Annotated in this window: 44 protein-coding genes, 1 tRNA gene, 2 pseudogenes and 1 riboswitch (1 of these 48 running past the window's edge); of the genes and pseudogenes, 13 read left to right on the top strand and 34 right to left on the bottom strand. The window is 72.8% G+C overall.

All coding sequences use genetic code 11. The features are described 5' to 3' along the window. The 5 genes and pseudogenes from G3I54_RS18765 to G3I54_RS18785 all read left to right on the top strand — a co-directional run. Positions 1–350, top strand: a pseudogene (locus tag G3I54_RS18765) (ABC transporter permease); the annotation flags it as partial. Continuing rightward, on the top strand, positions 347–1,279 hold the full coding sequence (locus G3I54_RS18770) for an ABC transporter permease (protein WP_164616021.1): 933 nt from the start codon (positions 347–349) through the stop codon (positions 1,277–1,279). The pseudogene G3I54_RS18765 and the gene G3I54_RS18770, both read left to right, overlap by 4 nt. 45 nt (positions 1,280–1,324) lie before the next feature. After that, positions 1,325–2,317, top strand: coding sequence for an ornithine cyclodeaminase family protein (locus G3I54_RS18775; RefSeq protein ID WP_164616022.1), 993 nt, complete (start codon positions 1,325–1,327; stop codon positions 2,315–2,317). A 182-nt stretch (positions 2,318–2,499) separates the two neighbouring features. Further along, the gene (locus G3I54_RS18780) at positions 2,500–3,720 is read left to right on the top strand and encodes an acetyl-CoA C-acetyltransferase (protein WP_164616023.1); all 1,221 of its coding nucleotides are present in this window, start codon (positions 2,500–2,502) and stop codon (positions 3,718–3,720) included. Between the two features lie 220 nt (positions 3,721–3,940). Continuing rightward, positions 3,941–4,843 (top strand): hypothetical protein, encoded by a 903-nt coding sequence (locus G3I54_RS18785; RefSeq protein WP_239144435.1) that lies wholly within the window; start codon positions 3,941–3,943, stop codon positions 4,841–4,843. A 27-nt stretch (positions 4,844–4,870) separates the two neighbouring features. Here the strand turns inward: G3I54_RS18785 and G3I54_RS18790 are convergent, their stop codons facing one another. The 3 genes from G3I54_RS18790 to G3I54_RS18800 all read right to left on the bottom strand — a co-directional run bounded on the left by G3I54_RS18790 (position 4,871) and on the right by G3I54_RS18800 (position 6,521). Beyond that, a complete protein-coding gene (locus G3I54_RS18790) occupies positions 4,871–5,188 on the bottom strand; it encodes a hypothetical protein (RefSeq protein ID WP_164616025.1) in 318 nt (105 codons plus the stop codon). 132 nt (positions 5,189–5,320) lie between these two features. Beyond that, a complete protein-coding gene (locus tag G3I54_RS18795; RefSeq protein ID WP_164616026.1) occupies positions 5,321–6,205 on the bottom strand; it encodes a Bax inhibitor-1/YccA family protein in 885 nt (294 codons plus the stop codon). Between the two features lie 230 nt (positions 6,206–6,435). Beyond that, positions 6,436–6,521 (bottom strand) — tRNA-Leu (locus tag G3I54_RS18800). 567 nt (positions 6,522–7,088) lie between these two features. On the opposite strand from G3I54_RS18800, the gene G3I54_RS18805 reads away from it, so the two are divergent. Both G3I54_RS18805 and G3I54_RS18810 read left to right on the top strand, forming a co-directional pair. Then, complete coding sequence (locus tag G3I54_RS18805) at positions 7,089–7,859, top strand: ABC transporter ATP-binding protein (protein ID WP_164616027.1); 771 nt, start codon at positions 7,089–7,091, stop codon at positions 7,857–7,859. Between the two features lie 67 nt (positions 7,860–7,926). Next, entirely contained in the window at positions 7,927–10,461 is a 2,535-nt protein-coding gene (locus G3I54_RS18810) for an ABC transporter permease (protein ID WP_164616028.1), read from the top strand. 63 nt (positions 10,462–10,524) lie between these two features. On the opposite strand, the gene G3I54_RS18815 is transcribed toward G3I54_RS18810, so the two are convergent. From G3I54_RS18815 to G3I54_RS18890, 16 genes are all read right to left on the bottom strand, one after another. Continuing rightward, complete coding sequence (locus tag G3I54_RS18815; protein WP_164616029.1) at positions 10,525–11,856, bottom strand: cyclopropane-fatty-acyl-phospholipid synthase family protein; 1,332 nt, start codon at positions 11,854–11,856, stop codon at positions 10,525–10,527. A 328-nt stretch (positions 11,857–12,184) separates the two neighbouring features. Then, positions 12,185–13,570 carry an NAD(P)/FAD-dependent oxidoreductase gene (locus G3I54_RS18820; RefSeq protein ID WP_103532092.1) on the bottom strand — a complete coding sequence of 462 codons (1,386 nt, stop codon included), beginning with the start codon at positions 13,568–13,570 and terminating at the stop codon, positions 12,185–12,187. A 460-nt stretch (positions 13,571–14,030) separates the two neighbouring features. Then, positions 14,031–15,002, bottom strand: a complete 972-nt coding sequence (locus G3I54_RS18825; RefSeq protein WP_164616030.1) for a Ppx/GppA phosphatase family protein — start codon at positions 15,000–15,002, stop codon at positions 14,031–14,033. After that, on the bottom strand, positions 14,999–15,541 hold the full coding sequence (locus tag G3I54_RS18830; RefSeq protein WP_164616031.1) for a DUF501 domain-containing protein: 543 nt from the start codon (positions 15,539–15,541) through the stop codon (positions 14,999–15,001). Before G3I54_RS18830 ends, G3I54_RS18825 begins: the two co-directional genes overlap by 4 nt. A 79-nt stretch (positions 15,542–15,620) precedes the next feature. Continuing rightward, the gene (locus tag G3I54_RS18835; protein WP_164616032.1) at positions 15,621–16,103 is read right to left on the bottom strand and encodes a septum formation initiator family protein; all 483 of its coding nucleotides are present in this window, start codon (positions 16,101–16,103) and stop codon (positions 15,621–15,623) included. A gap of 93 nt (positions 16,104–16,196) precedes the next feature. Then, positions 16,197–17,477: a phosphopyruvate hydratase gene (gene eno / locus G3I54_RS18840; protein ID WP_018515627.1), complete on the bottom strand. Its 1,281-nt coding sequence runs from the start codon at positions 17,475–17,477 to the stop codon at positions 16,197–16,199. Positions 17,478–17,811: 334 nt separating this feature from the next. Further along, positions 17,812–18,528 carry a transglycosylase family protein gene (locus tag G3I54_RS18845; RefSeq protein WP_164616033.1) on the bottom strand — a complete coding sequence of 239 codons (717 nt, stop codon included), beginning with the start codon at positions 18,526–18,528 and terminating at the stop codon, positions 17,812–17,814. 5 nt (positions 18,529–18,533) lie between these two features. Beyond that, positions 18,534–18,716: riboswitch (cyclic di-AMP (ydaO/yuaA leader) on the bottom strand. 291 nt (positions 18,717–19,007) lie between these two features. Further along, complete coding sequence (locus G3I54_RS18850; RefSeq protein ID WP_164616034.1) at positions 19,008–20,057, bottom strand: transglycosylase family protein; 1,050 nt, start codon at positions 20,055–20,057, stop codon at positions 19,008–19,010. A gap of 176 nt (positions 20,058–20,233) precedes the next feature. Beyond that, positions 20,234–21,571, bottom strand: coding sequence for a cytochrome P450 (locus tag G3I54_RS18855; RefSeq protein ID WP_164616035.1), 1,338 nt, complete (start codon positions 21,569–21,571; stop codon positions 20,234–20,236). After that, positions 21,568–23,934, bottom strand: a complete 2,367-nt coding sequence (locus G3I54_RS18860) for a tetratricopeptide repeat protein (RefSeq protein ID WP_164616036.1) — start codon at positions 23,932–23,934, stop codon at positions 21,568–21,570. Before G3I54_RS18860 ends, G3I54_RS18855 begins: the two co-directional genes overlap by 4 nt. Positions 23,935–23,984: 50 nt before the next feature. After that, positions 23,985–25,004 carry a nucleoside triphosphate pyrophosphohydrolase gene (locus G3I54_RS18865; protein ID WP_164616037.1) on the bottom strand — a complete coding sequence of 340 codons (1,020 nt, stop codon included), beginning with the start codon at positions 25,002–25,004 and terminating at the stop codon, positions 23,985–23,987. 28 nt (positions 25,005–25,032) lie between these two features. Then, complete coding sequence (locus G3I54_RS18870; RefSeq protein WP_164616038.1) at positions 25,033–25,689, bottom strand: SurA N-terminal domain-containing protein; 657 nt, start codon at positions 25,687–25,689, stop codon at positions 25,033–25,035. A gap of 150 nt (positions 25,690–25,839) precedes the next feature. Further along, entirely contained in the window at positions 25,840–27,495 is a 1,656-nt protein-coding gene (locus G3I54_RS18875) for a serine/threonine-protein kinase (RefSeq protein WP_164616039.1), read from the bottom strand. Further along, a complete protein-coding gene (locus G3I54_RS18880) occupies positions 27,492–28,136 on the bottom strand; it encodes a DUF3754 domain-containing protein (protein WP_164616040.1) in 645 nt (214 codons plus the stop codon). The genes G3I54_RS18875 and G3I54_RS18880 overlap by 4 nt, the downstream gene beginning before the upstream one ends. Positions 28,137–28,271: 135 nt before the next feature. Beyond that, positions 28,272–28,862, bottom strand: a complete 591-nt coding sequence (locus G3I54_RS18885; protein ID WP_164616041.1) for a cysteine hydrolase family protein — start codon at positions 28,860–28,862, stop codon at positions 28,272–28,274. Continuing rightward, positions 28,859–29,605, bottom strand: coding sequence for an N-acetyltransferase (locus tag G3I54_RS18890; protein WP_164616042.1), 747 nt, complete (start codon positions 29,603–29,605; stop codon positions 28,859–28,861). Before G3I54_RS18890 ends, G3I54_RS18885 begins: the two co-directional genes overlap by 4 nt. Before the next feature lie 115 nt (positions 29,606–29,720). Between G3I54_RS18890 and G3I54_RS18895 the strand changes: the two genes are divergently transcribed. Continuing rightward, the gene (locus G3I54_RS18895; RefSeq protein ID WP_164616043.1) at positions 29,721–30,299 is read left to right on the top strand and encodes a GNAT family N-acetyltransferase; all 579 of its coding nucleotides are present in this window, start codon (positions 29,721–29,723) and stop codon (positions 30,297–30,299) included. A gap of 82 nt (positions 30,300–30,381) precedes the next feature. Continuing rightward, complete coding sequence (locus G3I54_RS18900) at positions 30,382–31,041, top strand: hypothetical protein (RefSeq protein WP_164616044.1); 660 nt, start codon at positions 30,382–30,384, stop codon at positions 31,039–31,041. A gap of 33 nt (positions 31,042–31,074) precedes the next feature. On the opposite strand, the gene G3I54_RS18905 is transcribed toward G3I54_RS18900, so the two are convergent. Continuing rightward, a complete protein-coding gene (locus G3I54_RS18905; RefSeq protein ID WP_164616045.1) occupies positions 31,075–31,857 on the bottom strand; it encodes an HNH endonuclease family protein in 783 nt (260 codons plus the stop codon). A gap of 135 nt (positions 31,858–31,992) precedes the next feature. Further along, positions 31,993–32,898: a hypothetical protein gene (locus tag G3I54_RS18910; protein WP_164616046.1), complete on the bottom strand. Its 906-nt coding sequence runs from the start codon at positions 32,896–32,898 to the stop codon at positions 31,993–31,995. Between the two features lie 125 nt (positions 32,899–33,023). Between G3I54_RS18910 and G3I54_RS18915 the strand changes: the two genes are divergently transcribed. Continuing rightward, complete coding sequence (locus G3I54_RS18915) at positions 33,024–33,611, top strand: TetR/AcrR family transcriptional regulator (RefSeq protein WP_164616047.1); 588 nt, start codon at positions 33,024–33,026, stop codon at positions 33,609–33,611. Positions 33,612–33,748: 137 nt separating this feature from the next. Further along, positions 33,749–34,603, top strand: coding sequence for a nucleotidyltransferase domain-containing protein (locus G3I54_RS18920; RefSeq protein WP_164616048.1), 855 nt, complete (start codon positions 33,749–33,751; stop codon positions 34,601–34,603). A gap of 75 nt (positions 34,604–34,678) precedes the next feature. On the opposite strand, the gene mfd is transcribed toward G3I54_RS18920, so the two are convergent. Further along, on the bottom strand, positions 34,679–38,212 hold the full coding sequence (mfd, locus tag G3I54_RS18925; protein WP_164616049.1) for a transcription-repair coupling factor: 3,534 nt from the start codon (positions 38,210–38,212) through the stop codon (positions 34,679–34,681). Positions 38,213–38,659: 447 nt separating this feature from the next. Between mfd and G3I54_RS18930 the strand changes: the two genes are divergently transcribed. Then, positions 38,660–39,667: a helix-turn-helix transcriptional regulator gene (locus G3I54_RS18930; RefSeq protein ID WP_164616050.1), complete on the top strand. Its 1,008-nt coding sequence runs from the start codon at positions 38,660–38,662 to the stop codon at positions 39,665–39,667. Between the two features lie 70 nt (positions 39,668–39,737). Here the strand turns inward: G3I54_RS18930 and G3I54_RS18935 are convergent, their stop codons facing one another. Beyond that, positions 39,738–39,992: a hypothetical protein gene (locus G3I54_RS18935; protein WP_164616051.1), complete on the bottom strand. Its 255-nt coding sequence runs from the start codon at positions 39,990–39,992 to the stop codon at positions 39,738–39,740. Then, a complete protein-coding gene (locus G3I54_RS18940) occupies positions 39,989–41,458 on the bottom strand; it encodes an amidohydrolase (protein WP_164616052.1) in 1,470 nt (489 codons plus the stop codon). Before G3I54_RS18940 ends, G3I54_RS18935 begins: the two co-directional genes overlap by 4 nt. A 184-nt stretch (positions 41,459–41,642) precedes the next feature. Between G3I54_RS18940 and G3I54_RS18945 the strand changes: the two genes are divergently transcribed. Next, on the top strand, positions 41,643–41,819 hold the full coding sequence (locus G3I54_RS18945; protein WP_003968635.1) for a thiazolylpeptide-type bacteriocin: 177 nt from the start codon (positions 41,643–41,645) through the stop codon (positions 41,817–41,819). Between the two features lie 92 nt (positions 41,820–41,911). Here the strand turns inward: G3I54_RS18945 and G3I54_RS18950 are convergent, their stop codons facing one another. The 10 genes and pseudogenes from G3I54_RS18950 to G3I54_RS18995 form a co-directional block, all read right to left on the bottom strand. Then, positions 41,912–43,888, bottom strand: coding sequence for a TOMM precursor leader peptide-binding protein (locus G3I54_RS18950; RefSeq protein WP_164616053.1), 1,977 nt, complete (start codon positions 43,886–43,888; stop codon positions 41,912–41,914). Beyond that, positions 43,885–44,640, bottom strand: coding sequence for an ABC transporter permease (locus tag G3I54_RS18955; protein WP_137234309.1), 756 nt, complete (start codon positions 44,638–44,640; stop codon positions 43,885–43,887). The genes G3I54_RS18950 and G3I54_RS18955 overlap by 4 nt, the downstream gene beginning before the upstream one ends. A gap of 173 nt (positions 44,641–44,813) precedes the next feature. Then, a pseudogene (locus G3I54_RS18960) lies at positions 44,814–45,749 on the bottom strand (ABC transporter ATP-binding protein); the annotation flags it as partial. Between the two features lie 61 nt (positions 45,750–45,810). Beyond that, the gene (locus G3I54_RS18965; protein WP_164616054.1) at positions 45,811–46,953 is read right to left on the bottom strand and encodes a site-2 protease family protein; all 1,143 of its coding nucleotides are present in this window, start codon (positions 46,951–46,953) and stop codon (positions 45,811–45,813) included. Next, positions 46,950–48,035 (bottom strand): lantibiotic dehydratase C-terminal domain-containing protein, encoded by a 1,086-nt coding sequence (locus tag G3I54_RS18970; RefSeq protein ID WP_164616055.1) that lies wholly within the window; start codon positions 48,033–48,035, stop codon positions 46,950–46,952. Before G3I54_RS18970 ends, G3I54_RS18965 begins: the two co-directional genes overlap by 4 nt. Further along, complete coding sequence (locus G3I54_RS18975) at positions 48,032–50,779, bottom strand: lantibiotic dehydratase (protein ID WP_164616056.1); 2,748 nt, start codon at positions 50,777–50,779, stop codon at positions 48,032–48,034. The genes G3I54_RS18970 and G3I54_RS18975 overlap by 4 nt, the downstream gene beginning before the upstream one ends. Positions 50,780–50,793: 14 nt before the next feature. Further along, positions 50,794–52,383 carry a nitroreductase family protein gene (locus G3I54_RS18980; protein WP_164616057.1) on the bottom strand — a complete coding sequence of 530 codons (1,590 nt, stop codon included), beginning with the start codon at positions 52,381–52,383 and terminating at the stop codon, positions 50,794–50,796. A gap of 92 nt (positions 52,384–52,475) precedes the next feature. Continuing rightward, on the bottom strand, positions 52,476–54,605 hold the full coding sequence (locus G3I54_RS18985) for a TOMM precursor leader peptide-binding protein (protein WP_164616058.1): 2,130 nt from the start codon (positions 54,603–54,605) through the stop codon (positions 52,476–52,478). After that, positions 54,595–56,874 (bottom strand): TOMM precursor leader peptide-binding protein, encoded by a 2,280-nt coding sequence (locus G3I54_RS18990; protein WP_164616059.1) that lies wholly within the window; start codon positions 56,872–56,874, stop codon positions 54,595–54,597. The genes G3I54_RS18985 and G3I54_RS18990 overlap by 11 nt, the downstream gene beginning before the upstream one ends. A 5-nt stretch (positions 56,875–56,879) precedes the next feature. Then, positions 56,880–57,671: the end of a BTAD domain-containing putative transcriptional regulator gene (locus tag G3I54_RS18995; RefSeq protein ID WP_164616060.1), read on the bottom strand. The gene runs 1,056 nt beyond the window's last position; the window shows 792 of its 1,848 coding nt (coding positions 1,057–1,848); its start codon lies off the right edge, out of view; its stop codon occupies positions 56,880–56,882.

A 57,671-nucleotide genomic window follows, 5' to 3' on the forward strand; every position in this document is an offset into this window, starting at 1 on the left:
CCGCCTCGCTGCGGCTCGGCGCGCCGGTCGACCGGCTGCGGGCGGGGTCGCTCGCCGTCGCGGGCGGCTTCGCGGGCGTGGCGGGCGCGGCGCTGGTGGCGACCGCTCCGTACGTCCTGGCCGAGCACTTCTCCTCCGGCTACGGCTTCTCCGGCCTGGTGGTCGGACTGCTGGCCCGGGGCTCGCTCACCGCCGTCGTGGGCGTCTCGCTGCTCTTCGGGTTCCTGACGAACGGCGGGATCAGCCTCCAGCTCGCCTCCGGGGTTCCGGCCTCCTCGGTCCAGATCGTGCAGAGCCTGCTGGTGCTGTTCATCGCCGCCTCCATGCTGTGGAAGGAGAAGCGCCCATGAGCGCCGAGCAGGTCCTCACCGAACTCGCCTCCGGCGGGGTACGGCTCGCCGTGCCGCTGCTGCTCGCCTCGGCCGGAGAGCTGGTCAGCGAACGCGCCGGCGTACTGAACCTCAGCGTCGAGGGCATGATGCTCACCGGCGCGTTCGCGGGCGCGGCGGGCGCGTACGCCACGGGCAGCGCGGGCGCCGGGCTGCTGTGCGCGCTGCTGGCGGGGCTCCTCTTCGCGGCCGTCCAGGCGCTGCTGAGCGTGACCCTGCGCGCCGACCAGATCGTCACCGGCATCACGGCCAACGCCCTGGCCCTGGGCGCCACCACCTACGGCGCGCGGCTCCTCTTCCCGGAGGGCACGGGCGACTCGGTGGCGGGCTTCGACCCCGTACCCGTACCGCTGCTGCACGACCTCCCGGTCCTCGGTCCGGCGCTCTTCGAGCAGTCCGCGCCCGGCTATCTGGCGTTCGCGGTGGCCGGGGCGCTGGCCCTGCTGCTGAGCCGCCGTACGGGCCCGGGGCTGATGGTCGACGCGATCGGCGAGGACGCCACCACCGCCGACCGCAGCGGCCTCCCGGTGGCCGCCGTCCGGTACGCGGCGGTGCTCCTGACCGGCCTCACGGCGGGCCTGGCCGGGGCGCAGCTGGCCCTGGCCGAGGTGCACGCCTTCAGCGACAACATGACCGGCGGCATCGGCTATCTCGCCGTCATCGCGGTGATCGCGGGCCGCTGGCGGGCCTGGCCGACGATCGTGGCCTGCCTGTTCTTCGGGCTGGCCCAGGCGCTCCAGTTCGTCGCCCCGACGCTGGGCCTGCATCTGCCCTCGCCGCTGCTGGTGACGCTGCCGTACGTGATCGCGCTGCTGGCGGTGAGCGGTCTGGTGGGCCGCAGCCGGGCCCCGTCGGGCCTGACCGTCCCGTTCGTCCGCGGCGCCCGCTGACCCGCCGCTCCCCACTGCCCCACCGCTCTCAGAAACGGACCCCGCATGACCCTGATCCTGACCCGCTCCGACATCCTCGCGATGCTCGGCCACGAGGAGACCGTCGCGGCCGTGGAGCAGGCCCACATCGATCTGGCCCGGGGTGCGGCGGTGCTGCCGACGCCCCCGGTGATGCGGCTGCCGGGCGGGGAGGACGGGGCGTTCCTGGCGATGGCGGCGGCCTCGGCCCCGGCGGGGCTGGCCACGGTGAAGCTGCTGGCCGATCTGCCGGGCAACCGGGAGCGCGGGCTGCCGGTGCAGCGCTCGGCGATCCTCGCGGTGTCGGCGGCGGACGGCGGGTGTGCGGCGCTGCTGGACGGGGCGGCGGTGACCCGGTTCCGTACGGCGGCGGCCTCCGCGGTGGCGACCCGGGCGCTGATGCGGGCGGACGCCCGGGTGCTGGGCCTGGTCGGTACGGGGCCGCTCGCGCTGGCGCACGCCCATGCGCTGCGGACGGTGTGGGCGTACGAGCGGGTGGTGCTGTGGGGCCGTACGCCGGAGCGCGCGCGGGAGCTGACCGGGGTGATCGCCCGGGAGCTGGGCGTGCCCGCCGAGGCGGTGGCCGGGCCGCGCGAGGTGACGGTCGCCGCCGACGTCCTGTGCACGCTCACCCCGTCCCGTGAGCCGGTGGTGCGCGGGGCCTGGTTCCGGCCGGGGCTCCATGTGAACGCGGTGGGCGCGCCGCCCCGGCCCGACCACCGGGAGATCGACACGGAGGGGATGCGGCGCTCGGTGGTGGTCGTGGACGCGTACGGCACGGCGGTGGCCAAGTCCGGCGAGGTGGTGATCGCGCTGGCCGAGGGGGCGCTCGGCGAGGACGACGTACGCCGGGAGCTCGGCGGCGTCCTGACGGGCGCGTGCGCCGGACGCACCTCGGACACGGACATCACCCTGTTCGACTCGGTGGGCCTGGGCCTTCAGGACCTGGCCGCCGCCCGGCTGCTGATCGACCGGGCCGGCGAGCGGGGTCTCGGCACCCGGATCGACCTGGCGGGCTGACCGCCCGGCGGGCACACGTGGGGACACACGTCAGGGCACGCGTACGACCGCAGGGCCTGAGCAAGCGCTTAGAAAAGAGTCCCGCATCACACGGCCCGCCGGGTGACCCCGACGATACGTCCGGGTAACTTCCAGAGGAGTTCTGCCGTCCACACAGCCTTCCAGCCCCTTGGAGCCGCGTGATGCCCGAAGCCGTGATCGTCTCTGCCGCCCGTTCGCCGATCGGCCGCGCCTTCAAGGGGTCCCTGAAGGACCTGCGCGCGGACGACCTGACCGCCACGATCATCCAGACCGCGCTGGCCAAGGTTCCCGAGCTGGACCCGAAGGACATCGACGACCTGATGCTGGGCTGCGGTCTGCCCGGCGGCGAACAGGGCAACAACCTGGGCCGCATCATCGCCGTGCAGATGGGGATGGACCACCTTCCCGGCTGTACGGTCACCCGCTACTGCTCCTCCTCGCTGCAGACCAGCCGGATGGCGCTGCACGCGATCAAGGCGGGCGAGGGCGACGTCTTCATCTCGGCCGGCGTCGAGATGGTCTCCCGCTTCACCAAGGGCAACTCCGACAGCCTGCCGGACACGCACAACCCGCTCTTCGCCGAGGCCGAGGCCCGCACCGCGGCCCGCGCCGAGGAGACCGGCGCGAGCTGGCACGACCCGCGCGAGGACGGCCTCGTCCCGGACGCGTACATCTCGATGGGACAGACGGCGGAGAACCTGGCCCGGACCAAGGGCGTCACCCGCCAGGACATGGACGAGTTCGGCGTACGGTCGCAGAACCTCGCCGAGGAAGCCCTGAAGAACGGCTTCTGGGAGCGGGAGATCACCCCGGTCACCACCCCCGACGGCACGGTCGTCTCCAAGGACGACGGCCCGCGCGCGGGCGTCACCCTGGAGGGCGTGCAGGGCCTGAAGCCGGTCTTCCGCCCCGACGGCCTGGTCACCGCGGGCAACTGCTGCCCGCTCAACGACGGCGCCGCCGCCCTGGTGATCATGTCCGACACCAAGGCGCGCGAGCTGGGTCTGACCCCGCTGGCCCGGATCGTCTCCACCGGCGTATCCGGCCTCTCCCCCGAGATCATGGGCTACGGCCCGGTCGAGGCCAGCAAGCAGGCGCTGAAGCGGGCCGGCCTGACCATCGACGACATCGACCTCGCCGAGCTGAACGAGGCGTTCGCCGCCCAGGTCATCCCCTCCTACCGCGACCTCGGCCTGCCGCTGGACAAGGTCAACGTCAACGGCGGCGCGATCGCGGTCGGCCACCCCTTCGGCATGACCGGCGCCCGCATCACCGGCACGCTGATCAACAGCCTCCAGTTCCACGACAAGCAGTGGGGCCTGGAGACGATGTGCGTGGGCGGCGGCCAGGGCATGGCGATGGTCATCGAGCGACTCAGCTAACCCCACCGAGCTCCGACCGTGACCGAATCTCCCCCAGGATGTGATCTGCGTCCCGGGGGAGAGTCGTTTCCGCAGGTCACGGCCTTTTGAGGCTAAACACCGGACCGAAAGACCTGTCCATTTCGTGACGTAATGCACTGACAGCACGTACCGGTACAGGCCAAGCTGATGTAGGAAGTCGGGGGTATCGATTGAAACCGGGAGTATGTCAGTGAGCGCCATGTCATTTGCCCTGTTGCTGACCACCGCCGCTGCCACGGCCGTCGGCGCCGCCGCACTGCACGCCGCTCACGGGCTGCGCAAGCAGGTCGCGGCGCTGCGCACGGAGCTGGCCGCGGGCCACGCTCTCGGCGCCTCGGTGCCACCACAGAGCCGCAGTACGGCCACGCCCGCCGAGGAGATACGCGCGGCCGTCGCCGAGGCGCTCGCCGAGGAGCGGGAGCGCGAGCTGGCCGAGGCGCGTGCCTTCTGGGCCGCGCAGGAGGCCCGTGACGCCGCCGACGCCCCGTCCCTGCTGGGCGGTCTGTCCGGCCTCGGCGACGACGCCCCGTACTACCTGCCCCGGCAGGCCGACTTCGCCGGTCTGGAGTCGCTGGACCTGGAGGCGGCCGAGGCGATGGAGGAGCTCGTCGAGCTGAGCGAGCGGACCCTCGCGGAGCACGAGATCGGCGAGCTGACCGATCTGCCGGCGGAGCTGCCGACGGACCTGTCGGCCGGTCTTCCGGAGATCGCGGAGTTCCCCGAGGACTCCCCCGAGCTGGCCGCCGCCCGCCGCCGCCACCCCTCGCACCCGGACTTCGTTCCCGTACAGACACCCGTGGTCACCGACCACGAGCGCACCGTGAACCGGCTGGAGGAGCTGGCCGACACCGCGACCGAGCTGACCGATGTGCGGCCCGGCCCGCTGGGCACGCTCGATGTGTACGTCTTCGCCGACGGCACCACGCTCTGTATGACCCCCGGCCACCGCGAGACCGCCGAGCGGCTCGCCGACGCGCTGCGGGCGGGCCGGCAGCCGGTGCTGCTGGGCGGCTCGGGCGTCTCGGGCGCCTACGCGCTGACCTTCTCCTGCGGCGAGGACAACGTGTACATCCTCGCCGACCGCGTCATCGCCTCGTTCTGACCGCCGGGCGCGGGCCCCTCACACGCCTCACGCGAAAGCCCGCGCCGCCGCTTCCCCGACATACCGCACGGCCTCGTCCAGCTCCTGGGACGGGGCCGTTTCCAGTGCCACCGCCAGGTCCCGCCCGGCGACGGCGAGCTGGTCGCCCACGGCGAACATCCCGGCGTCCGGCAGCTCGCGCGGCTCCGCGTCCGGGTTCTCCAGGCGCTGGGCCCGTACGGCGAGTTCGCGGGCGGCGGCCAGCGCCTCGACGGCCGCACCGCGCTGGAGGCGGCTCTGCGGGGCCGAGCGCAGCCGGTCGGCGAAACGGTCCACGGCCAGGATCAGGGGCGTCGTATCGAGCACCCGACCGACCCTACGCGCCGCGCCCGCGCGGTCGCACCGGAGGGCGGAACGCGGAACGGCCCGCGGACACGAAGTCCGCGGGCCGTTCCGGTGCTACGAATACTGCGAGTACTACGGATGCCTCGGGTGCGGTCAGTCGTCGCCGCTGAGGATCGCGACCAGGCGCAGCATCTCGATGTAGATCCAGACCAGGGTCACGGTGAGGCCGAAGGCCGCCAGCCAGGACTCCTCGCGCGGAGCGCCGTACGCGATGCCGTCCTCGACCTGCTTGAAGTTCAGGGCGAGGATGCACGCGCCGATGACGATGGCCACGATGCCGAAGATCACGCCGAGCGCGCCGCTGCGGAAGCCGAGGCCGTCACCGCCGCCGAACACGGCGAACAGGAGGTTGACCATCATCAGCAGCATGAAGCCGATGGCGGCCGCCATCACGAAGCCGTAGAAGCGGCGCGTGACCCGGATCAGTCCGGTGCGGTAGGCGATCAGCACACCGGCGAAGACCGCCATGGTGCCGATCACCGCCTGCATCGCGGCGCCGGGGGCGACGTACATGCTGACGATGTTGCTGACGATGCCGAGGAAGACACCCTCGAACGCCGCGTAGGTCAGGATCAGCGGCGGCGAGGGCCGACGCTTGAACGAGTTGACCAGCGACAGCACGAAGCCGATGATCGCGGCGCCGATGGCCACGCCGTAGGCGCTGCCCAGGTTGGCCTGGTCGACCGGCATGATCCACCAGGCGGCGGCCGCGGCGACGATCACCGTGCCGAGCGTCATCGCCGTACGCGTCACCACGTCGTCGATGGTCATCACGTCGGGACGGGCGGGGGCCTGTTGGCCGCCCTGGATGTCCGTCTGCGCGTAGGGGTTGGTGGCGTACGGGTTGGCGGCGGTGCCCTGCGCGTAGGGGTTGGCGCCCGTCGCGGTGGCCCCGGCCTGCGGCGGCGCGTTGAAGCCCGCGTGGCCGTTGTCGCGGCTGAACCCCCGTCGCGAGAAGACCGGGTTGCTGCTCCTCATCTCACTCCTCCATGGCCACACTGCGTGGCCTTGCCACAAGAGTAATGGGTAGGCAAAAGAATCACCCTAGTGCCAGGGGAGGATCTTTGCGGCAGCCCGCGGCGGCGGCCCGCGGAGGGCATGCCGTGGGCCCGCGGCGGCCCGGGAGAATCTGTCGTACGAGGCCGGGATCACAAAGGCCGGTCACCGGTCACGGTCTGGGCCGTCCGGGTCACGCTGGGTGCGGCGCGTGGTGCCCGGAGCCGGACTCGAACCGGCACGCCCCCGAGGGGCAGCGAGGTTTAAGCTCGCCGTGTCTACGTTCCACCATCCGGGCGTGCCGCGCGGCTCCGCGTTTGGCTACCGACCCTATCCGGGGACGTCCCTCGATCAGCGGAACAGTGGCGCGATGTTGTCTTATTTTATTGACCGCTTGAGGGTCCGTCAGCACATCGGGCCGGGCTGACCACACGCCCGCGGCCGATCATGGGCGGTCGGCGCACCGCATGGGATTGACGGAAAGTCGCCGCACTCGTACGGCCCAACGCGCCAGGTCCGCGCCAGGCCTCGCCAGGGGGTCCGCCACCCTCGGGTCCGACGTCGCTCCAGGAGGGCCCGCCCACCGCCGCGACGGCCGCCGCGACCGCTCCCCGCCCACGCCCGTACGCCCTCACGCTGGGTGACCGGGGGGCGGTGGCCACGACTCCGGTCAGGGTCGGTGTCATACCCGAGGAGGACGGATCCACGCCTGCGATGCGACTCAAGAGGGCCCCGGGAACGGGTATCGGGAGTGACGACCTGGCGCGATCGGGACGTAACGATGGAGTAAGTCCCCGAGGCATGGCGTCAGCGCCCGCCTCAGCACGGCCCATGTCATCCGCATCACCGAACCAGGAGCGTCCCTGTGACCACCACCCCCACCGTTCACCGCGCCACCGCGGTGGCCGCCCGCGCCACGGAGCTGTCGAAGGTCTACGGCGAGGGCGAGACACAGGTCGTCGCCCTGGACCGGGTGACCGTGGACTTCCCGCAGGGCGAGTTCACCGCGATCATGGGCCCCTCGGGCTCCGGCAAGTCGACGCTGATGCACTGCGTCGCCGGGCTCGACAGCTTCAGCAGCGGTTCGGTGCGCATCGGCGAGACCGAGCTGTCCACGCTGAAGGACAAGCAGCTCACCCAGTTGCGCCGGGACAAGATCGGCTTCATCTTCCAGGCGTTCAACCTGCTGCCGACGCTCACCGCGCTGGAGAACATCACCCTCCCGATGGACATCGCGGGCCGTAAGCCGGACGCCGCGTGGCTCCAGAAGGTCATCGACATGGTGGGGCTCTCGGAGCGGCTGAAGCACCGCCCGACCGAGCTCTCCGGCGGTCAGCAGCAGCGCGTCGCCGTGGCCCGCGCCCTGGCCTCGCAGCCCGACATCATCTTCGGTGACGAGCCGACCGGAAACCTGGACTCCCGCTCCGGCGCCGAGGTCCTGGGCTTCCTGCGCAACTCGGTGCGCGAGCTGGGCCAGACCGTGGTGATGGTGACGCACGACCCGGTGGCCGCCTCCTACGCGGACCGGGTCATCTTCCTCGCGGACGGCGCGGTCGTCGACCAGATGATCCAGCCGACCGCCGACCGGGTCCTCGACCGGATGAAGGCGTTCGACGCGAAGGGCCGCACGAGCTGACGCGTGGGGCCCAAGGCCCCGCCGCGTCCCCGACCCCCTTCCGGAACCCATCACAGGAAACTCAGACATGTTCCGTACCGCCCTGCGCAATGTGCTCGCGCACAAGGCCAGGCTGCTGATGACCGTGCTCGCCGTCATGCTCGGCGTAGCGTTCGTCTCCGGCACCCTGGTCTTCACCGACACCCTCGGCAACGCCTTCCGCAACCAGTCCGCCAAGAGCTACGACAACGTCGCCGTCTCCGTGGAGACGTACGCCGGCGGGCGCGACGAGAAGACCCCCGGGATCGACGAGGCCACCCTGGAGAAGATCCGGGGCCTGGACGGCGTCGCCTCCGCCACCGGGCGGGTCTCCGGCTTCGCCGGGGTCGCCGACCCGGACGGCAAGCTGATCGGCAACGGCTGGTCCAACACCGGCGCGAACTTCGCCCCCGGCAAGGACGGCAAGGACTCCCAGTACGTCTTCACCGACGGCTCGGGCCCGGCGAAGAACGGCTCGGTCGCCCTCGACAAGGACACCGCGAACAAGGGCAAGTACCGCGTGGGCGACCCGGTGCGGGTCGCCACCAACGGACCGGTGAAGGAGTACACCCTCTCGGGGATCTTCACCACCGAGGACGGCGCGGTCAACGCGGGCGGCAGCCTCGTGCTGTTCGACACCCCGACCGCCCAGAAGCTCTATCTGAAGCCCGGCGTCTTCAAGGACGCCACCGTCACCGCGGCGGGCGGCGTCTCCGACCAGAAGCTGCTGGACGCGATCACTCCGCTGCTGCCCGAGGACGCGACCGCGCAGACCGGCAAGGCGCTGGCGGACCAGCAGGCGAAGGACATCGAGTCCGGGCTGACCAGCCTCAACACCATGCTGCTGGCCTTCGCGGGCATCGCGCTGTTCGTCGGCATCTTCCTCATCGCCAACACCTTCACCATGCTGATCGCCCAGCGGACCCGTGAGCTGGCCCTGATGCGGGCCATCGGAGCCACCCGCCGCCAGATCAAGCGCTCGGTGCTGATGGAGGCCGGAGTCGTCGGCACGCTCGCCTCCGTCATCGGCTTCGCCCTCGGTCTCGGCCTCGCCACCGGTCTGCGCTCCGCGATGGGCCTCATGGGCGGCAAGATCCCGGCCGGTCCGCTGGTCGTCTCGCCGACCGCCGTGATCTCCGCCTTCGCGGTCGGCGTCCTGATCACCGTGCTGGCCGCCTGGCTGCCCGCCCGCCGGGCCGCGAAGATCGCCCCGGTCGCCGCGATGAGCAGCGTCCACGCCACCGCCTCCGTCAAGTCCCTCGTCGTACGGAACTCGATCGGCGGTGTGATCGCCCTGCTCGGCTCGGCGGGCATCGTCGGCGGCGCGGCGAGCGGCGGCACCTCCGGCCGGCAGCTGGTCGCGGGCGGCGCGTTCTTCGCCCTGATCGGCATCATCATCCTGATCCCGCTGCTCTCCCGCCCGGTGATCGCGCTGGTCCGGCCGCTGCTGAAGAAGCTGTTCGGCGTCTCCGGGAAGCTGGCCTCGCAGAACGCGGTCCGCAACCCGCGGCGCACCGGAGCCACCGCCTCCGCGCTGGCCATCGGGCTGACCCTGGTCACCGGCATCTCGGTGCTCGGCGTCACCCTCGGCCAGGCCATCGACAAGATGACCACGGACAACATCAAGGCCGACTACATGGTCACGATGGCCAGTGGCGACTCGCTGGACGAGTCCGCGCTCACGGCCCTGTCCAAGGCCGACGGCGTCTCGGCGCTCTCCCCGCAACAGGCGGCCTCGTTCGAGGTCGACGGTGAGTACCACTCGGCCTCGGGCGTCACCCCGGGCGATGTGGAGAAGGTCTTCTCGCTGACCACCGAGTCCGGTTCGCTGGCCTCGCTCAAGGACGGCCAGGTCGCGGTCGGCTCCAAGACCGCGAAGTCGAACGGCTGGAAGACCGGCGACACCCTTCCGGTGAAGTTCGACGACGAGAAGAAGGGCGAGCTGACGATCGGGGCGACCTACGAGGAGAACGAGTTCCTCTCGCCCTTCATGATCCCGAAGCAGCTGGCCGACCAGCACAGCGCCTCCACCCGCCCCGAGATCCGCGAGATCTGGATCAAGACGGACGGCGGCGCGAGCACGGCCAACGAGCAGTCCATCGTGGACGCGCTCGGCGACAACCCGGCGATGAGCGTCATGGACCGTCAGGACATCCGTGACATGTTCGGCGGCTTCATCAACACCGCCCTGAACATCATGTACGGGCTGCTCGCCATGGCCCTGCTGATCGCGGTCCTCGGGGTCGTCAACACCCTCGCGATGTCGGTGTTCGAGCGGCAGCAGGAGATCGGCATGCTCCGCGCGATCGGTCTCGACCGGGGTCGCGTCAAGCGGATGATCCGTCTGGAGGCCGTCGTCATCTCGGTCTTCGGCGCGGTGATCGGGGTCGGCCTGGGCGTCTTCCTCGGCTGGGCGATCGGCCGGACCCTGTCCGCCGACATCCCCGGCTACGCGCTGGTCATCCCGTGGGACCGGCTCGGCATCTTCCTGCTCCTGGCCGGCCTGGTGGGCGTCCTCGCCTCGCTGTGGCCCGCCCGCAGCGCCGCGAAGCTCAACATGCTGACGGCGATCAAGACGGAGTAGCCGCGGGTCCCGGGGCCGGGACGAAGGGGACACGACGAGGGGCCGGTGCCGTACGGGTACGGGTCAGGCGTCCGTGTCCGCGGCCGTGTCCGCGTCCTCGGCGGACTCCGTCCACCGGCGGGTGCGCAGCGGCAGCCGGGAGGAGCCGCCGTCCAGCGGGCGCACCGCGAGGATCTGGTTGACGCCGATCTTGTTGTGCTCGAAGGAGAGCGCGGACGCGGCCATGTACAGCCGCCAGACCCTGGCCCGGCCCGGCGATGTGGCGCGTACCGCCTGCTCCCAGTGCCGCTCCAGGTTGGCCACCCACTGGCGCAGGGTCAGCGCGTAGTGCTCGCGCAGCGCCTCGACGTCCCGGGCCTCGAAGCCGGCCTCCTCCAGGGTGGCCAGGGTGCGGCCGACCGGGGCCAGTTCGCCGTCCGGAAAGACGTAGGCGTCGATGAAGTCGTCGATGCGGTAGGCGTCCTCGTCCTTCTCGGGGCGGCGGGCGATCTGGTGGTTCAGGAGGCGGCCGCCGGGCTTCAGGAGGGCGTAGAGGTCATCGGCGTACTCGCGGTAGCGGACCGAGCCGACGTGCTCGGCCATGCCGATCGAGGAGATCGCGTCGTACGGTCCGTCGCGCACGTCGCGGTAGTCCTGGACCCGGATCTCGATCCGGTCGGTCAGGCCCTCCTCGGCGATGCGCTTGCGGGCGTGGGCGGCCTGTTCCTGGGAGAGGGTGATGCCGGTGACCTGGGCCCCGTACGCGCGGGCGGCATGGATGGCCATCGAGCCCCAGCCGCAGCCGACGTCCAGGAGCCGGTCGCCCTCCTTCAGGCCGAGCTTGCGGCAGACCAGGTCGAGCTTGTCGCGCTGGGCGTCCTCCAGGGTTCCGCCGTCCTGCCAGTAGGCGCAGGAGTAGACCATGGAGGGGCCGAGCACCAGGGCGTAGAAATCATTGCCGACGTCGTAGTGGTGGCTGATGGCCTCCTTGTCGCGGCGTCTGGTGTGCAGCGGCCCGGTGCGGCGGCGCACCTCCTCCGCGGGCGGGGCGGGCGGCGGCCAGGGGCCCGCGAGGTCGAGGAGGCCGCGGGCGAAGGCGCGGACCTTGGGGTCGCGGACCGGGTGGACGGAGTCCTTGGCGTCGGCGCCCCGGTCCCAGAGCAGCCCGGCGATCCGGTCGAGCACCTCGTACAGATCGCCGTCGACGTCGATCTCCCCGGCCACCCAGGCGCGGGCCAGGCCCAGTTCGCCGGGCTTCCACAGGATCCGCCGCAGGGCGCGGCGGTGGCGGATCACGAGGACCGGGGCGCCGGGCGGCCCCGATTCGCTGCCGTCCCAGGCCCGGATCCGGACCGGGAGGGGTTCCGAGAGCAACTCCTCGGCAAGAGCGGTCAGCCGCGACGCGGCGTCTGCCATGGCGCACACCTCCGTGGTGTTTCCCCGACAAGCACGACAAGCACAGGCAACAGACATGCTCGTAGCCCCGTCGCGACACCCCGGTGCGGCGGCGAGGTACACCTGCGTCAACTCTCCTCGCACACTCCGTCATCCCGCTACCGGGCAACGAATCGGCAAAACACGTGTACGCGCCATCCACATGGGCGGGAGCGGGCCGCCACGGCGGTCGCGGGCCCGGTCCGGGCGGATCTCCGGATACGCCGAAGGGGCCGTCCGCACCACGGATGGCGGACGGCCCCTTCGGGCGTCGTACGGGGTGCTCCTCGCGGAGCGTGTCACCGAGGGGTCAGGAGGCCTTGGCCTTCTCGCCCTCGGACTTGGCGGCGGCCGGAGCCGGGGCCGGCTTGGCGGCCTCGTAGAACTCCTCGCGCGGCGTCTCCATGGCGCCGAGCGAGACGACCTCGCGCTTGAGGAACATCGCCAGCGTCCAGTCGGCGAAGATCCGGATCTTACGGTTCCAGGTCGGCATGGCCATGCCGTGGTAGCCGCGGTGCATGTACCAGGCGAGACGGCCCTTGAGCTTGATCTTCACCTTGCCCATGACGATCATCGCGACGCCCTTGTGCAGGCCGAGACCGGCGACCGCACCCTTGTTGGCGTGGCTGTACTCCTTCTGCGGGAAGCCCCGCATGCCGGAGATCACGTTGTCGCCGAGGACCTTCGCCTGACGCAGCGCGTGCTGGGCGTTGGGCGGGCACCAGGCGTTCGGGTTGCCGGCGCGGCGGCCGACCATGTCCGGCACCTGGGCGTTGTCGCCCGCGGCCCAGATGTAGTCGGTGCCCTGCACCTGGAGCTTCTCCGAGGTGTCCACGTGGCCACGGGGGCCGAGCGGCAGGCCGAAGCGGGCCAGCGCCGGGTTCGGCTTCACACCGGCGGTCCACACGATGGTGCTGGAGTCGACCTCCAGGCCGTTCTTCAGCACCACGTGACCGTCGACGCAGGAGTCCATCGAGGTGGAGAGGTAGATCTCCACGCCGCGGCTCTCCAGGTGCTCCTTGCCGTAGGCGCCCAGCTTCGGGCCGACCTCGGGAAGGATCTTGTCGGCGGCGTCGACCAGGATGAAGCGCATGTCCTCGCGCTTCACGTTGGTGTAGTACTTCGCCGCGTCGCGGGCCATGTCCTCGACCTCGCCGATGGTCTCCGCGCCGGCGAAGCCGCCGCCCACGAAGACGAACGTCAGCGCCTTGCGGCGGACGTCCTCGTCGGTCGTGGAGTCAGCCTTGTCCAGCTGCTCCAGGACGTGGTTGCGCAGCCCGATGGACTCCTCGATGCCCTTCATGCCGATGCCCTGCTCGGCGAGGCCGGGGATCGGGAAGGTGCGGGAGACCGCGCCCATCGCGATGACCAGGTAGTCGAAGGGCAGCTCGTAGGCCTCGCCGACGAGCGGCGCGACCGTGGCGACCTTGCGGTCCTGATCGATGGTCGTGACACGACCGGTGAGAACCTCAGCCTTGGGCAGCACGCGTCGCAGCGGGACGACGACATGCCGAGGCGAGATGCTGCCTGCGGCAGCTTCGGGGAGGAAGGGCTGGTACGTCATGTACGACCGCGGGTCGACGACCGTGACGGTCGCCTCTCCGTATCGCATCTTCTTCAGAATGCGACGAGCTGCGTACAGGCCTACGTACCCACCGCCTACAACGAGGATCCTGGGACGCTCCGTGGTGCTCATGCCATCGAGTATCCACCCCGCCCCAGGGGGGTGCTCGTGAGCCCCTTCACAAGGATTGACCGACCCTCTGCTACACTTCGCCGCCCACGTGACCCAGGTCATGGGTACGAAAGGGAACCACGACACTGCGGGAAACGTTGTTCACCGCCTGTGAGCTGGCCCTTGACCCTTCGGTCGGGGTGAACCACCGCCCCTCTTCATACGGGCGCAACGCTCCCGGAACACACGCGCAGCACCTCCGCACGGCCTCCGGCGCGGCCGGTTCCGGCCCTACGGGCCCGAACCGCGACCAACAGGGCCCAATTCCTTGTGAAGAAGTTCACGAAGTTATCTGCGGCGTGTCCCCGAAGAGGTCGCCCGGGCGGCCCAGAAGGCCCGGATCGCGGCTCAACGGTGCAGGTGACGGTGCGATTGAGCGGGCAGCCCGAGGGCTGCCCGCCCGCACCGCCCGGACCGTCGGCTACGCGGCGCTCCAGGCGAACGGTCCGCCTTCTGCCGCTTTAAAGGCGATGCCGTCCAGGATGTCGTGTTCGCTGACGACGACCTCGTGGGCTCCCGTCCGCTCCATCACCGCGAGCAGGACGAGCGCCCCGGCGCCGATCACGTCGACCCGGCCGGGGTGCATCACGGGGATCGCGGCGCGCTCCTCGTGGGTGGAGCGCAGCAGGTGCTCGGTGATCGCGCGGACCTGGCCGCGGGAGATCCGGGAGTGGTGGATGGCCGCGGAGTCGTACTCCGGCAGCTCCAGCGCGATCCCGGCGACCGTGGTGACGGTGCCCGCGAGGCCGACGAGGGTGCCGGCCCCGGTGAGCGGCACGGTCCGCTCGGCGAGGTCGAGGGCGGCGTCGATGTCCGCGCGGATCGCGGCGGCGCGCTCGTGGCTGGGCGGGTCCATCACGGCCCCGTCCACGACGAGGTGACGTTCCGTCATCCGTACGCAGCCGATGTCCACGGACCGGGCCGCCTCCACCCGGTCCGCGCCGAGGACGAACTCGGTGGAGCCGCCGCCGATGTCGACCACCAGATACGGCTTCGCCAGGTGGTCGCTGCCCGCCAGCTCCTTGGTGGCCCCGTCGAAGGAGAGCTGCGCCTCCTGGTCGCCGGTGATCACCTCGGGCTCGACGCCCAGGATGTCCCGGACCCCGGCCACGAACTCCGCGCTGTTCTCGGCGTCGCGGGAGGCGGACGTGGCGACGAAGCGGATCCGCTCCGCGCCCAGCTCCTCGATCGCCGCCGCGTACTCGCGGCAGGCCGCGAACGTCCGCTCCAGCGCCTCGAGGGCGAGCCGGCCGGTCCGGTCGACGCCCTGGCCGAGGCGGACGATCGTCATCCGCCGGTCCAGCTCGGTGAAGGAGCCGGTGGCGGGGTCCACGTCGGCGACGAGGAGCCGGATCGAGTTCGTACCGCAGTCGACGGCGGCGACCCGGGTCACGCGTCCCGCCCTTCCGCGTCCACGGCGCACGGCGTGACGCAGGGGCCCTTGGCCCACCACTCGGGCAGCATCGCGATGGCCTCGTCGCCCAGCGGGTTGACCCCGGGCCCGGCGGCCAGCGAGTGGCCGACCAGGACGTGCAGGCACTTCACCCGGTCCGGCATGCCGCCGGCGCTCGGGAAGCCCTCCAGGACCTCGATGGCGTCGCGGCGGGTGATGTAGTCCTCGTGCGCGGCCCGGTAGGCGTCGGCCAGCTCCGGGTCGGTCTCCAGACGGGCCGTCATCTCCTTCATGACCCCGTTGGCCTCCAGCGTGCCGATCGCCGAGGCCGCCCGGGGGCAGGTCAGGTAGTACGTCGTCGGGAACGGCGTGCCGTCCTCCAGACGGGGCTGGGTCTCCACCACGTCCGGGTTGCCGCACGGGCAGCGGTGCGCGATGGCGCGCAGACCGCGCGGCGGGCGGCCGAGCTGCTGCTCGAACGCGGCGATGTCCGCGTCGGTGGGCTTGGTGGACTCGGTCTGCGGAGGGGGCGTTTCCATGCCTGCCTTGGTTCTGCTCGGAAGCTCGTAGAGGTGGACGTACTCGGGAACGTACGGAGGTACGTACGGGGTCGGTCGGTCAGTCGCGGTCGTCGTCACGGTCGGCGCTGTCCACGCCGTCCCAGAGGTTCGAGTGCCACGGGCGGTCGCTCGCGCCCGGCTCGCCGCGGCGGTCCTCGGCCGCGTCGGGGTCGGCCACGGTGTAGGCGGTCTCCCCGGGCAGGACGTAATGAAGGTGCTGGCGGGCCAGGCGCATGATGTACGCGTCGTCCTGGAGCCGCGCCTTCTCGTCCCGCAGCTCCTCGGTGCGCCGCTCCGCCTGCTGCGAGAGCCGCTCCTGCTCGGCGATCTCGTCGCGCTGGGAGACGTACTGCCGCATCGGGTAGGCGAGCGCCACCACCAGGGAGCAGACCACCAGCGCCAGGAACGCGGCCCGGCCGGTGAGCCGGGAGCGGCGGGCCTGGCGGCGGTTCTGGGATCGGTACACGCGGGCCGCGGTCTGCTCGCCGAGCAGTCGCAGCCTGGTCGCGGTGGAGAACCGGTCGCGGTCCTTCCCGGCCATGTCTCCCGCCTCCCCATTACGCACGTCCGTCCCCGCACACGGTACGGGACCGGGTGCGGGGACGGACGGAGGCTACCGACTTGCGACTACGGGTCAGCCCTTGAAGCGCGGGAAGGCGGAGCGGCCCGCGTACACCGCGGCGTCGTCGAGGATCTCCTCGATGCGCAGCAGCTGGTTGTACTTGGCGACACGGTCCGAACGGGCCGGGGCGCCGGTCTTGATCTGGCCGCAGTTCACGGCGACGGCGAGGTCGGCGATGGTGACGTCCTCGGTCTCGCCGGAGCGGTGCGACATCATGCACTTGAAGCCGTTGCGCTGGGCCAGCTCGACGGCGTCCAGGGTCTCGGTCAGCGAACCGATCTGGTTGACCTTCACGAGCAGGGCGTTGGCGGAGCCCTCCTCAATGCCGCGGGCCAGGCGCTCGGGGTTGGTGACGAAGAGGTCGTCGCCGACGATCTGGACCTTGGAGCCGATGCGGTCGGTGATGACCTTCCAGCCGGCCCAGTCGTCCTCGTACAGCGGGTCCTCGATGGAGACCAGCGGGTACGCGGAGACGAGCTCCTCGTAGTACTCGGTCATCTCGGCGGCCGAGCGGGACTTGCCCTCGAACTCGTAGACGCCGTCCTTGTAGAACTCGGACGCGGCGACGTCGAGCGCGAGCGCCACGTCACGGCCCGGGACGTAGCCGGCCTCCGTGATGGCCTCGACGATGAGGTCCAGGGCGGCGCGGTTGGACTCCAGGTTCGGGGCGAAGCCGCCCTCGTCGCCGAGTCCGGTGGACAGGCCCTTGGTCTTGAGGACCTTCTTCAGCGTGTGGTAGATCTCCGCACCCCAGCGCAGGGCCTCGGAGAAGGACTCGGCGCCGATCGGCGCGATCATGAACTCCTGGATGTCCACGTTGGAGTCGGCGTGCGAGCCGCCGTTCAGGATGTTCATCATCGGAACGGGCAGCAGGTGCGCGTTCGGGCCGCCGAGGTAGCGGAAGAGCGGCAGGTCGGACGCCTCGGAGGCGGCGTGCGCGACGGCCAGCGAGACGCCGAGGATGGCGTTCGCGCCGAGCGAGGCCTTGTTCTCGGTGGCGTCCAGGTCGAACATCGCCTGGTCGATGAGGCGCTGCTCGGTGGCGTCGTACCCGACGAGCTCCGGGCCGATCTGCTCGATGACGGCGAGGACGGCCTTCTCGACGCCCTTGCCCTGGTAGCGGTTGGGGTCACCGTCGCGAAGCTCTACAGCCTCGAACGCACCGGTGGAGGCGCCGGACGGAACAGCAGCACGGCCCGTGCTGCCGTCGTCGAGGCCAACCTCGACCTCGACCGTGGGGTTGCCCCGGGAGTCGAGGATTTCCCTGGCTACGACGACGTCGATGGACGGCACGAGGCATCTCCTTCTGGGATCTGACACTGGTTGTGCAGGGTCACTGTGGCCTTGCGACCCGAGCCTATCCGGCCCGGCCGCGTCGGCCAGCCGACCGCCCGTCTCCTGGGACGAAAAAGGGCCCAAGGACCTGCATCACGGGACAAAACTCTAGAAATCTACTGGGCGGTAATAAGCGGTGGCGACAAGAGGTGAACGCAACCGCGCCCGCTCGGGCCCTCCACCCACGAAGAACCCGGCCCGGCGCGCTGGGGGGGAAGAGCGCGCCGGGCCGGGAAGCCGTGCGAGGGAGGGTGCCGCCGGACGCCCTCCCTCCGGGGAGGAGAGACGGCGTTTACTTCAGGTGGAGCTGCTGACCCGGGAAGATCAGGTCGGCGTCCTCGACGATGTCGTCGTTGAGCTTGAAGAGCTTGCTCCAGCCGCCCTTGACGTCTTCCGCCTGGGCGATGCTGCTCAGGGTGTCGCCGGCCTTGACCTTGTACTCGCCGTCACCCTTCTTGACCTTGTCGCCGGTCGGGGTGGTGACGGTCTTCTTGCTCTCGGCCTTCTTCTCGGCCTGCGGAGCGGGGCGCTGCTCGGAGCGCGTGGTGGGCTGCTCGGCCTGACGCTCGGGCTGCGCCTGCTCGGGCTTGCTCTCGGACTGGCCGGAGCCGGTGTTCACGCCCGGGTCCACACCGTCGTTGGTGAGGCCGCCTGCGCTGGCGCAGGCCCAGGCGCCCGGACCCTGCAGGTCGAGGAGCTTCTCGGCGGTGGCGATCTGCTGGTCCTTGGAGGCCAGGTCGGCGCGCGAGGCGTACTGCGTACCGCCGGCGGCGGCCCAGCTGGACTGCGAGAACTGCAGTCCGCCGTAGTAGCCGTTGCCGGTGTTGATGGACCAGTTGCCGCCGGACTCGCACTGGGCGACGGCGTCCCAGGTCTCGACGGAGGCGGCGGACGCGTTGGTCGCGCCCATCAGCGGGACGGCGACGGCGGCACCGGTGACACCCGCGAGGGTGGCGATACGGGTGGCCTTGGACGGGCGGCGGTGCTTGCCCTTGCTGTTCAGCAGCATGGAACGAATCTCCTCACCGACGCCTACGAGGTGAGCTGTCGGGTTCGGGCTGATGAGTTGCCCGGTCGCACGGTGCTGCTCGCGACTTCACCCCGAGCCGGTCCCGTACGTCCCCGTCGGTTCGACGAGGCGTCCGGACCCGGCGGCCTACCTGGGTCCCCCGCTCCTGCCTACGGCGCTTACGCGTCTGTTCCCTTCGACCGACGGCAGGATTCGGCGTGACGGTCGACGGGGCCCGCGGTGCGAGCGGCTCCGACCGTAAACACAGGCAACCCCGACATTCAAAGATGGACATAGGGGGCAATCGCCCCGAACTCCCCGCGACCGATGGGGCATTTCCGCAGGTCGGGGGCGATACGCGCGGACCGGCCGGGCGAGATGCGCCAGTTGAAGCAAAGAGACCCATGTCTCACTTCCGCAAAAGTGGACATAGGCCTCTGAACTGCCTGATTTTCCCGGGCGTTTTCGCCCGAATTGAATCAGTTGGCGGCAGGCACCTCGGCACCCTGATCCGCGCTCTGCTCCGCACCCTGCTCGGCGTCCTGACCCAGGCCCAGATCCAGGCTCTGGCCGGGCAGGATCAGATCCGGGTCGGAGCCCAGGAGGTCCTTGTTCGTCTCGTACAGGCCGGTCCAGCCGCCGGGAAGCTCCTGGGAGTCGGCGATGGCCCAGAGGTTGTCGCCGGGCTGCACCGTGTACGCGCCGGCGCTCGCCGCGCCGCCGTTCCGCCCGTCGCCGTCGCCACGCGAGGCGTGCCGGCCGGACTCACGGGGGCCGTCGCCCTGACCGGTCCCGGCCTCCTCGGGCGCGGGGGCGCCCCGGTGCTTGCCGCCCTTGCCGTTCTCGCCCGTCGAGGCGTCGGCGGTGCCGGAGGGGTCCGTGGCGTCGGGAGCGTCGGAGGACGGCGGGGCGGAGGGCGTCACCGAGGAATCGGGAGCGTCGCCGCCCTTCTCCGTACCACTACCACCCTCCTCGTCCGCCTTGTCGCCCTTGTCGGCCTTGCCACCCTTGTCGTTCTTCTCGCCCTTGCCGGATTCATCCGCTTCTTCGGTCGAACCCGCTTCGCCGGCCGGGTCGGCCGAGGGGTCCGCCGACGGATCGGCGGACGGGTCGGCGGACGGCGAGGTGCCCGGGTCGACGCCCGGCAGGCTGCCGTCCACCGCGAGACCGGAGATCACCGCACAGCTGGGCCACGCCTTCGGACCCTGGTCGTCCAGGACCTTCTCGGCGACGGAGATCTGCTGCGACCGGCTGGCGAGGTCGGCGCGGGGCGCGAACGCCGTGCCGCCGTACGCCGACCAGGTCTCCTGCGAGAACTGGAGCCCGCCGTAGTAGCCGTTGCCGAGATCGGCGCTCCACATGCCGCCACTCTCGCACTCCGCGACCCGGTCCCAGGTGGTGGCCTCGGCCGCGTGCGCGCCGCTCGCGCCGAGCAGCGGGATGGCGATGGCCGATCCCGTCACACCTGCGGCGACGACGATGGCGGGTGCCTGGCGAGGGCGGCGGTGTCTGCCGTTCGCGGAGCCCATGGGTATGCCTTCCGTGCGACTGACAAGCGAGTGACCTGAGCGCCGCGCAGCGGGATTTCGTGCCTGCGTCGGCGCACAAGTGACGCGTGAGCAACGTGCGACCGACGCGTCGAACCGTGAACCTAGCGGGACTCGAACGTGTGTCACAAGTCGATGCAGCGCAGATCACGTGAAAGTCACAGAGTTGACAGCGTGTCACTTTTTTCGGAACGGCTGCCCGGCTCGAACTCGACCGGAAGTGTGCGCAGTCCACGCATGATCAGTCCGCCGCGCCAACGCAAATCGGCAGGTTCTGCCGCAAGTCGCAGGTCAGGGAGGCGTCTCAACAGCGTGGCCAGCGCGGTCTGCCCCTCCAGCCTGGCCAGCGGCGCCCCCAGGCAGTAGTGGATGCCGTGCCCGTAACCGAGGTGCTGATTGTCACGCCGCGCAAGGTCCAGCGTGTCCGGATCCGCGAACCGCTCCGGGTCCCGGTCGGCCGCCGCCAGCACCACCAGTACGGGATCCCCGGCGGCGATCTCCTCGCCGCCCAGGGTCAGCGCCTCGGTGGCGTACCGCCAGGTCGCCATCTCGACCGGCCCGTCGAACCGGAGCAGTTCCTCCAGCCCGGTCGCCAGCAGCGCGCTCTCCCCGGCCACCGGGGACGCCTCCAGCGAGGCCTCCAGCAGGGCGCGCTGCTCGGGGTGACGCAGCAGCGCGTAGGTCCCGTTCCCGATCAGATTGACGGTCGTCTCGAACCCGGCGAAGAGAAGGATGAACGCCATCGCGGCCGCCTCGTTCTCGGTGAGGTGCTCGCCGTGGTCGCTGGCCCGGATCAGCCCGGAGATCAGGTCGTCGCCGGGGCTCTCCCTCTTCCGGTGGATGAGTTCGGCGAGATAGCCGCGCATCTTCTTCACCGACCGGGCGACCCCGCCGCGCGGCCCGCCACCGTGCCGGATCATCATGCCCGCCCAGTCCCGGAAGTCGTCCTGGTCCTCGCGCGGGACGCCGAGCAGATCGCAGATGGCGTAGATGGGGAGCGGAAAGGCGAGGTCGTGGATGAGGTCGGCCTCCCCCTTCTCGATGAACTCGTCGATGAGCCGGTCCGTCAGCTCCTGCACACGGGGCGCGAACTCCGCGACCCGGCGCGGGGTGAACGCCTTGGACACGAGCCGGCGCAGCCGGGTGTGGTCCGGCGGATCGATATTGAGCAGATGCGTCATCAGCTCCGCCTTGCGCTCCCCCGGGATCCCCGTCTTCCCCTTGGCGTGCGGCGACTCGGCGTGATTGGCCGGATTCTTGGAGAGCCGCGCGTCGGCGAGCGCCTGCTTGGCATCCCCGTACCGGGTCACGAGCCAGGCCTCGACCCCGCTGGGCAGCGCGGTGCGGTGCACGGGGCGGTGCTCGCGGAGCCAGGCGTAGGCGGGGTAGGGGTCGGTGGCGAACTCCCAGGTGAAGAGTTCGGGGGTGCTTTCGGGGGTGGCGCTGTGGGGGCAGGCTGAGGGCTCGGGGGTGCCGGGGGCGGGGCTGTCGTTCACGCCTCGACGTTATCGGGCGGGGTGTCGTCGGGCCGGTGTGGGCTGCTCCGGGCCGCCTTGAGGTCGGCCAGCGCGCGCTCGGCGTGGTGATGGCCCATGTCCTGGGCCTTGCGGAGCCATTCCTCGGCGTCGTCGTACCGATTGTCCGCCGCCAGGAAGGTCCCGAGCACATACGCTGCGGCGTAGTCGCCCAGATCATGGGCCTTCGCAAGCCACTTCCGAGCCTCCTTCGGCTGCCCCTGTTCCATCAGGAGCAACCCGAAGTTGCTGGCCCCGGTGGTGTCCCCCTGTTCGGCGGACTGCTGGAACAGGAGGGCCGCCTCGTCCATGTTCTCGCGCCGCTCCAGCACCAGGCCGAGGTCGTTGACGGCCGTCCTGTCCCCCTCCCGCACCGCGATCCGGTACCACCGCTCCGACTCCTCGTACTCGCCCCAGGCGAAGTAGAGGGAACCGATGCGTGAGGCGACGTCCTTCACCCGGCCCTGCTCAGCAGCCCGCTGGTACCACCACAGGGCATCCTGTTGGTCCCCGTCGCCCCGGAGCAGATCACCCAGCCAGAACGCGGCGACCGCGTCACCGTTCTCCGCCGCTGTCCGCAGCCAGTGCTCCGACCGCTGCAACAGGACGATGCCGAGCAGGCGCTGCGCCTCGGTGTCCCCGCTGTCCGCGCCCCTCTCCAGATACGGGGTCGCGGCGGCGATGTCCTCCCGGTGGAACAGCAGGCTCCCCAGCCGGGCCGCGGCCTCGGTGCTGCCCGCGTCCGCGGCCCGGCGGAGCCAGGCCTCGGCGGACGCCTCGTCTCCGTACTCCTCCTCGATGCGGCCGAGGGTCAGCAGCGCCTGCGGGTTCGCGTCCGCCTCCGGGCCGAGGACGGCGCGGGCGCGTGCGAGCACGGCGTCCACGGCCGGCGACGCGGCGTCGCCGGACAAGAGCTCTTCGAGGACGAGGGGCCACAGCTCCAGCGGAACGGGCCCGAACCCGGGCACGCCGTCCCGTGCGTCCTCGATCAGGGAGCCGTACGCCCGCCAGGTGCCGCCCTCCGCCCCGGGTACGAGCATGCCCGTCGTGCCGTGACGGACCACGGACGCCCAATCGAGGGCCTGGTCGAAGTCCTCGAAGCCGCCCTGCGGGACCCTGTCCCCGTAGAGGTCGCTCGCCTTGCGCAGCACGTCGGCCGGGATCTCCTCGACCCCGCAGCGCGCCAGGTCGATGGCGGCGAGGACGACGCGGTGGCCGAGCGGGTGCGCGTTCGCGCGGCGGGCCCGCCGCCACTCGCCCAGGAGTTCCGGCCCGACGGCGAGGTACGCGGTGGTGCTGTGCCGGGTGCGATGCGCGTACGCGCCCGCCAGGCGGAGGTCTCCGGGCGCGGCTGCGGCCAGCCGTTCCACCTCCGCCGGGGACCATTCCGTGCCCAGCTCGACGGGGTCCACTCCGCTCAGGAGCCGGGCGTGCGCCGGGCTGCCGAAGCGGTGGGCGTCATACGCCTCGTCGCTCATGGTGGCGAGCACCGGGACCCGCAGGCGGGCGAGTTCGGCGAGGAGCGCCGCGGTCAGCCCGTGCTCGCCGAGGTGGCCGTCCAGATCGTCGAGCCAGAGCACGCACTCCGCGTCGCCCCGGGACCGCAGCACGGCGGTCGGTCCTCGCAGGTCCACGCCGGGAGCCGGGTGGAGGATCCTCGTCGTGCCGGAGAGGTTGGCGGACAGCGCCGCCCAGAGCGTCCTGGTCTTGCCGGACAGCGGCTCGCCGGTCACCAGCACCAGCCCGCCGTCCCGGGCCGCCGCCCGGACCTGGGCTTCCAGCGCGGGGTCGCAGTCGCGTGCCACGTATCGAGGCAGGGGCGGTTCGTCGGAGATACGGCGTGGCCGGTGAACGCCGAACGCGAACGGGTCGGCCCGGTCCAGGTGCGGCCAGTCGGTGAGCGGAGGAGGACCGGAGTGCGGCGGATGCCCGTAGTAGGTGTGCATACCGCCGGTGATGCTCCCGGCCAGGACGACCGCTTCGTTGAAGGTGCCGTCCGAGATGGTGTTGCTGTTCTCGGCGATGTCGGGCGCGCGCCGCGGCGCGGGAGCCGCGCGTGCTCGCTCGTCCTCGGCGAAGGCGTCGGCGATCGCCTTCAGCTCCTCGTACACGACGGCGTCCTGGCGCCGGGCCACGCGCAGGACTTCGAGCAGTTCCCGGGCGACCAGCGGCCCGGCGATGGAGTTCCCCCGGTATCTGCCGATCACCCGGCTCAGCTCCGGTACCAGCAAGGGGGCCGCGACACTTCGCTGCACGGTATCGGCCAGCAGCTCGTACAGGTCGGGAGCGCCCTCGACGATGCCCCGGCCCAAAGCATCGGCCAGCGCCTCCAGTTCGGCATCCACGCCCGTCCCCCGCCCCTCGCACAATCCCTGGAGTAACCGTAGTAACGGTACTAACCCGCCCCGCCCTCCGCCGCCACGATCGCGTCCCGGTACGCCCGGGCCGCCGCGCGCAAGGCGGCCTCCGGGTCGGTGCCGTTCGCCTCGGCGGCTACGGCCAGGGCGAGGAGGTCGTAGCCGATGGTGTCGCCCGGAGCGTGGCCCGCTGTGTCGCCCGTCGGGAGGGGCACGGTGAGGCCGGCCGTGCGGACGCGGCTGCCGAGCTTCGCGGCGAGGGCCAGGCCGGGCTGGCCGAGGGGGACGCCCTCGGTGACCGAGGTGCGCTGCTTCTCGATCGCCTTGGTGCGCAGCCAGTGCGCGTGGACGTCCTCGGGGGTCTCCGCCGTCTCGTCGCCGAAGACGTGCGGATGGCGGTGGATCAGCTTCTCGACGAGGCCGCCCGCGACGTCGTCGATGGCGAAGGGCTCCTCGGGGTCCTCCTCCGCGATGCGCGCGTGGAAGACGACCTGGAGCAGGACGTCGCCCAGTTCCTCGCGCAGTTCGGTCCGGTCGCCGTCCTCGATCGCCTCGACCAGTTCGTACGCCTCCTCGATGGCGTACTTGGCGAGGCCCCGGTGCGTCTTCTGCGAGGTCCAGGGGCATTCGCGGCGGATCCGGTCCATGACCTGGACCAGGTCGAGGAGGCGGGCGCCGGGCAGGTCGTACGAGCCGGGGAGCAGTTCCAGGTCCGGCATGGCCACCCGGCCCGAGCCGCCGAGGCGGGCCAGGCCGTCGGTGAGGGGGGCGTTGCCCTCTCCGCCGGTCAGGACGACCACCGTCCGGCCGCCCGCGCAGTCCGCGACCAGTTCGTCGGCGGAGGGCGCGGCGTGCTCGACGCGTACGCCCGCCTCGCGGAGGTAGGGCAGTTGCGGCTGGTCCGGATCCGCGGTGAGGACCCGGTCGGCGGCGTGCAGCGTCTGCCAGGCCGGCCAGGACAGCAGGCCGGGCGCGACCCGGTGGCTGGCGGTGAGCAGGACGATGCGTCCGGGGTCGGCGGGGGTCTCGACGGAGGTGTCGGGGGCTTCGGCGTTCACCCTGCGAACCTACCTCCGGCCCGTCGGGTCAGGCGCCCGCCGGGGAGTCCTTCGGCGGGAACTCGGTGCGCTGGGTGATCCAGGGCGCGCGGTAGTCGCCGAGCTGCATCTTCTGGTCGTTCCAGGTGCCGAAGCGCGGGTTGACGTCGATGTCGAGGGCCTTGGACGCCTTGGTGAGGGCCTCGCCGACCGCCTGCTGACCGGCGGGGGTGCCGAGGTCCGCGCCGATGGCCCGGGCCAGCTTCGGGAGCTGGACCTCCTGGCGCATGTCGGCGTCGATCTGGTCCGGGGCGACCCAGCGCTGCTGGAGCATCATCGCCTCGAACTGTTCCTGGCCGCCCTGCTGGGCGAGGCTGGCCTGCCGCATCTCCTGGATCTCCTTGCGGGTCACCGTGACCCCCGCGTCCGCGGCGGCGCGGTCCAGGATCCGGCCGAAGATCAGCCCGTGCAGCTTGGCGCGGTTGAGCTGGCCCGACTTGTTCACCAGCTGGGCGGCCTGCGGGGAGCTCTCCTGGGCGCTGCGGACGTCCGCGGCGCTGGCCTGGACCGCCGACACCTCGATCCGTTCGCCGCCCACGACGGCCGCGGCGCCGGGGTGGGCCTGGTTGCCGCAGGCCGTGAGGAGCGGCGCGGCGACGAGCGTTGCGGCGAGGACGGCGAGCGCGGTGCGACGACGGCGGTGCAAAGGAGCCTCCCGGGGAGAGTTTGTGCATGGGTGCACAAAGCCTTGCGGTGATCGATGTTAGGCAGTGGATGTGGTGCGTGCCACTGATTCGACCAACGATTCGGGAGGAGTTGGGGATGTGGTCGGGTACGGGGGCGGTCCGGGGCGCGGTCAGCTTCCGCGGACGTCCCGCTGGTGGCTGAGCAGGCGGCGCAGGTCCATCGGCAGCGGATGGTGCGGCCCGTAGCTGCGCTCGGCGTCGTACAGCAGGGCCTGGAGCTGGGCCCGGCCAGCGGTGTGGTCGCCGACCGCCAGGAGCAGCTGTCCGATGCGGTGCCGGATGTCGAGTGCGCGGCCGGGGTCGGAGGTGACCGCCCCGTAGGCGTTCTCGTAGTACGGGAGGACCGCGCGGTACTCGCCCAGCGCGGCCCCGGCCTCGCCGAGCTGTTCGAGGCACTGGGCCACGTCGTAGCGGAACTGGAGGGCCTGCGCGTCGCCCGGCCCCGCCTCGGCGGCGCGGTCTCCGGCGAGGCGGCGCAGTTCGGGCAGTGCGCGGCGGTACTGCCCGTCGTCCATCAGCGTCGCGGCGTACTGCTTGCGCAGGATGCGGACGACCGGCGAGTGCTCGCCGTGTTCGGCGGCGGCGGCCGGGAGGGTGGCGCCGAGGACGTCGACGGCCTGGGTGATCCGGCCCTCGCCGAGCAGCTTCTTCACCTCGTCCACGGCCCGCGCGACATCCGGCCGGGCGGGCGGCGGCGGGGTGGCGTGGGGCGGGGTGCTCGGGGGTACGGGGGTGGCCCGTGCGGGCGACGCGAGGACGGCCGGGGGCGGGGTGAAGGACGGCGGGGCGGCGAGCGTGGGCGGCGGCGCGGCGAAGGTGGCGGGGGCGGGCACGGACGCGGGCGTCGCGGCCCGGTCCGGCCAGGGCGCGTGCGGGCGCAGGAACGGGCGGGTCGGGTCGAGCGGTCCGGCGGGCTTCCCGTGCTGGGGCAGCAGCGGGGCCAGCTCCTCGTACACCTCCTGCGCGGAGGCCGGCCGGTCCCCCGGGTCCTTGGCGAGCAGCCGCAGCACGAGGGCCTCCAGCGCCACGGGAACCTCGGGGCGGGCCTGCCGGACCGGGAGCGGGGGCTCGTAGAGGTGGCGGTGCAGGACGCCGAGCGCGGTGGACCCGGCGAACGGCACGTCGCCGCTGAGGAGTTCGTGCAGGACGACCCCGAGGGCGTACAGGTCGGTGCGCGGGCCGACCGCGCCGCCCATCGCCTGCTCGGGGGCCATGTAGGCCGGGGAGCCGATGGGTGAACCGGTGTGCGTGAGGCGGGTGGTGTCCGTGTCGAGGACGGAGGCGACGCCGAGGTCGAGGACGGTGACGGTGCCGTCGGGCCGGACCATGACGTTACGGGGCTTGAGGTCGCGGTGGACGATCGGCACGGCGTGCACCGCGCTGAGGACCGCGCAGAGCTGGGCGGCGACCGCGACGGCCCACGGCCAGGGGTACGGGCTCCGCCCGGTCAGGTGGTCGGCGAGGTCGGCGCCCTCGACGTACTGCATGACGAGGTAGAGGTCGTCGCTGTCGTTGCCCGCGTCGTGGACGGTGACCAGGCCGGGGTGGTCGACCTGCGCGGTGACCCGGCACTCGCGGACGAACCGGCGGCGCAGTTCGTCGGCCGCGTCGCTGCCGGTGGGCCCGGCGACCCGGTCGGGGCGCAGCAGCTTCACGGCGACGCGGCGGTCCAGGCGGCGGTCGTACGCCGTCCACACCTGGCCCATGCCGCCCTGGCCGAGGATGGACGCCAGCTCGTACCGGTCGGCGATGATCCGCCCGCTCACCGGCCCTCGCCCTCCCCGTTCCCCTGGTGCTCCTGGTTCCCCTTGCGGAGGTAGTCGCTCAGCTCGTCCAGCTCGGCGCGGACCTGGTCGAGGCGCTGGGGGGCGGGCGTGGGCGTGGGCGGCGGGGCCTGCACGGTGTAGGGGTTGGGCTGGTGCTGCGGCTGGGGCTGGTGCTGCGGCTGCGGCTGCGGCTGCGGCTGGACGAGGTGATGCGGCTGGTACGGGAGCGGCGCGGGGTGGACGGGTGCGGTGGCGGCGTACGGGGACGGGGGCGAGGGCGGGGAGCCGAGGGAGCTGTAGTGGCGTATCTCCGCGTACAGGTAATAGGTGATGACCCCGGCCAGCACGCTGACGAGCCAGAGGAACAGGACCAGCGCCGCCGCGTCCGACATGTCGTCGGGGTCGTCCGGGGTGGCCATGATGAAGACGAACAGCCCGCCGTTGAGGACCGCCACGACCACCAGCAGGATCCAGTCGCGCGGCCTGCGGGTGACGATCGCGAGGCGCAGCATCGCCGCCCAGCCCAGCAGGCCGCAGCTCAGCACGGTCACCACCACGAGGATCACGCGCACGGCGGTGAGCGTCGCCGAGGAAGGCCGGGATGTCGTCGGCTGCTGCGGCGAAGGGCCGTAGCCGTGCATGTGCTGCTCCTGGGGCGCGGATGGCGGACGTGTGGGGTGAGCGTATACACCTCCGCCGACCGGCCGTCCCGGTTGTGCCCATCGTTGTGCCCAACCGTTGTGTCCGGCCGTTGTGCCCGGCTGTTGTGCGTCAGTTCACCGGGGGCCGGACCGGGCCGGGGCGCCTCCGCCGAAGTCCACCTCGGCCGCCCGCAGTACGCGCACCCGGCGGCCCGGGAAGCGGAGGTTGCGGTAGATCTCGTTGTGGTGCGCGACGGACGCCTCCGGTGCGGCGTACGGACCGGAGCCGTCCGGCCGGACGGACGTGGTGTGCCCGTCCGCGACGAGCACCACGTCGTACCCCCGGCTCAGCGCCTGCCGGGCGGTGGACTCGACGCAGATCTCGGTGGCGAACCCGGTGACGACGACCTCGGTGACCCCCTGGGCCCGCAGGACCGCGTCCAGTTCCGTGTCCAGGAAGCTGTCCGGGGCGGCCTTGGGCACGACGGTCTCGCCGGGTACGGGGGCCAGTTCGGGCACGATCCGCCATCCGTCGGTGCCGGGTTCCAGCTCCTCGTCCTGCTGCTGCGCGAACACCACCGGGGCGCCGGCCGCCCTGGCCCGCTGCTGGAGACCGGCGATGGCCGCGACGGTGCCGGACGCCCGGTGGGCCATCGCCACCAGGGTGTTCTGCATGTCGATGACGAGGAGCGCGGAGGCCGCCCTCCCCCTCGGGTCCGCCGTCACAGCCGGTGCCGTACCCAGACGTTGGGCTCGACGTAGACCGCGTACCCGTGCGCGAGCGCGCAGTGCACCGGGACGAGCGCCCCGGGCACCTCCACCGGACCGTCCGTGTCGAACGGCAGCCCGGTCCACTCCCGCCACTGCGCGAGCGAACCGCTCACGGTCATGGACACGGTGGCGACCGAGTCCACCGTCCCGCCCGCCCGGACGTGGACCCGCAACCACGGGTCCTCGGGCAGCCCGTCCTCGGGGCGGGTCAGCCGGGCGTACTCCTCCATCGGCAGGCCGGGCCGCAGGTGCTTGGCGCTCGGCCGCACCGGGGCGACGACTTCCCGGAGGCCGTGGCGCGCCGCGTTGTCGCGCATCGCGGCGAGCATCCGGCCCGATATCCCCTTGCCCTGATGGCCGGTGGCCACGGTGATCTCGATCGCGCCGACCGTGTCGGGCGTGCGCCCGCGCCGCAGATCCGCGAACGCCCAGAGCAGCATCCGGTCCCAGCCGCCGACGGGCAGTTCACCGCGCCCGGGGGCGTCCAGCACGAAGGGCACGCTGTAGGCGCGGGCCACCACGACGCCCTCGGGGTCGGTGGCGACCAGCACGTACTGGGGGAACTCGACCGCGATCCGGGCGAAGTTCGCCCAGCCGACGATGTCCTCCAGTACGAACTCCGGCCAGGTGTCCGGCATCCGGTCCAGGGCGGCGGCCAGCTCCGGGCGCTCGGCGAGGGTGGTGATGTGCAGCTCCATACGCGCGACCTTATGCACCCCGCACCGCTCCGACCAGCGAATATCGCTTCGGGGCCACCGCGCACCCGGTGGGACGGCGCCCCCGGCGGGCCGCCGCCCGCTACCGTCCCGCCGCATGACGACGACACCGCCGCCCGCCTCCCCCGCCCCTGAATCTCCCGGCCCCGGCCCCGTCCTGATCCGTCCCTGCCGCCCGACGGACCTCGAACTCCTGGAGCGGCACATGCCCTCGCCCGGCCGGACCCGGCGGCACGCCGCCCGCTTCGACCGGCAGGAGCAGGGTCTCAGCACCTTTCTGACCGCCTGGATCGACGGCGTACCCGTCGGGTCGGCGCAGATCCTCTGGCAGGGCTGCGCCGCTCCGGAGGTCCAGGCCCGCTTCCCCGGCTGCCCCGAGCTGAACGGGCTCGGGATCTGGCCACCGGACCTGCGCTCCCGGGGCATCGGCACGGCGCTGATCCGGGCGGCGGAGCGGCGGGCCCGCGACGCGGGGCATGACCTGATCGGCCTGGGCGTGGACGACGACAACCACCGGGCGGCCGCGCTCTATCTGCGGATCGGCTACCGGGAGACCGGCTGCCGCTATCTGGACCGGTACGCGTTCCTGGACGCCGACGGGGTCCGGCGGGAGGTCGCGGATCCGGCCCGCTTCCTGGCCAGAAGCCTGGGCGAGGCCTCGCCCGGACCGGAGTGATCCGGCCGGAACCATGAGGTGTGCATGCCGCGTCCCCACCCGTGACTTCGTCCCCGTGCACCACCCGTCGAGGAGCAGAACCATGACCCAGCCCGGTACGACACCGACCCGCCCCCGGAGAGCCGCCGGGTGCCTGCAGAGCATCGTGGTGCTCGCGGTGATCCTCGGCCTGGGCTACGGGGCGTCCAAGATCTTCGGTGACGACTCGTCGAAGTCGAAGTCCTCCTCGTCCTCCTCGTCCGCCTCGGACGGCAAGGGCGGCTCCTGGGAGATCGGCGACTGCGGCGGTCCGGACCCGGAGAACAAGCCGGACGGCTACCGGGCCTACGACTGCGACGAGTCGGGAGCGACGTTCAAGGCGCTGGAGCTCAAGCCCGCGAGCTTCATGCCCGACTCGATCCAGTGCCCGGCCGGCACGGACCTGATCATCCAGGTCTCCCGGGTCTTCGGCTCCGGCGACGGCAAGAAGGGCGGCGGCATCCCGACCCACACGGTCTGCGGCCGCAACCTGTCCGACGACCACCCGGGCGACGCGGGCGCCGGCGGCGGCCAGCTCGTCGAGGGCGACTGCATCTCGGCGACCGCCAAGGAGATCACCTGCGCCTCGGCCGGGGCGGAGGACTTCAAGGTCCTCGGACTCGTCAAGGACAAGAAGGAGTGCCCGGCGGCGACCACCGAGCCCATGCAGCTGATGATGGCGATCGGCCGCCCGTACGACGTCATCTGCGGCGGCAAGGTCTAAAGAGAACCCGTCCCCCGGTGCGGCGGCGGCCGCTCAGCCACCGCACTGGGCGAGCATGGCCTGCTTGTCGGCCGCCGTGACGGGGAGTTCGTACTTCAGCGAGACCTGGGCGAACCGCACCGCGTAGGAGCAGCGGATCGGCTTGTACGGCGGCAGCCAGGAGGCGGGGCCGGAGTCCCGCTTGGCGTTGTTGGCCGGGCCGTCCACCGGGATGAGGTTGAGCGGGTCGTTGGCGATCTGCTCGCGCTTCGCCTCGTTCCAGCGGGCCGCGCCCATCTGCCAGTCGTAGGACAGCGGCATCACATGGTCGATCTGCACCTTGGTCGCCTGCTGCTTGCGCCAGTCGATGCTCTCGCCGGTGTAGGGGTCCTGGAGCGTCATCGCCATGACGATGCAGTCGGAGCCCGACTTGTGCTCGATGTCCTTGCCGTCGCGGGCGAGCAGGTCGTTGCGGGTGTCGCAGCCGTTGCGGGCGAGCGGAATGCCGTCGATGCCGTCCTTCCAGGCGTAGCCGAACTTCTTCCGCTCGTAACCGGTCTTCGGGCCGCGCCCCTTGGTGGCCACCTTCTCGATGATCTTCCGGGCGGCGGCCCGGTCGGCCTCGTTGGTGAGGGGGGCCAGGCCCGGCTTCGTACCGTCCGGGTTGTCCAGCGGGCTCATGCCGAAGCCGTCGGCGGACTGCGCACCGCCGTTGGTCCCGCCGCTCGTGCCACCGCCCTCGGCCGCGAGGTCGTCGGGGTCGCAGCCGGCCAGGGCGAGCACGACGAGGGCGCCGAGGGCGGGCAGGGCCACTCGGTGGGTACGGGGAGCTATCACGTAAAGCCGTCCTGACGGGGAGGAAACCGAACGCCGAGAATCCTATGGGCGTCTTCCCCGCCGGGGCCGCTTCCATGACTGAACGCATGACCGAGCTTCAGCGCACAGTGCTCCCGGCCCAATCGGAGGTGCGGGTCACACCTTCCCGATGCCGAGGGTGTTCTCCGCGGGCAGCATCCCCGAGTCGATGACCTCCAGCCAGGGCTCCCCCAGCAGTTCCGCCAGCCGCTCGCGCCCCGGCTCGCCCAGCGCCCGCCACGGCGCGGCGGCCTCCTCGTCGGTGCGCAGTTCCACCTTCGCGCGCAGTTCGCGCCCCGCGTCCGTGGCCGTGCCGTCCGACTCCAGCAGCCCGCGCTCCCGGAGGCGTTGCCGGGCCGCGTCCCACTCCCGCGGACTCCACCGCCGGCTCGCGAACACCTCGGGGGCCGCCGCGCCGACCGCCGCGAAGGAGACCAGCGCCTCGACCGGGTCGAGGCCCGCCTCGGTCAGGGCTGCGATGTGCCCGTCGCCCCGGTGTTCGCGCAGGACGGTCGCCGCGTGCCAGAGCGCCAGGTGCGGGGCGTCGGGCCAGGGCAGGGCGGAGTTGGCGGCCCCGAGTCCGCTGAGCGCTCCCGGGGCCTTGGCGACTCCGAGGCCGCCCGGGGCGCCCGGGCCCGCCGCCTCCGCCGCGCGGCGGGCCAGTGCGGCGGCCTCCGCGAACTCCGGCCCCTCCACCCGGTCCCCGAACAGCGCCCGGTAGGCCCCGTCGACCGCCCGCAGCCGGGCCGCGAGCACGGCGTCCGGGGCGGCGGTCGCCCAGACGTCCGGAACGTATTCGTCCACCATCGCCGGAGCGAAGCTGTGGAACGTCCACACCACCTCCGCCGCCCCCACCGCTCCCAGCGGAGCAGCGCGCCAGGCGAAATAGCTCGACCACCGCTCCTCGACGTCGTAGCCGAGCGCGGCGGCCTCGTCGAAGGCCGCGGGGGCGTAGTACAGAACGGCGTGCAGGGGCTCCAGGAGGTGCCACATCTGCCGTACTCGGGCCGGTTCTCCGGTCATCATCTCCGCCTCTCCCGGGCTTCCCGGACGGGAATCGCACATCTAGTCAATGCCTAGATCGGATCTCCAGCATGCGCGCCCCGCCCAAACTTGTCAATGACTAGATGCCGGGTAGGCTGCTTCCCATGAACAGCGAGCGCGAGCGCACCTACCACCACGGCGACCTGCGGCGCGCCGTCCTGGACGCCGCCCTCGACGTCATCGCCGCGAACGGCCCCGCCGCCCTGAGCCTGCGAGACCTGGCCCGGCGCGCCGGCGTCTCGCACGCCGCTCCGGCGCACCACTTCAAGGACCGCACGGGCCTGCTGACCGCCGTGGCCGCCGAGGGGTACGCCCTGTTCGCCGACGCGCTGACCGGGGCGTCCGATCTCCGGGAGCGGGGCGTGGCGTACGTACGGTTCGCGGCGACGCATCCCGCGCATTTCCAGGTGATGTTCCAGCCGGACCTGCACCGCGCCGACGACCCGGACCTGCTGGCCGCCCGCGCCCGGGCGACCGAGGCGCTGCGGGCGGGGGTGGCGGACCTTCCGCAGGGCGGCCGGGGCGAGGACGACCGGCTCGCCGGGGTGGCCGCCTGGTCGCTGGCGCACGGCTTCGCGACGCTGCTGCTCAGCGGCAATCTGGCGGACGCGATGGAGGGCCGGGACCCGGAGGAGGCGTTCCGGGCCCTGACCGGCCTGATCTTCGCGCCGGAAAAGCGGCGCGACGGCTGAGGCGGCCGTCCCCTAGGCTGCCCCTCATGGGCGTTTCCTGAGCGACGAACGAGGTCCCGCAGCGGGACCGCAAGCCGCCCGGCGTCGACCGCCGGGCCACGTTCGTATGCCCACGCACCCACTCGGGAGACCCGGCCATGCCGCACGCACGCCCTGCCCGGACGCCCCTGCCCGCCGACGCCCTCGCCCTGGACCGCCGCATCGAACTGCTGCGCACGACGGCCGAGGCCGACCCCCGGATCGACGGCGTCTTCCTCTACGGATCGTGGACGCTCGGCGAGGCCGACGCCCACTCGGACCTGGACGCCTGCCTGTACGTACGGGAGGAGGACGTCGACGCCTTCGACGGGCGGGAGTTCGTGGAGCGGCTGGCCCCGCTGAAGCTGGCCTACACCAACATGCACGGCATCCTCGCCGTGGTCTTCGACGACCTGATGCGCGGCGAGTTCCATGTCGAGCCGACCGACCCCGGCATCGCCGAGATCGCCACCTGGCGCGGCCAGGTCCACTTTCCCCGCCCCGAGGCGGCCGTCCTCCTGGACCGCACCGGCCGCCTGACCGCCGCCGCCCGCGAACTGGCCGCCTTCAGCCCGCCGGAGCCGGTGGCCACCGCCCAGCAGCTCACGGACGAACTGGCCAACTGGACCCTGATGCTGGCCCACATCCAGGCCCGGGGCGAGCACGCCCGCGCCCACAACCTGCTGCACGCCGTGATCGCCCCGCTCCAGCTCAAGCTCTGCCGCCTGCTGCGCGGCTCGACCGCCCACTGGCTCACCCCGAGCCGCGCCCTGGAGGCGGACCTGCCGGCCGCGGACGTCGAGCGGTACGCCACGACGACCGGGCCCCTGACCCCGGACGCGGTCCGCACAGCGGCGGCGAACAGCTGGCGGTGGAGCCGGGAGCTGGCGGCCGAGGCGGCGGACCGGTGGGGCATCCGGCTGCCGCTGGGGCTGTACGAGGAGATCGGGGAGGCGTTGTCCCCGGAGGAGTGACCGGGCCGACGGGCGGCTGGAGGCCGAGGAGTTCGGGCCGCCGATGGGCTCGGCGGCCCGGTGCGTTCCCGGGCGCTACGACCCCAGGATCGTCGTCAGGAACTCGCCCGTCCACGCCAGCAGTTCGCGGCCGATGACCGGCTTGCCGCCGATCTTGCCCGTCGTCGGGCGCGGGACCAGGATCTGGTGGGCGGCCGGCTTGATGACCGTCTTGGGGTGCAGGCGCTTCAGGCGCAGTTCCTGGGACTCGCGCAACTCCACCGGGGCGAAGCGGATGTTGGAGCCCTGGAGGACGATCTCGCCGACTCCGCAGGCGCGGGCCAGCATGCGCAGGCCGGCGACCAGGAGGAGGTTCTCGACCGGCTCCGGGAGCGGGCCGTAGCGGTCGGTCAACTCCTCGCGGACCGCGCGGATGTCGTCCTCCGAGGAGGCCGAGGCGATCGCGCGGTACGCCTGGAGGCGCAGGCGCTCGCCGGGGGCGTAGTCGTGCGGGACGTGCGCGTCGACCGGGAGCTCGATCTTGACCTCCAGCGGCGGCTCCTCCTGCTCGCCGCCCTCCATCTGGGCCCGGTAGTCGGCGACGGCCTCGCCGACCATGCGGACGTACAGGTCGAAGCCGACGCCCGCGATGTGGCCGGACTGCTCGCCGCCCAGCAGATTGCCCGCGCCGCGGATCTCCAGGTCCTTCATCGCCACGTACATGCCCGCGCCCATCTCCGTGTGCTGGGCGATCGTGGCCAGGCGTTCGTGGGCGGTCTCGGTGAGGGGCTTCTCCGGGGGGTAGAGGAAGTAGGCGTAGCCCCGGTCGCGGCCTCGGCCCACCCGGCCGCGCAGCTGGTGGAGCTGGGAGAGACCGAAGTTGTCGCCGCGCTCCACGATCAGGGTGTTGGCGTTGGAGATGTCGATGCCGGACTCGACGATCGTCGTGGAGACCAGGACGTCGAACTTCTTCTCCCAGAAGTCCACCACCACCTGTTCCAGGGCCGCTTCGGACATCTGGCCGTGGGCCGTGGCGATCCTGGCCTCCGGGATGATCTCGCGGAGGCGGGCGGCGGCCCGGTCGATGGACTCGACCCGGTTGTGGATGTAGAAGACCTGGCCCTCGCGCAGGAGTTCACGCCGTACGGCCGCGCCGATCTGCTTCTCCTCGTACGGGCCGACGAAGGTCAGCACCGGGTGGCGCTCCTCCGGCGGGGTGGTGATCGTGGACATCTCGCGGATGCCGGTGACCGCCATTTCGAGCGTACGGGGAATGGGCGTCGCGGACATCGTCAGCACGTCGACGTTGGCGCGGAGCTTCTTCAGCTGCTCCTTGTGCTCGACGCCGAACCGCTGCTCCTCGTCCACGATGACCAGGCCGAGGTCCTTGAACTTCGTCTCGGAGGAGAACAGGCGGTGGGTGCCGATGACCAGGTCGACCGAGCCGTCCTTCAGGCCTTCGAGGGTCGCCTTCGATTCCGTGTCCGACTGGAAGCGGCTCAGCGCTCTTACGTTGACCGGGAATTGGGAGTAGCGCTCGGTGAACGTGCCGTAGTGCTGCTGGACCAGGAGGGTCGTCGGGACCAGGACCGCCACCTGCTTGCCGTCCTGCACCGCCTTGAACGCCGCACGTACCGCGATCTCCGTCTTGCCGTAGCCGACGTCGCCGCAGACCAGCCGGTCCATCGGGACCGTCTTCTCCATGTCCTCCTTGACCTCGGCGATCGTGGACAGCTGGTCGGGCGTCTCCGCGTACGGGAACGCGTCCTCCAGCTCCCGCTGCCAGGGGGTGTCCGCGCCGAAGGCGTGGCCGGGGGCCGCCATCCGGGCAGAGTAGAGCTTGATCAGGTCGGCGGCGATCTCCTTGACCGCCTTCTTCGCGCGCTGCTTCGTCTTCGTCCAGTCCGCGCCGCCGAGCCGGTGCAGCGTCGGGGCCTCGCCGCCGACGTACTTGGTGACCTGCTCCAGCTGGTCGGTCGGGATGTAGAGGCGGTCGCCGGGCTGGCCGCGCTTGGCGGGGGCGTACTCGACGAGCAGATACTCGCGGGTCGCGCCCTGGACCTTGCGCTGCACCATCTCCACGTACCGGCCCACGCCGTGCTGCTCGTGGACGATGTAGTCGCCGACCTCCAGCGTCAGCGGGTCGATCGTCTTCCGGCGGCGGGCCGGCATCCGGCCCAGGTCCTTGGTGGCGGTGCGCTGGCCGGTCAGGTCGGTCTCGGTGAGCACGGCGAGCTTCAGCGCCGGGTCGACGAAGCCCTGGTCGATCGCCCCGCAGGAGACGTGGACCAGGGACGGGGTGACCTCGGTCAGGTCCGCGTCGAGGCGGGCCGCGATGCCCTCGCCGCTCAGCACCTCGACCGTACGGGCGGCGAGGCCCTGGCCCTCCGTCACGTACACCGTGCGCCAGCCGTCGGCCAGCCAGCCCTTGGTGTCGGCGAGCGCGCGGGCCGTGTCGCCGCGGTACGCCTCCGGGGCGTGCATCGAGAGCTGGAGGGTGTCGTCGTCGTGGTCGGCGGCATCGGCCGCGAACGGCGAGATCGACCACCACATCATGTTCAGCTCACGGGCCCGGTCCCGGACGTCCGCGATGCCCCACAGCGAGGCCGCGCCCACGTCGATCGGGGCCTCGCCGCCGCCCGCGCTCGCCGCCCACGACGCCTGGAGGAACTCCTGGCTCGTGGCGACCAGGTCGGCCGCCCGGGTGCGGACCCGCTCCGGGTCGCAGACCAACGCCATCGCGTCCTTCGGCAGGACGTCGAGCAGCAGCTCCATCTCGTCGACCAGCACCGGGGCCAGCGACTCCATGCCCTCGACCGCGATGCCCTCGGCGATCTTGCCGAGCAGCTCGCCCAGCTCCGGATGCTCCTCCGCCAGCACGGCGGCCCGCTCGCGGACCTGGTCGGTCAGCAGCAGCTCACGGCAGGGCGGGGCCCACAGCCCGTGCGCCGCGACCTCCAGAGACCGCTGGTCGGCGATCTTGAAGTAGCGGATCTCCTCGACCTCGTCGCCCCAGAACTCCACCCGAAGGGGGTGCTCCTCGGTCGGCGGGAAGACATCCAGGATGCCGCCGCGTACGGCGAACTCGCCGCGCTTCTCGACCAGTTCGACCCGGGAGTACGCGGCGGCCGCCAGCGCGTCCACCACCTCGCCCAGGTCCGCGCTCTGCCCGCCGGCCAGCGCCACGGGCTCCAGCTCGCCGAGCCCCTTGACCTGCGGCTGGAGCACGGAGCGGATCGGCGCGACGACGACGGAGACCGGACCGGTCTCCGGGTCGTCCTCGCGGGGATGCGCCAGCCGCCGCAGCACGGCGAGGCGGCGGCCCACGGTGTCCGAGCGGGGCGAGAGGCGCTCGTGCGGCAGGGTCTCCCAGGACGGGAACTCCGCCACCGTGTCCGGCGGCAGCAGCGTGCGCAGGGCCGCGGCCAGATCCTCCGCCTCCCGGCCCGTCGCCGTGACGGCCAGCACGGTCCGGCCGGTCTGCCGGGCCAGCGCGGCCACGGCGAACGGCCGCGCACCGGGCGGGCCCACCAGGTCGACATGCGCCCGGTGCCCGTCCTCGGCGGCCTTCACCGCCTCGGCGAGCGCCGGGTCCGTAACGACGACATCCAGCAGACCGTGCAGACTCATGAAGTTTCCGTCCGGGATCAGATCAGGGGCAACGCGAAGGGCCCGACACGTGGGACGCGCCGGGGGTTCCAGGTTACGACCCGGGGATGACAGCCGCGCCCCCAACCGGCGGGCGGGCGGCTGTCGCCCGTATCGGCGGACCGGCCGCCCGTGTCGTGCCCGCTTCGCCGCCCGTACCACGATGCCGCTCCGCCGCCCGTCGTGCCGACCCTGCCGCTCGTCGACGGTCGCGCACCGTTCATCTCCGTATCGCACACAGTTGTGCCGGGGATCCTCACAGGAGTGATCCCAGCGTCTAGTCTTTGCCCGACCCTTGCACAACAGGTGTTCCCAGAACGTCACACAGGCAGTACCGAGCACGGGCGGAGCGAGCAGCGGCCGGGGCGGGCGGCGCGGGGCGATCCCCCTCGGTGCACGGCCCCACGGCATCAGGCATCGGGGGCGTACGTGGGCGAGAACGAGATGTCTGTCTTCGGGGTCCCGGAGGCCGAGGAAGAGATCTACCGGCACTTCCTGCGCAATCCCGGCACCCGCGCCGACGACCTCCACCTCCTGCTGCACTCCCGGCCCAAGGACGCCCGCGCCCGGATCGCCCGGCTCCAGGAGCTGGGGCTGCTGCACACCGAGGACGCGGAGCTGCGGATCTTCCCGGCGGATCCCGAGGTGGCGCTCGCCCGGCTGGTGGACGTACGGCTGGCCGCGCTCCATCAGGAGCTGCAGCGCGTCACCCGGTCGCGGCACGTCATTGATGGTCTACGCGCGGAGCAGGGGGCCCGTACGCCGCCTCCGCAGGGCATCGAGCAGCTGGAGGGGCTCGCCCAGATCCGTAACCGGATCGACGACCTCGCGTTCTTCGCCCGGGACGAGATCCTGTCCGTGGAGCCGTACACCCGGCTGTCGGCGGAGAACATCGCCCGCTCCCGTCCGCTGGACCTGCGCTGTCTGCGGCGCGGTGTGCGGATCCGCAACGTCGTCTCCAGCGTGGCGCTCCAGGACCCGCCGACCGCCGCCTATCTGCGCGAGCTGGCCGAGCACGGGGCGGCGATCCGGGTGACGGCGGACACCACGGAGCGGCTGCTCGTCTACGACCGCCGGGCGGCGCTCGTCCCGCTGGACCCGCGCGACACCTCGCGGGGTGCGCTCCTCGCCCACCGCAGCGGCCTGGTCTCCAACATCATCTCCCTGTTCGAACGGATCTGGGAGCAGGCCGACGATCTGTCCCGGGCCGCCGACGGCGGCGGGAGCGGTGAGGACGCCGCCGCTCCCCGGCCCTCCGGCATCGAGCGGCGGGTGCTGGTGTCGATGTGCACGGTGGGCAAGGACGAGGCGGGCGCGCGGGAGCTGGGGGTGTCGGTGCGGACCTATCGGCGGCATGTCGCCGACCTGATGCAGACGCTCGGCGCGGCCAGCCGGGCGCAGGCCGCGCTGCTGGCCCGCGAGCGCGGCTGGATCTGACCGTCGGGACGGCCCCGGAGCCCCGTGGGTTCTGACCTCCGGAGTGGCCTCTGGGCTCCGTGGGTTACGCCTACAGCTCCTCGGCCCAGCCGCGCAAGGCGGTGTCCGCCAGTACGCAGGACACCGCCCGCCGCACCGCCGACGCGTCCGTCGCCCCGGCCAGCTCGACCCGCAGGACCACCCGGTCCTGGCCCACCTCGGGGTGGCAGGACCAGTGCCCGGGGAGGAGGCCCAGCAGCCTCACGACGGTGGTCCACCCGGTCGGGGCCGCCCGGTCGCGGCGTACGACGACGACGTCGGCGACCCCGGACCGCCCGGCCGTCATGACGCCGCCTCCCGGGCCCCGGCCGGCCCCGGGGCCAGCACATGCCGGGCCGCCGTCGCCAGGGCCGTGATGCCGACGGGCAGGGCGGCCCTGACGTCGGGGGCGAAGCCGGGGGCGTGGTTGGGCGGTACGGGTGCGCCTCCGGCGCGGGCGGCCCGCCAGGGTCCGGCTCCGGTGGTCCCGAGCATCCAGTACGCGACCGGGACCGCGCCCGACCCTCCCGGACCGGCCGAAGCCCCCGGCCCGCCCGGTGCACCCAATCCGCCCCGTCCGCCCGACGCGAAGTGCGGGAAGTCCTCGGTGGCCGCCGACCCGGCGAGGTCCAGCACCCGGCCGGGCCCGAGCAGCGCCTCGTGCGCCCCGCGTACCCGGGCGGTCAGCGCCGGGTCCGGGCGCAGGACGGGCGAGCGGGCGGTGACGGTGAACTCGGGGGTGCGCGGGGCTCCGGACGCGGCGGCCTCGGCCCGGACGACGCGCTCGGCGGCGGCCGTCAGCCGGTCGAGCGCCTCTTCGGTGAACGCCCGGATGGTGAGCGAGAGTTCGGCGTGGTCCGGGGTGACGTTGCCGCGTTCGCCGGCCCGCACCGAGCCGACGGTGAGCACGGCCTGTTCGGCGGGCGCGGTCGCCTCGGCCACCACCGTACGCAGCCGCAGCACGGTGGCGGCGGCCATCAGGACCGGGTCGAGGTTGAGGTGCGGGGTGGCCGCGTGACCGCCCCGGCCGTGCAGGACCGCCTCGACGGCGACGCTCCCGGCCATCAGGGGCGGCCCGCCCGCCGGCGCGTGGGCGAGGGTCCCGGCGGGCAGCGGGGCGGCGTGCTGGGCCAGGACCGCGTCGGGCACGCCGAACCGCTCGTACAGCCGGCCCTCCGCCAGCATCGACCGGGCCCCGCGCAGCGTCTCCTCCTCCGGCTGGCCGACCACGAGGACCGTGCCCCGCCAGGTGTCCCGGGTGGCGGCGAGGTGCGCCACCGCCCCGGCGACCGCCGCGATGTGCAGGTCGTGGCCGCAGGCGTGCATGACGCCGGGGACGGTGCTGGCGTACGGCAGTCCGGTGGCCTCGGTGACGGGCAGCGCGTCCAGCTCGGTGCGCAGCAGCACGGTGGGACCGGGGCCGTTGCGCAGCACCCCGACCAGTCCGTGGCCGCCGCCCACGGAACGGGTGACCGTACAGCCGTGTCCGGTCAGCCGGGCGGCGAGGCGGTCGGCGGTGCGGTGTTCTTGGCCGGAGAGTTCGGGGTGGGCGTGCAGGTCGAGGTAGAGCTCGACGGCGGAACGGAGCAGCGGGCGCGGCAGGGACGCACCTCCCGCCGCCGCCTCGCCCGTCGCCACCTCGCCTCCCCGAGCCCCGGAACCGCTTCTGGCCCCCGAACCGTCCCGGGCACCCGACGCGCCGCCGTCCTCGCCGTCACCGTCGTCGTCCGCGTTCCTCGTCGCTCTCGCCGCTGTGACCACCGCGCACCTCATCTCTGCTCAACGAGCCTGCTCCGTAGGGCTGTCACGCGCCGGGCCGCCGCTCTGCCACCGGGTGCCAGCGATGTGACAGCGAAATCGCGGCCGATCTGACAGCGGCCACCCCTCCAATGGGTCCAGCACCCGGGCACCGGACCGGAGCAGCCGGCCGGCCCCCCACGAGACCAGGGAGATCACCATGGCCCCCAAGACCGAACTCGCCACCCTCGCCGACGAGATCCTGGAGCTGGAGTCGGAGACCTTCGAGATCTCGGACTACTCCGACGCGTCGGAGGTCGTCCTCGCCGGTTCCACGTCGTGTTCCTCGACGTCGACCTGCTCCAGCACCACCAGCACCACCTCCTGCAGCGCCTGACCCCGGTTCGCCCGGCCCGCTCGCACGTCGGCCCCCTCCGTCGGTCGGAGGGGGCTGTCGCGCGTGGGGCGCTGGCCGGACCGGCCGTACGGTCACGGGAACGGGTGCGGGACGGCCTTGATCTCCGCCTCCGGCAGCTCGTCGGCGCGCCGGCCCGCCGCCCGCAGCGCGGTCCGCAGCCGGGGCATGGTCAGCGCCCGCTGTCTGCTCCAGCCGAAGTCCAGCGGCAGCAGTCCGGGGACGATCGTGGAGACGGTGTGCAGGCCCATCCGGTGCTGCTCGGGGGTCGTCTGGTCGACGGCGATGACGTCGTACCCGGCCCCCGTCAGCCGGTCGCGCAGCAGCCGCAGATCGTCCAGCAGGTCGCCGGTGCGCGGGCGCAGCGGCTGCCAGTCGGCGAACGTCTCGTCCAGCGGGAGGACGGCGGCCGGTTCCAGGTACGCGGCGGCGTGCCGGGCCATGGACGGCAGCCCGTAGAGCTGGGCGTGGTCCTTGAGGTGCAGGACCTTAGTGAAGTCCCGCTCCATCGCCTCCAGTTCGGCCCGGCGCTCGGTGACCTGGTAGGGCAGGTGCGGGATGTAGGTGAGGACTTCGGACAGGGCCGCCTCGACCGTCTCCGCCGGGTCGAAGCCGGCCGCCGCGCTGAAGGACAGCGTGCCGTCGCCGCCGTCCCGGCGCACCGCGAGGGCGGTGACGACGGGGACCGCCAGGTCCATCCGCGTATCGAAGGCGTGCACGTCGTAGCCGTGCAGGGCGGCCCGGTCGAGCATCGAGCGGACGGCGGGGGTGGTCGCGGTGGCGAGGTCGATCGCGGTGAGGCGGGCGCGGCCGTACCAGGCGAGAAGGAAGGCGTCCCGCTCGACGAGTTCGAGGAGCCCGAAGAGGATCGCCTCCTCCAGGCTCCCGCCGGTGGCACAGCCGTTGGAGCACTCGAAGACGAAGTTGTCGGCGTCGACGCCCGCGCTGTAGTGGGCGAGCCGGGCCGGGACCAGGATCGGGGCGTCGTCGCGCAGCGAATGGGCCCACACCCAGGGGATCGCCCGGTCCGGGTCGAAGGGGCTGACCAGGGGGTCGGCGGCGTACGTCTTTGGGGTGTAGAAGCCGCAGTCGGCGGGGTTCAGGGCCTGGCCGGAGAGGTTCGCGTAACTGTCGACGACCGGGGTCGTGCCGCGTCGGCGGTGGGTGCCCGCGTACCGCTCCAGGCCCTCCAGGTGGGCGAGGGTGCGGCTGGTGGCGTACCGGTTGGCCTGGCCGCTCCAGGTGACGTCGTTGAGGCCCGCGTAGCCGCGTACGAAGTGGGTTCCGGCGACCGGGGCGGTGGTGGTGGAGGTCGGGTTGATCCAGATGTCGGAACCGAGCGTGCCGCAGACCGGGTTGGCGAGGGCGGCGGTCGGCAGCGGATAGGAGTCCAGGGTGCGGAGCCGGTAGCCGTCGGGGTCCGGTTTGGGGGTGGGGCCCAGCTCCATGCGGGCGGCCTCCGCCGTGTCCGGGACCTCCCGCACGCAGGCGGGACAGAGCGGTTCGGGCAGCAGCGGGAAGGTGGCCGTGGCGAGGGTGACCAGGTCGACGCGGGTGACCTGGGGCAGCGCCCGGTCGGCAGGGGTGGCGTCGGTACCGGCTCCGGCGGGGGTGGCGTCGGTACCGGAGGTCCTTCCCCGGGCGACGGCCTCGTACGTGGCCCAGACCGCGTCCACCGCGTACGCCGTGAGCACCGGCCAGTGCACGGCCCCCTGCGGCTCGTGCCCCAGCTCCAGGGCCTCGCGCTCGGACCGGCTGCGCAGCCGCTGCCAGCGCATCGCGAGGCACCGGCCGCAGGCGGTGGCGTCGGGCCCGCCGCCCCAGGGGCCGATGAGGACGGCCCGGGAGGTCAGCTGCACGTTGGCGGCCGGGCGGGTGTCGGCGTACGGGTCCGGGTGGCCGAAGCCGAGGACGTCGGCGGCCCCGAGCGGGACGACGTAGGGCGCGGGAAGCAGGCCTTCGGGCGAACGGGTGTGGCGGGCGGTCAGCGCGGACTGGAGGCGGCTGCGCGCGATGTCCAGGGGCGTCGAGGCGGTGGCCTTCGTCGTCATGACTTGTCGCTCCAGCGGAAGGTCTTCAGCGCCACCGCGCCGAGGACGAGGGCGAATCCGGCGAGGACGGCGCAGGCGACGCCGATGTCGCCCAGGGTGCCGCCGCCGGTCAGCGCGCCGGAGACCCCGTCGTTGAGATAGCGCAGCGGCAGGACGCGGGAGAGGCTCTGCATCCAGCCGGGCATGGCGTCCAGCGGGAAGAACGAGCCGGACAGGAACGCCATGGGAATCATCAGGCAGTTGGCCACGGCGGCGACCGCCTCGGGGGTCTTCGCGTAGCTGCCGACGATGACGCCGAGCGCGAGGAACGCGGTGATCCCGAGGACCAGCACCGGCAGGGCGAGCGGCCAGCGGCCGTCCAGCTGGAGCCCGAAGGAGGGCAGCAGGGCCACGGCCACGAAGAGGACCGCCTGGACGGCTCCGATGCCGAGCGCCAGGACGTAACGGGAGGCGAGGACGGCGGAGACGGGCGTGGGCGTCATCCGGATCAGCCGGAGGATGTCGTCGCGCCGCCACTGCATGAGGACGAACCCGACGCCGAAGACGGCGGCGTTGCCGACGCCCCAGGACAGCACGCCGGGCGCGATGTAGTTGATGTAGGGCTTGCCGCTCTCCTCGACGGTCTGGCCGTGGAAGATCAGCCCGAAGACGACCAGGAAGATCAGCGGGAAGGCGAAGGTGAAGAAGAGGGTGGTGCGGTCGCGGGTGTAGGCCCGGTATCCGGCCTGGCTCAGCGCGGTGTAGGCGCTCATCGGGTGTCTCCGTATCGCTGGATCACTGCACGGGGGGGGTGTGGAGGGCGGATCTACCTGGACTACGGCTGCGGGGCCCCGGTGCCGGTGCTCGTACCGCCTCCGGCCCCAGCTCCGGCTCCGGCCCCAGCTCCGGCTCCGGCCCCGGCACCGGCTCCGGCCCCGGCTTCCGTGCCGGTCAGCTCCAGGTACACGTCCTCCAGGCTGGCCGTCCTGGTCTGTACGCCCTGGAGTCCGGCGATCGCGTCGACGGCGGCCAGGACCTTGCCCGCGGCGAGGGTCTCCAGCACGACGGAGCCGCCCTCCTCGGTCACCCGGTCCACGTCCGGGATGGCGCGGGCCTGTTCGGGCGTGAGGCGGTCGGCCGGGACGAGCAGCCGGGTGGTCGGGCTGGAGGCGGCGATCAGCCGGCCGGGGCTGTCGAGCGCGGCGACCCGGCCCGCGACCATGATGGCGACCCGGTCGCAGAGCGCCTCGGCCTCGTCCAGGTGGTGCGTGGTGTAGACGATGGTGCGGCCCTGGCCCTTGAGGTCGCGCAGGACCTGCCACAGCGAGCGGCGGGCCTGTGGGTCGAGCGCGGCGGTCGGCTCGTCCAGGAAGATCAGCTCGGGGTCGTGGACCAGGGCGGAGGCGATGGCGAGCCGCTGCCGCTGGCCGCCGGAGAGGTCGTCGACCCGGGTGTTCCCCTGTTCGGTGAGGCCGACGGAGGCGAGCGCCCGTTCGGCGGCGGCCGCGTCGCACCGGTAGAGGGCCGCCATGGTGGCCAGGTGTTCGCGGGCGGTCAGCCGGACGAAGAACGCGGAGGCCTGGGTCTGCACGCCGAGCCGGGGCAGCAGGGCGGTGTTGCGCGGCCAGGGGCTCTCCCCCAGGACCGTCACCGTCCCGGAGTCGGCGCGCCGCTGGCCCTCCATGATCTCGACGAGCGTGGTCTTGCCCGCCCCGTTGGGCCCGAGCAGCCCGAAGAACTCCCCGCGTGCGACGGTCAGCGAGACCCCGTCGACGGCCCGGGTCGCGCCGTACGTCTTGTGGACGTCGGTCAGGGCGACGGCGGGCCCGGCGGACGGTCCCGCCGGGGGGTCGTGGGGGGTGCGGGGGGCGGTGGACGTCATGGGGCTCTCCTTGGGATGGAACACCGGGCCCGGATGGAACACCGGTCCTGGGGGCGGGACTTCAGGCCGTCAGCAGATGATGGGCGGCCGCGACGACCGCCGCGACGACCAGGGCGAGAACGAGCACCGTGACCGACACATAGGCGGAGTAGGCGATACGGGCGCGGCGCGGGTAGGCGGCCGCTTCCGGGGCGCGGCGCAGGGCGAGCCGGAGGTAGACGCCGGCCGAGGCGGCGAGGCCGGTGGCCCCGGCGAGCTGGCCCGCGATCCGGTAGCCGTCCAGCGGCGGCAGCGGTACGAGCATCGCGAACGCCTGGACGCTGCCGAGGAACAGCAGGGCGGCGAACGCCTCGTGCGTGGCGCTGTCCAGCGGGGCGAACAGCCACAGCGCGCAGAACGGGAGCAGGAAGAGCAGGTTCATCACCGCACCGGCGGCGGCCGTGGCGATGCGGTGCCGGCGGCTGCCGAGATAGAGGTAGTCGTCGACCGTGCAGTACATGATGACGGCGGGCAGCCGCCACCGCAGCCCAATCTCGGCGACCCGCCCGCCGTGGTGCCGGGCCACCACCCCGTGCGCCAGCTCATGGAGGGCGGTGCTCACCCAGAGCAGGACCGCCGTCCCGGTCAGCAGGACGGGGTTGCCGAACAACTCCCGTACCGCGAGCAGCAGTTCGCCGGAGCGGGCGATGACCACCGCCTCCATGGCGAGGATCAGCACCAGCAGCGGCGCCATCGCCCAGGGCGCGAGCAGAAAGCCGAGGGCCCGGTGCAGCCGGGCGGTGGTGGCGTCGGCGTCGGCCACCAGAGGGAGGGTGCCGCGCAGGAGGGTGCGCCGCTCCGGTACGGGCGCGGGAGCCGGCGCGCTCCCCGGCGCTGCGGCCGGAGCCTTCTGCGCGGGGGCTCCGGCCAGCAGGCCCTTCGCCCCGAGCAGGGCCAGGAGCTGCTGCCAGTGGGCGTCCGCCAGCCGTCGCCCGTACTCCCCCGCGTACGCCTCACCGATCTCCGCGAGGCTCCGCTCGCCGTCCATGCGGGCGATGAGGAAGTGCTCCTTGGCCCCGACCTTGAAGGAGTTGCCGGTCTCGGCGTCCTTGATCAGGTGGACGGTCGCCGCTCCGTCCAGCAGCGGGTCGCTGAGCAGGACGCGGGGCCGCAGCTCAGGGCGGTAGGAGGCGAGCGAGCCGGGGGCCGCCCCGGATGCGCTCATGCGGACTCCTTGAGGACCCGGCCCAGGACGTGACTGAGGTAGGCCTCGTCGCGGATGGTGACGTGCAGCCGGTTGTTGGTCATATGCATGTACGGGGACAGCAGCAGCGGCAACGCCACGGCCGGGTCGGTGACCTGTTCGTCCCGCTCGCCGTCCCAGGACCGGAAGACCAGGTCGCCGTCCTCGGCCAGTTTCCTTGCCCGGTCGCGGAGTTCGGCGCAGTGCTCGGCCCAGCCGGCCAGCGAACCGGGCAGCGAGCGGGCGCTCCCGGGCGGGGCGGTGGCGGACCGGACCCGGGCGAACCGGTCGCGCAGCCCATCGGCCGTGCGGGCGTAGTTGCGGTCGTACTCGTCGGTGCCGATGAAGCCGGTGCCGGGAAAGGCCCGGTGCCAGAACTCGTAGTAGCTGTCCAGGTAGTCGGTCAGTTCGGCCCGGCCGGGCAGGAAGGTCGAGGACATCACCATCATCAACTGGGCGGCGGTGCCGAGCAGGACGGTGCGCAGGTGGAGGTTCTTGGTGGCCAGCGCGTCGATCACCAGGTCGCTGGAGTGCCGGAAGTGCCACTCGGCCAGCTCGATCCCGGCGGGCCCGCCGTACTTCCCGAACTCCGGCTCGTACGGCTCCCGGTGGCGCGAGTTGTTGGGGCGCAGGTTCATCCGGCCCCGGTCGTCCGTGTAGTGGCCGCGCTCGCCGCCGGGGAACTCGATCTCGAAGAGCGTGTTGTAGAAGTCGTTGAGGAACCCGGAGTCGACCTCGTACAGCGCGGGCCGCTCGGCCAGGAACGCGTCCACGGCCTGTGCGGTGCGGCGGGCCACTTCCGGCTCGGCGGCGGGCGAGGCGGGCTTCAGGCGCAGCCGTATGTGCGGGCCCTCCAGCCAGTAGTTGATGAAGAAGTACCCGGCGAGCAGCCCGTCCGCCTCCAGCTCCGCGACCAGCGGGCGGACGCAGTTCAGGAGGAAGGGGCGGGGGTTGGCGGCGTAGAAGACGTGGGTGGCCTGCCAAGCACCGGTGGCGGTGGCGGTTCCGGTGGCGGTTCCGGTTCCGGTGGTCGCGGTCTCGGCCGATGGGGTGGGGGGTGTCATGAGGTGCTCCTCCTGCGGACGGGTACGGCCGTCTCCACGGCCAGTTCGGCGACATGGCGGCCGTGGCCGGAGACGGTGGACAGCGCGTCCTCGTCCGGCAGCATCTCCCGGAACACCACCCTGGCCTCGGGGGACTTGACGAGCGCCTCGAAGGCGGACAGGGACAGCGGGCTGTCGAAGTCGAGGTATTGCGGTTTGGCCCCGGTCGCGCCCCGGGCCCCGGTGTCCGACACCGTCGCGAAGACCCGGTCGGGCAGGCCGTGGGTGCGCCGGAAGGCGTGCCAGTCCAGGAACCAGCCGTCCTCCGGTGTGCCGGGGCGGTGCAGCGGCAGGACGGTGGCCGGGGCGCTCCAGCTGCGCCGGCTCAGGACGAGCGAGCCGTGCCGCACCCGGGGCCGCCCGGTGACCCCGCCGCGCGGCTCGCCCTCGGGGACGCCCGCCCACACGTTGAGCGGGGCCATCGAGGTCGGGGAGAGGAGGAGCAGGGTGCGGGGCAGTTCGGGCAGGGCGAGCGGGACGAGGTAGCCGAGGTAGACGGGGATCACCTCGCGGTCCAGGCGGACCGAGCGCAGGACGAGCCGGTCGGCCCCGGGGTCGTGCGCGAGGTAGAGGTCGTCCAGCGCGATCCGGAACTCCGGTTCCAGTGTGCCGCGTTCGCCCGGGCAGACGATCTCGTACGGGGTGAGCCGGCCGTGCAGGTTGAGGTTGCTGGTGACCGGGCCGCCGGTGACCTCGGCGAGGACCGCGCCTTCGGGCACAAGGGTCTCGGTGTCCGCGAGGAGCTGTTCGTCGAGGCCGTCGAAGAGCTGGGTGAACCGGGTGAACGAGAACGACACCCCGCCATAGGACCGGTTGAGGACGACGAGCGGGTCGCCGGGCCGGTCAGCGATCTGTACGTGGTGGCTCATCGGCGCGAAGTCCGGTGCGATGCTCTTGAGTTCACCGGCGACCGCGTCCAAAAAACCCTCGTCGAGCCGCACTTCGGCCGCGCCCGGTTCCGCCGCCTCCGCCGTCCGCCACAGCGCGGCCATCCGGTCGGTGAAGGTGCGGCGGGCGGTGTCGAGGGCGCGCAGCTTCTCCAGGCCGAGCCAGTTGACCTCGGGGACGTAGACGCCGTCGGCGTCGTACGGGGTGCGGGTGGCGGAGAACGTCATGTACTGGTCGAAGAAGTCCTCGTGGAAGTCGTGGACCAGCTTCAGCAGGTCGTCGCAGCGCCCGCCGTGCCCGTACCGGGCGAGGAAGAAGCCCTGGAAGGTGATCCGCTGCGGGAGGGTGAGGTCGAAGGCGGGCAGCACCCGTTCCACCGCCGCCAGCGGACCGGCGGCCAGCTCCCGCCAGGCGTCGGGGTCCAGCATCACGCCGGAGCCAGCCGCCTGCGGGAGGCCGGAGGAAGCCGGGGAGCCCGCCGCCGCGTCCTCGTACAGCAGCGTCTGCGGGACCTTCGCACGCTCCGCGCCCAGCTCCTCCTCCTGGACCGCCCGCAGCCCGGCCCGTACGGACTCCAGCAGGGCCCGCCGCTCGTCCGGACCGGCGTCGGCGAAGCGGGCGGCCCGGGCGGCGGGCTCCTCCAGCCGGTCCGCGAGCCGGTCGGCCCAGGGCCGGTCCAGGCCGCGCAGCGCGTCCTGGAAGGCGCGGAGCGGGTCGATGTCGTGGACCTCGGTCCGCAGGCACGGCACCTGGACCATGCCGACGTCCAGGAGCGCCCCGAGGTACTGCTCGCACTCCTCGCGCGCCGCGCCCCGGTCCTGCTCCAGCCAGGCCGCCAGCTCGCCGTAGCGGAGGGCGCCGCGTTCCTCGAAGAGGCCGAGCAGCCGTTCCAGGGTGCCGCTGCGGCGCAGGAAGAACAGCCGGTCCTTCACCGCGTCGAAGGTGACGGCGGTGTCGTCGTCGCCTGCGGTGACCCAGCGCCGGACGTAGCGGACCCGGTCGTCGTCGCGCCCCCAGCCGGAGGCGAGGGCGAGCGGCAGATCGGCGCGGCGGACCGGGTCGGCGATCACCGCGTCGGCGAGCCGGCCCAGCGCCACGACGTTGAGCCGGACCTGCGTCCGCCACTCCTCGCCGACCCGCAGGCGCAGCCCGTCGGAGCCGCCGAACACCCCGGGGGCGACGCCGGTGAAGGTGGAGAAGGGGCTGGTCTTGCAGGCGGTCCGGTAGACGTAGGAGAGCAGCGAGCGTTCGATCTTGCGCTGTTTGCGGTCCGGCCGCGCCCCGGCTTCCTCGGCCGTCTTCCGCCGGTAGCCGTCGAGCTGGGCGTCCAGGGTCGGCGAGGCGAGCAACAGGCCCTTGCGCAGGCGCTCGTGACCGGCGATCCGGGCCAGTTCGGTGCGGCTGCGGCCGGTCTCGGCGGCCAGCAGTCCGGCCCCCGCGCCCCGCCGCTCGTCCAGGGCGCGGCGGCCGGTCAGCCAGTCGGCGAGGGCCCGGGCGGCGGCCGGGTCGAGGGCGCGGACCCGGGCGAGGGCGTCGTCGGCGGCCACCGGGTCCGGCAGCCGGTTGTTGAAGACGTCGCGGCGCAGTTTGAGCAGGGCGCGGCGCAGCGGTTCGTCGTCGCTGCCGCCGATCAGCCCGTGGAGCTGGTCCGCGGCCTTCTCGGCCAGCAGCGCCAACTGCTCGGTGGTGTCGAGGACTTCGTCGGCCCAGCGGCGGCTGTCGGGACAGCGCAGGGCCTGGACGTCGTCGACCGGGAGCCCGGCGACACGCAGCATGAACGCGGGCCGGTCGGAAGGGGAGTTGGTGGTGTCGGTCATCGTCGTTCCCCCGCTCAGGCGATCTCGTAGCGGAAGTCGGCGGGGGCGGGGCGTTCGTTGCCGATCATCATGATCAGCAGGGGTGCCTCGCCCGTCCCTTCGAGCCCGAGCTCCTCGATGTAGGAGATGTTGTCGAAGCCGAGGGCCACGCCGCAGCCGAGGTCCACGGCCGCCGCGGCGGTGTAGACGGACTGGGCGACGGCCCCGATGGTGGCGTTGACCAGCCGGTATCCGCGGTCTCCGACCGCGTCGAGGACGGCGGTGGTGCGGACGGTCGGCACCAGGACGGCTCCGGTCTGCTCCAGGTTGTAGTTGGCGAGGAAGTAGTTCTTCTGGAGGAACTCCCCCGGCCTGCCCTCCTTCACCCGCCGCAGGCTCCGCGCCTCGGGGTCGTAGGCGTACGAGCCGGGCGCGATGCCCTCGACATGGCCGACGAACGCGTACAGCTTCGCCAGCCGTACGTCACCGGTGTCGCCGCCGAGCCGCGATCCGGCGGCGGCCGCCGCCAGGCAGGCGGCCAACTGGTCGGCGGTGACCGGCTTCCGGGCGTCGAACCGGCCGAAGCTGGAGCGGCGGGCGCGCAGGGCGGTGCGTACGTCGGCGTCCAGCGGCCGGGCGGCCGGCAGCGTGACCTCCGGCAGCCGCTCGTCGGCGGGGTGCGCGGCGGCCGGGGCCAGTGCGCCGGGGGCGGGCCGGGCGGTGGCGTCGGCGGAGGTGGCGGCCTGCATGCGGAGCAGCGCGTCGAAGGTGAGGACGGTACGGGAGCGCTCGACGTCCTGGTGCCGGACGGAGACGGGGGCGGCGGGGGCCTGCGACCGGCCCGAACTCACTTCACCACCGGCCCACTTGAGCGGCACCACGGCGAAGATGCCCTCCTCCCGCGGGTCGACCCCGAGCAGCTCCGCGAGGCGGTCCTCGTCGAACCAGAGCGCCGGCTCGACGGACAGCCCCCGGGCGGCCGCCCACATCCGCCAGGTCTGGACGCAGGCCCCGAGGTCCATGGAGACGGCGTGGAAGGAGAAGCTGTTGTATTTGAAGGAGTTCTGCCAGTACTTGATGCCCAGCACCAGGTACTGATCGGTCTCCGGCCCCGGCGCGCCCTCGCCCAGCGCGTCGCGCACCCGGCCGGAGACGTCGCCCGTGAGCAGCCGCCGCATGGAGTGGTGCCGGGTGGAGTAGTAGTGCACGCCGGGCGGTACGGGTCCGCTCGGCCCGGACACCCAGTGGATGCTGACCGGGTACAGCCCGCCGCCGGAGGCGGAGCCGCGCGACCAGTTGGCCAGCGGGTAGAAGGGCAGCGCGTTGAGGTCCGTGTTGGCCTGGACGCCCAGGCGGCGGCCGGTCAGCCCGTACGAGTCACGGAGCATGCCGGAGAGCGATCCGAGGTCGAACTCCCCGCGCCCTGCGCCGCCTTCGGGGAACAGGCCCCGGTCGAGCGTCGCCCCGGGCGGGTAGGGGGCGTCCGGCAGCGGGAAGCCGTCCGCGCCCGGGTGGAACTTGGCCTTGCGGGGGCCGTCCTGCCAGTTCGGCACGTAGTCCACGGGGTCCATCGGGATCCGGCCGCGGTGCATGATCGCGGCGGCGTATTCATGGGCGTATCCCATGGCGAGCTCCTTGGTCACGGCAGCGGAGGGAGCGGAGGAGAAGGAAGCGGAGGAGAAGGGGGCGGGAGAGAGGGGCGGGAGAGTGGGTGGGGTCATGGGAAGGGGTGCGGGGCCGGGTTGAGGTCGGCGTCGGTGAGGTCCGCCGTCCGCAGGCCCGCCTCGCGCAGGGCGGTGCGCAGCCGGGGCATGCGCAGGGCACGCTGGCGGGTCCAGCCGAAGTCGATCGGCAGCAGTCCGGGCACGATCACGCTCACCGTGGTCAGCCCCAGGTCGCGCTGCTCCGGCATGGTCTGGTCGACGACGACCACGTCGAACCCGGCGGCGGCCACCGTGTCCACGCACCGCAGCAGGTCCTCGCGCAGATCGTCGGAGACCGGAAGCACGGGCCGCGCGCCGGGCCCGTCCCCGTCCCCGTACAGCTCGTCGAAGGAACGGAGGGGCGGGCGGGCGCTTCCCGGTGCGCCGAGCAGGAAGTCCGCGTGGTCGCCCATCTCCGGGATGCCGTAGGCCAGCGGGTGGTCGTGCAGCGCCTCGACCTTCGCGAAGTCGTGCGTCATCGCGCGCAGCCGCTCCTCGTCGCGCTCCGTGCGGCCCTGGAGGTTGACGGCGTCGGTGGCGATCTCGCAGAGCGCCCCGGCGAGCGCCGCCTCCGGGTCGAGTCCGGCCCCCGCGCCGAAGCACATCCGGCCGGGCCCGCCGTCGGGGCGGACGGCGACGCCGGTGACGACGGGGATCGGGAAGGTGATCCGGGTGTCGAAGAACCGCGCCTCGTAGCCGTACATCTCCAGCCGGTCCACCATCTGCCGGGTGGCGGGGCGGCGACTGGTGCGCGGGTCGATCTCGGGCAGCGCGGCCCGCCCGTACCAGGAGAGTAGGAACGCGTCCCGCTCGACGACCTCCATCAGCCCGAAGAAGACGGCCTCCTCCAACGCACCGCCGGACGCGCAGCCGTTGGAGCTCTCCTGCACGAACCGGTTCTCCAGGCCCGGCGCGTGGTAGTACGTGAGCACCTCGGGGACCAGGACGGTGTGTCCGTCGCGCAGCGACCAGCCGCGCACCCAGGGGATCTCGCGGTCCGGGGTGAAGGGCGGGACGCGGGGGTTGGCGCGGTGGAAGTCGTCGGAGTAGAGGCCGCAGACGCGCGGGTCCACGACGGCCCGGCCCTCGGCGCGCAGGGCGTGCAGACTGGCCCGCACCTGGGCGCGTTTGGCGCGGGACCGCATGCCCGCGTACCGCTCCAGGCCCTCCAGGACGCCGATGCGCAGGCTTTCGGCGAAGGTGTCGGCGTGCCCGCCCCAGAACGTCTCGCGGAGATACGGTCCCGAGCGCATGGAGAAGCAGCCGATGGTGGCGGAGGTGGACGTGGAGGAGACGTCCTGGACGACGGAGGGCCCGAGCGACCCGCAGACGGGGTTGGCGTACGGCGCGACGGGCAGCTCGTACCCCCCGATGTCGCGGACCCGGAAGCCGCCGGGCCGCAGCTTGGGCGCGGGCCGCAGGGTCAGGGCCGCCGAGGCGTCGCTGTCGGGCTCGGGCCGCCCGCAGGCGGGGCACTCCGGGTCGGGGACGAGCGGGTAGTGGCGGACGGCCAGGGTCTGGAGGTCGACGAGATGGACGGCGGGGAAGGCCCCGGTCTCCGGTCCGCCGCCGGCCCGCCGGGCGGCGATGACCCCGGCGAGCGCCTCGGCGGCGAAGGGGGTGACGTACGGGGAGGGGCCCGCCGCCCGGGTGCCGGAACCGAGCTCCAGCGCCTCGCGCAGGGCGACGGACCGCACGCTCTGCCAGCGCCGCTCCAGGCAGCGGGCGCAGGGGCGTTGCCCGGCTCCGGGCGGTGCGGGGAACGGCCCGACGACGGCGTGTCGCCCGTAGTGGCGCACGGGGACGGCATCGGCGGGGCCCGCCGCCGCATCGTCGCCCGCTACGGTGCCGGGGTTCACCATCGCCTCGTCGCCCGCGCCGGCGTCGGTCGGGCCCACCGCCTCGTCGCCCGAGGCGGTAGCGGATGGGCCCAACGCCTCGTCGCCCGCGAACGCGTCGCGTACGCCGAGGGGTTGGACGTCCACCGGGGTGTCGCCCGCCGCCGTGCCGTGCCGGGCGAGCCCGTCGCGCAGGAGCGCCGCGAGCAGCCGGGTGGACTCGGCCGGCCCGGGTGCGGAGTGTGTACGGGTGACCGCCGGGGCGGCCGGGGTGACCGGGGCGTCCGGCAGGGTCTCAACGGGCATCGGGGCCGCCCTCGCCGTCCACCGTGAGCAGCACCCGGGCCGTGGCGACGGAGGCGGAGCCCAGGTCCGCCGGGGTCGTCGGCGCGTACAGGGCGTCGCGGCCGGCGGACCGCAGCGCCTCCAGCACCGCGTCGAACGTGGTCTCCGCCGCGTCCGCCGCCACCGACTCCCCGCCCACCGCGATCGCCCCGGGGGCCAGATCGGCCACCAGCGGGTCGCCCAGGTCGACCGTCACCCCCGGGTCCTCGGCGGCGAGCTGCACCCGGCCGAGCAGATCACGCAGGGCGGACGTGGCCGCCGCACGCCGGGACAGCCCGGCTCCGACCGCCCAACGGGCTTCGGCAGCCGGGCCGTTGCACTCGCGGGCCAGCACCACGTGCGCCGAGGTGCGGTCCGCCTCGCCCAGATCCAGGAGGTCCACGGCGATGTCCAGGTTGGCGGCGGACTTCAGCAGGAACACCAGCTCCGGGTCGTCGCCGCCGACCGCCACCGGGCTCACCCGGGTGGCGCCCCGTACCGCGCGGAGCAGGGCGTCGTGGGCGAGCGCGGACAGCAGCCCCCGGCCCGCCGCCTCCGCCGCGCTGCCGCCCGCCCCGGCGCCCGCCGTGGTCGCCAGGTGCGCCCGGTCCTGGTTGTGCGGCCCGAACGGGCGCAGGGCGGCGGCCGGTACGCGTACCGGGTCCTTGCCGATCAGCGAGGTGGCGACCGCCCAGGCGGCGGGCACGGCCCCGGTGCCGCCGCCGGTCGTCAGGGCGTCGGGCCCGAACGTCCGCAGGCTCTGCGCACCGCCCTCCCGGTCACCGCTCCCGACGCCCGCCGGGGAGGTCAGGGGGACGACATGCTCCACGTACGCCTCGGCCGCCGCGTACAGCGCCCGGGTCCGCGCCCCGGCCAGGTGGTGCACGTCGAACGCGGCGATCCGGCGGCGCGCCCCGCCCCCGAGCGCCACCTCGACCCGGCTCAGCTTCAACGGGGTCTGGGTCAGCTCCTCGTCGTCGTAGCGGCGGAAGATCCCGGTGTACGGGCGGACCAGCGCCGTGCTGATCCGGTTGAGCTCCTCGACCAGGCCCTCCGCGTGGCGGGCGGTCTCCACGGTCGCGGTGACGGGCAGCGCGAGCGGGCCGGGCAGGGCGGCGTGCTCGACTCCTCCCCCGCAGCGGGCGCAGCGGGGGTGGGGCTGGACCGGTTCGGCCATCACATCCAGCGATTCCAAGTCCTGGACGAGGACCTGGCCGGCCGTCTCGGCGGGCAGTGCGCCGGTGGTCAGGCGGAAGATCTCGTAGCCGACGAGGTTGCCGACCATCGCGGCGACCGGCCCGGACAGGGCGGCCCCGCCGACCGGTACGGCCCCCGCCGCCTCGCTCCACAGCTCGGCCGCCGTGCCCGGGTCGACGTTGCCGCCCAGGCGCAGCAGGGCGCAGGACCAGCAGCCGGTGGAGTCGGCGGTGGAGAGCGGGCCGACGATCAGGCGGCGGCCGAACAGCCAGGCGGGGATGAGGGTCACGCCCTCGGGCACTCCGGCGGCCAGCAGCCGGTGGGTGCGCGCTCCGGCGCCCGCGCCGGTGACCACGACGACGTCGTAGCCGTCCAGGCCCGCCCAGCCCGCGTCCGTACCGGCCGTGAGCGTCTCGACGCGCGTCCCGTGGGCGGCGGCCTCGGCGGTGACGTCGTCCGAGGCCGTCACGGTGCCGATGCTCGCGCAGCCGTTGCGCACCAGGCTCAGCGCGCACCAGCGGGCCGTCTCGTCGTCGCCGAGGACGGCGACGCGGGTGGCGCGGTAGCGGGCGAAGCGGGCGGGGGCGTCGTCGGTGTAGTGGTCGACGTAGGCGATCTGCGCGGCGAACCGCTCGGCGGTCTCCGCGTCGAGGGCGTCCTCCGCCGCCGGATCGGCCTCGGGGATGTCGCGGGCGAAGCCGCGTGCGTACAGCGTTTTGACCAGTTCGGCGGCCATCGCCCGCTGTGCGGGCCCGAATCCGGCGCACAGTTCGGCCAGCCGGTGGTGCCCGGTGAGGTGCGGGACGACGAGCGAGGCGAAGCGGTAGGCGGTGCGGCCGGTGAGGTGGAAGCCGCCGTCGGCGTTGTGGAACAGCACCCCGCCGGGGGTCTCGGTGAACAGCACGTCGCGGCGGATCCGCGGCCGGGTGCCGGCGAGCGCGTCGAACGCCGTCGTCGCGGGCGTCGACGGAGGTACGGCGGGGGCGGCGGATGTGCTGGGCGTGGCGGGGGCGGCAGGCGTGGCGGGGGCTGTGGGTGCGGCGCTCTCGGCCATGGGGATCACACCTTCTCTGTGCGGCGGTCGCGGATCCGGGCGGTTCTTCGTACGTGGGCGCGGAGCAGGTCGTGGATGCGGTACGGGCCCGGCGGGCCGTCCTCCAGCAGTCCGGCGTCGGCCAGTTGCTCCCGTACGGCTTCGGGAACGGGGCCCTCCTCGTCGGGGCCCCGGTCGGCGAGCAGCTCCGGCGGGCCCTGGGCGAGGTGGGCGAAGGCCTCCGACAGCCGGGGGTCGAGCCGGTCGAGCGCCCGGTCGAAGAGGCCGGTGACCGAGTGGTCCGGGGAGTCGGTCAGGGTGAGCCGGGCGAGCGGGTCCTCGCCCAGCCAGTCGACGGCGTCGGCGAGCCGCAGCCCCGGCCGGGTCAGCAGCCGGGCGGTGAGGATGCGCAGGGCGGCGGGGAAGTGGCCGCAGAGGGCGGCGAGTCGGTGGGCGGCGCGGGGTTCGGCCTCCACCCGCTCGGCGCCGAGGGTGGCCAGCAGCAGGGCGTACGACTCGGCGTCGGTGAAGGCGGTCAGGCGCTGCACCCAGCCGCCGTGGGTGGCGATGAGCCCGCCGAGCCCCATCCGGCTGGTGACCACGACGGCGGTCTCCGGTCCGTCGGCGGAGACCGGCGGGAGCAGCGGGCGCACCTGGTCGGCGTCGACCACGTCGTCCAGGATCAGCAGGGCCCGCCCTTCGCCCAACTCACCCAGTGCGAGGGCCACTTCGGCGGACACCTCGTCGACCGTGCGGGGTTCGCCGTCCGCGCGGGTCATCCGGACGAGCAACTGCCCGGCGGGAAAGGCGTCCCGGAC

Origin of the sequence: Streptomyces sp. SID14515, from assembly GCF_010548505.1 — a bacterium.
Classification (GTDB): Bacteria; Actinomycetota; Actinomycetes; order Streptomycetales; family Streptomycetaceae; genus Streptomyces; species Streptomyces caviscabies.

Excerpts from the sequence above, each read along its gene's own strand:
- G3I54_RS18770 (WP_164616021.1), top strand. The coding sequence starts at position 347 with ATGAGCGCCGAGCAGGTCCTCACCGAACTCGCCTCCGGCGGGGTACGG.
- G3I54_RS18775 (WP_164616022.1), top strand. The coding sequence starts at position 1,325 with ATGACCCTGATCCTGACCCGCTCCGACATCCTCGCGATGCTCGGCCAC.
- G3I54_RS18780 (WP_164616023.1), top strand. The coding sequence starts at position 2,500 with ATGCCCGAAGCCGTGATCGTCTCTGCCGCCCGTTCGCCGATCGGCCGC.
- G3I54_RS18785 (WP_239144435.1), top strand. The coding sequence starts at position 3,941 with ATGTCATTTGCCCTGTTGCTGACCACCGCCGCTGCCACGGCCGTCGGC.
- G3I54_RS18795 (WP_164616026.1), bottom strand. The coding sequence starts at position 6,205 with ATGAGGAGCAGCAACCCGGTCTTCTCGCGACGGGGGTTCAGCCGCGAC.
- G3I54_RS18810 (WP_164616028.1), top strand. The coding sequence starts at position 7,927 with ATGTTCCGTACCGCCCTGCGCAATGTGCTCGCGCACAAGGCCAGGCTG.
- G3I54_RS18815 (WP_164616029.1), bottom strand. The coding sequence starts at position 11,856 with ATGGCAGACGCCGCGTCGCGGCTGACCGCTCTTGCCGAGGAGTTGCTC.
- G3I54_RS18820 (WP_103532092.1), bottom strand. The coding sequence starts at position 13,570 with ATGAGCACCACGGAGCGTCCCAGGATCCTCGTTGTAGGCGGTGGGTAC.
- G3I54_RS18830 (WP_164616031.1), bottom strand. The coding sequence starts at position 15,541 with ATGGAAACGCCCCCTCCGCAGACCGAGTCCACCAAGCCCACCGACGCG.
- G3I54_RS18835 (WP_164616032.1), bottom strand. The coding sequence starts at position 16,103 with ATGGCCGGGAAGGACCGCGACCGGTTCTCCACCGCGACCAGGCTGCGA.
- G3I54_RS18845 (WP_164616033.1), bottom strand. The coding sequence starts at position 18,528 with ATGCTGCTGAACAGCAAGGGCAAGCACCGCCGCCCGTCCAAGGCCACC.
- G3I54_RS18850 (WP_164616034.1), bottom strand. The coding sequence starts at position 20,057 with ATGGGCTCCGCGAACGGCAGACACCGCCGCCCTCGCCAGGCACCCGCC.
- G3I54_RS18880 (WP_164616040.1), bottom strand. The coding sequence starts at position 28,136 with ATGCACGGCTACGGCCCTTCGCCGCAGCAGCCGACGACATCCCGGCCT.
- G3I54_RS18890 (WP_164616042.1), bottom strand. The coding sequence starts at position 29,605 with ATGGAGCTGCACATCACCACCCTCGCCGAGCGCCCGGAGCTGGCCGCC.
- G3I54_RS18895 (WP_164616043.1), top strand. The coding sequence starts at position 29,721 with ATGACGACGACACCGCCGCCCGCCTCCCCCGCCCCTGAATCTCCCGGC.
- G3I54_RS18900 (WP_164616044.1), top strand. The coding sequence starts at position 30,382 with ATGACCCAGCCCGGTACGACACCGACCCGCCCCCGGAGAGCCGCCGGG.
- G3I54_RS18910 (WP_164616046.1), bottom strand. The coding sequence starts at position 32,898 with ATGACCGGAGAACCGGCCCGAGTACGGCAGATGTGGCACCTCCTGGAG.
- G3I54_RS18915 (WP_164616047.1), top strand. The coding sequence starts at position 33,024 with ATGAACAGCGAGCGCGAGCGCACCTACCACCACGGCGACCTGCGGCGC.
- G3I54_RS18920 (WP_164616048.1), top strand. The coding sequence starts at position 33,749 with ATGCCGCACGCACGCCCTGCCCGGACGCCCCTGCCCGCCGACGCCCTC.
- mfd (WP_164616049.1), bottom strand. The coding sequence starts at position 38,212 with ATGAGTCTGCACGGTCTGCTGGATGTCGTCGTTACGGACCCGGCGCTC.
- G3I54_RS18935 (WP_164616051.1), bottom strand. The coding sequence starts at position 39,992 with ATGACGGCCGGGCGGTCCGGGGTCGCCGACGTCGTCGTCGTACGCCGC.
- G3I54_RS18940 (WP_164616052.1), bottom strand. The coding sequence starts at position 41,458 with ATGAGGTGCGCGGTGGTCACAGCGGCGAGAGCGACGAGGAACGCGGAC.
- G3I54_RS18945 (WP_003968635.1), top strand. The coding sequence starts at position 41,643 with ATGGCCCCCAAGACCGAACTCGCCACCCTCGCCGACGAGATCCTGGAG.
- G3I54_RS18950 (WP_164616053.1), bottom strand. The coding sequence starts at position 43,888 with ATGACGACGAAGGCCACCGCCTCGACGCCCCTGGACATCGCGCGCAGC.
- G3I54_RS18955 (WP_137234309.1), bottom strand. The coding sequence starts at position 44,640 with ATGAGCGCCTACACCGCGCTGAGCCAGGCCGGATACCGGGCCTACACC.
- G3I54_RS18965 (WP_164616054.1), bottom strand. The coding sequence starts at position 46,953 with ATGAGCGCATCCGGGGCGGCCCCCGGCTCGCTCGCCTCCTACCGCCCT.
- G3I54_RS18970 (WP_164616055.1), bottom strand. The coding sequence starts at position 48,035 with ATGACACCCCCCACCCCATCGGCCGAGACCGCGACCACCGGAACCGGA.
- G3I54_RS18975 (WP_164616056.1), bottom strand. The coding sequence starts at position 50,779 with ATGACCGACACCACCAACTCCCCTTCCGACCGGCCCGCGTTCATGCTG.
- G3I54_RS18980 (WP_164616057.1), bottom strand. The coding sequence starts at position 52,383 with ATGGGATACGCCCATGAATACGCCGCCGCGATCATGCACCGCGGCCGG.
- G3I54_RS18985 (WP_164616058.1), bottom strand. The coding sequence starts at position 54,605 with ATGCCCGTTGAGACCCTGCCGGACGCCCCGGTCACCCCGGCCGCCCCG.
- G3I54_RS18990 (WP_164616059.1), bottom strand. The coding sequence starts at position 56,874 with ATGGCCGAGAGCGCCGCACCCACAGCCCCCGCCACGCCTGCCGCCCCC.